Origin of the sequence: Flavobacterium sp. FlaQc-28 (assembly GCF_044007415.1) — a bacterium.
Lineage (GTDB): Bacteria > Bacteroidota > Bacteroidia > Flavobacteriales > Flavobacteriaceae > Flavobacterium.
Map to the genome: position 1 here is coordinate 1 of NZ_JBIPCM010000013.1, position 50,982 is coordinate 50,982.

The following is a 50,982-nucleotide window of genomic DNA, read 5'->3' on the forward strand; positions in this document are numbered from 1 at the left end:
TTGGTATGATGCCTCAACAGGAGGAAATGTGGTAACAGCATCAACAGCGTTGACCACAAGAACTTATTACGCTGTTCTAAAAGATGCCACAACAACTTGCGAAAGTAATGTAAGGTTGGCAGTAGCGGTTAGTGTTACCGATCCAGGTACACCAAATATTGGAGATACAGATCAAGATTTCTGTTTGGTAAATGCACCAACAATTGCAAGTATTAATATAAGTCCAGAAACTGGAAATATTGTTTGGTACGATGCTTTAACAGGAGGAAATGTAGTAACAGCAGCAACAGCATTAACAACAAGAACTTACTATGCAGCCTTAAAAGATGCCACAACAACTTGTGAAAGTAATGTAAGGTTGGCAGTAGCGGTTAGTGTTACAGATCCAGTTACACCAACAACAACTTCTGGAACACAGGTTTTCTGTTCAGGAAATAATCCAACAGTAGCAAATATCCAAGTTAATGAAAGTAATGTGGTTTGGTATAACGCAGCGACTGGAGGAACAATGGTTGCTTCAACAGCACTATTAGCAAATGGAGATTATTTTGCAGCATTAAAAGATGTTGTAACAGGTTGTGAGAGCAGTAATAGATTAAAAGTAACTGTAACTGTTGGTAATTCAGTAACACCTACAACTAATAATGCAGTGCAGGAGTTTTGTTCAACAACAGCACCAACCATTGCTAGTATTAACGTAAATGAAAGTAATGTATCATGGTTTAACGTTCCTTCTGGAGGAACTGCAATTTCTGCAACCACTGCATTAACTTCTGGTATATATTACGGAGAAATCACAGACGCAGTAACAGGATGTAAAAGCGCAGCTCGCTTAAAAGTTACAGTTACAGTAACAAATCCGAGTGCAACGCCAACTACAGCAGATGCAACACAAGATTTCTGTTCAACTGCTTCGCCTACAATTGCAAGTATTCAGGTTAATGAGGTTAATGTAATTTGGTATAACACCCAAACTGGAGGTACTGCTATTCCTGCTTCCACAGCTTTAGCGACAGGAACTTATTATGGAGTAATAGCAAGTAGTACAAACTGCGAGAATCCTAATAGATTAGCGGTTACAGTAACAGTAAATACGCCTGGAAGAATTACAACACCAAGAACAGCACAAGTATTCTGTTTAGCAGCGTCACCAACATTAGCTAATATTCAGGTTAATGAAGCAGATGTGGTTTGGTATTCAACACCAACAGGAGGAGTTCCGTTAACTGCAAGTACATTGTTAACTGCAACCACATATTATGCAGATGCACTTGCTAATCTTACAAATGGTTGTGGAGGAGCTTCAAGATTAGGTGTAACAGTTAGTTTTGAAAATGATGCTTTAGTTCCAATTACAACCAATGATGATACGCCATGTGTTTTTCAAGGCGTGACTTATTCAATAGCAAATGGAAAATCAAATTACGTTTGGTCTGTAACGAATGGAACTGTTATTAATGGAGGCGGAACATCAGATGATGATGTTACAATTTCATGGTCAGATATTGGACCAGGTAAAGTTCAAGTTACTTATACCAATACTTGTAATGAAACTACCACGAAGACTTTGAGTGTAACAGTAGCGACTTGTTCAGATATAACAATTACAAACACAGTCGACAATCCAACACCTAATTTTGGAGATCATGTAACCTTTACAGTGACCGTAAATAATGTAGGACAAGGTAGTTTTATAAATACCATCGTCAGCGAATTGCTGCCTAGCGGTTATGATTTGGTAAGTTCAAGTACAACAATAGGAGTTTATGACCCAAAGACACAGCTTTGGACGATTCCAACGTTGAATTCTGGTCAAAGTGCTACACTTACAATTGTTGCTGAGGTATTGCCAAGTGGAAATTATTTGAATGTGGCTACAATAGAAATTTCAACTCCATTAGATGTTGATGCTTCAAATAATTCGGCTTCAGTTTCAGTTACTCCAGTTTGTTTAACTGTTTATAATGAATTTACGCCAAATAATGATGGTGCAAATGATTTGTTCAGAATTGATTGTATCGAATCATATCCAAATAATGAGCTGAAAGTTTATAACAGATATGGAGCATTGGTATACAGTAAACAGCATTACGAAAATGATTGGAACGGAACGGCCAATGTGTCGGGAGTAATTAATAGAGGAGATATGCTGCCAACAGGTACTTATTTTTATGTGATTACCATTGGAGATGGAACGGTTAAAAAAGGATGGTTATCTATTATGAGATAAGCGTTTTGATTAATCATCTAATTAATTAAACTAAATAAGTATCGTTATGAAACTATATATAAAATCATTAGAAACGTATTTTGTAATAATATGTTCTTTAATCACATTTTGTGCAACTGCGCAGCAAGATCCAGAGTACACACAATATATGTACAACACAATGGCGGTAAATCCAGCTTATGCTGGGTCTACCGGCAGTTTAGAAGCAGCTCTTTTATATCGTTCACAATGGATTGGAATTCCTGGAGCACCAGAAACACAGTCATTTTCTCTTCAGACACCACTTCGCAACGAAAAGATTGGTTTAGGATTAAGTGTTGTAAATGATAAAATTGGCCCGTCAGATGAATTGTATCTAGATGGAAACTTCTCTTATTCGATTCCTTTAGGCTACGAACAAAGATTAGCGTTCGGATTAAAAGCAGGTATACGAATGTTAAATATAGACTGGTCAAAAGGGAGATATTATGACTCAAACGATGTTTTACTCAATCAAAACATTAACAATCAGGCAAAATTGGCTGTTGGAGCAGGAGTGTATTACTATACAGATAAATGGTATGTAGGTTTATCAGTTCCTAGTTTTATTCAAAGCACTTATTACGATGATGTTCAGGAATCTGTTGATTATGACCGTTTACATTATTATTTAATGGGAGGTTATGTTTTTGACCTAAATCCAAACTTAAAATTCAAGCCGGCATTTTTAGTAAAAGCAGTAAGCGGAGCACCGCTTACTGCTGATATTTCGGCAAATTTTATGATTGCCGAAAAATTTGTAATCGGTGCATCGTATAGAACAGATGATTCTGTAAGTATTTTAGCGGGTTTTCAAATATCTAAGAGTTTTTATTTAGGATATGCTTTTGATTACACAGTTAGCCAGCTAAATAAATATAACGATGGAACTCATGAAATCATTTTGCGTTACCAATTCAACAAAGGTCAAAGTAAAATTAAATCTCCTCGATTCTTCTAAAATTAAAAACCTATGAAAAAACTATATATCCTTGGTTTAGTATTGAGTTTGACATTTGGTTTTGCTCAAACTAATTTAAAAAAAGCCGACGCACTGTTTAGAAACTATTCTTATCTCGATGCTTCAAAAGCCTATGAGGAATGTTTACAAAACATTAAAAAGCCGTCGACACAAACGTTGAAGAACGCAGCCGATTCGTATTATTTTATATCCGATGCTCGAAATGCGCTTAAATGGTATAAAAAACTATATGAAGCTCAGGATAATAATATGACAGATGTTTATTATCTGCGATACATCCAAACAATGAAAGCAGTTATGGATTATGATGATGCTGATAGAATTACGAAAGAGTATCTGAATAAAAAAGGAGATCAAAAAGAGATTAATCGCTATGTGACTCAGAAAAAACAAATGGATAGTTTAGCGAAAACAAAATCACTGTATCAGATTAAAAACTTGGATATAAACACCAATAAGTCTGATTTTGGAGCTACTTTTTTTCAAGATAAAATCGTATTTACATCTGCAAGAGATACAACAAAATTTAGTCAAAAATTATACAACTGGAACAATCAACCCTTTCTAAATTTATATATTGCTGAAAGAAATGCGGCTGATGGAAATTTGCTTAATGCAGAATTATTTCTTCCAAATGTAATGACTAAGTATCATGAAGCTACAGCAACATTTGACAGCAGTGGAAAAACCATTTATTATTCGACAAATATTGTAAAGAAAAAGAAATTAGTAATTGACGAAAGTAAAACGAATAACTTTCAGATTATTAAAGGTTCAATAGTTAATAATAAACTAGAAAATTCTGAAAAAGTTTTCTTTGACAGCGACGATTACTCAGTAGGGCATCCTTCTTTAAGCGAAGACGGTCAATTGCTTTTCTTTGCATCAGATATGCCGGGCGGGTTTGGCGGAACAGATTTATATGTGGTAAAAATTGCGGCCGACGGCACAATGAATTCACCTAAAAATCTAGGACCAAATATTAACACTCTTGGTAATGATCTTTTTCCATTTTTTAGAAATGGAACATTATATTTTTCTTCAGATGGACATTACGGATGGGGAGATTTAGATGTTTATGAAAGTACATTATTAGACGACGGAAGTTTTTCTATACCGAGAAATCTCGGAGCTCCTATTAATAGTAATAAAGATGACTTTGCATTTATCATTGATAAAACCGAAAGCTTTGGCTACGTTTCATCAAATCGAGCAGGAGGAAAAGGAGACGACGATATTTACTCGTTTATAAAAGGAAAACCTATTTGCAATCAAAGTATATCAGGTGTTGCAATTGATAGAAAGTCTAAACTTCCTTTGACAGATGTTGTAGTAATGGCATATAATTCATTCAGCGAAGTGTTGGGAGAAACAAAAACAAATTTCGAAGGTAAATATGCTTTAACAGTTCCGTGCGGAAAAGTAATTAAAATGATTGCTGCAAAACCAAATTACAGCAGTGATGAAAAAACCGTAGAAACTACCAATGAAAACGAAGGAGAAATTAAAGATGTCAACTTCGAACTTAGCAATTATGATGATTTAGTAGTTAAAAAACAAGGAGTTGAAAAAGTAGATGTAAAACCAATTTATTTTGATTACGACAAATACGACATTACTCCTTTAGCTATTGAAGAATTGTCGAAAGTAGTTTTTATTATGAAAAAATTCCCAAATATTCGCATCAAAATTGAGTCACATACAGACTCACGAGGAAAAGATGCTTACAATATGAAACTATCAGACAACAGAGCCAAATCGACCCGTGATTATATCATTTCACAGGACATTGATCCTTCAAGAATTGAAAGCGCCATTGGTTACGGCGAAAGCAGATTAATCAATAAATGTAAAAACGGCGTAAAATGTACCGAAGAAGAGCATTTATTAAATAGACGTTCAGACTTTATTATTATCCAAAAATAGCGTTATATTTGCGATCTAATTACTTGGTAATAAGCATTTAAAATATAAAACGTAGAAACCATTTGGAAGTTGGTTTTGTTTAATTCTTTTTTAAGAATAATGGACAAGAAGAAAATCAGGCTGCATGATTTTGCAGCTTGATTTTTGATTTTAAAAACTTTCAATTCTTATGCTTTTTGAACAAAAAATAATCCTAATTTTGATATTCAATTATTCTCGATCAAAATCAGCATCATTTTATTATTTATGAGTATCCAAGAAAACATTCAATCTTTAAGAAACGAACTAAATCAGCACAATTACAACTATTATGTGCTGGATAATGCCACAATTTCAGATTATGATTTTGATCGTAAATTAAAAGAATTACAAGATTTAGAAAGTAAATATCCTGAATATTTTGATGAAAACTCGCCTACACAACGTGTTGGGGGAACCATAACAAAGAATTTTAAAACCATTGCGCATCAGTACAGAATGTACTCGCTTGATAATTCCTATTCAAAAGAAGATTTAATTGATTGGGAAAACCGTATTCAACGTGTTTTGGGCAATGTAGATTTACAATATACTTGTGAATTAAAATACGACGGAGCTTCAATCAGTATAACTTATGAAAACGGAAAATTAGTTCAAGCTTTAACCCGTGGAGATGGTTTTCAAGGAGATGAGGTAACCAATAATATTAAAACAATCAAGTCAGTTCCTTTGCAGTTAAAAGGAAATTATCCTGAAAAATTTGATATTCGTGGAGAAATCATTCTCCCGTTTGCAGGTTTCGAAAAAATGAATCAAGAATTAATAGAGATTGGCGAAACACCGTATTCAAACCCAAGAAATACAGCTTCAGGAAGTTTAAAATTGCAAGACAGTGCCGAAGTTGCAAAACGTCCGTTAGAATGTTTGTTGTATTTTGTAACAGGAAATGATCTTCCGTTTACAACCCAATATGAAGGATTAGAAGCCGCAAGAAATTGGGGATTTAAAGTACCAAAAGAAGCCAAATTAGTCAATAACATGCAAGAAGTGTTTGAATTTATTGATTATTGGGATGTACACCGTCATGAATTACCTTATGAAACAGATGGTGTAGTAATAAAAGTAAACAGTATTCATTCGCAGGAAGAGTTAGGATATACTGCTAAATCACCGCGTTGGGCAATAGCATACAAATTCAAATCAGAACAAGTTTCAACAAAATTAAAATCAATATCTTATCAAGTGGGGCGTACCGGTGCTATCACACCAGTTGCAAATTTAGAACCTGTGCAATTAGCAGGAACCATCGTAAAAAGAGCCTCGTTGCATAATGCAGATCAGATTGAGAAACTTGATATTAGAATAAACGATACCGTTTTTGTTGAAAAAGGAGGCGAAATTATCCCTAAAATTATAGCAGTAGATTTAGATAAACGCCCAGAAAATTCAGAAAAAACAAACTATATTACACATTGCCCTGAATGTCAAACTGAGTTGGTAAGAAACGAAGGCGAAGCCAATCATTACTGCCCTAATTTTTATGGCTGTCCGCCGCAGATTATTGGACGTATTCAGCACTTTATATCAAGAAAAGCAATGGATATTGAAGGATTGGGAGGCGAAACGGTTGCCCTGCTATTCAATAATGGTTTAGTACATAATTACGCAGACCTTTATGAATTGAAAGTAGAAGATATTCTTCCATTAGAAAGAATGGCGCAAAAATCTGCTGAAAATTTGGTTAAAGGAGTTCAAAAATCAAAAGAAATTCCATTTGAGAGTGTTTTATTTGCTCTGGGAATTCGTTTTGTCGGGGAAACCGTTGCAAAAAAACTAGCCAAACATTATAAAAACATTGAAGCACTTAGCCAAGCCTCGCTAATGGATCTAATTTTAGTAGATGAAATAGGAGAAAGAATTGCTAAAAGTGTTATAGAGTTTTTTGAGAATGAAGAAAACAAACGCATCATTGAACGTTTAAAAAGTTATGGAGTTCAATTTGAAATAATTGAGAAAATCAACCCAAATGCTACTGAGAAATTTATAGGAAAAACTTTTGTTGTTTCTGGAGTCTTTACCACATTTTCTAGAGATGAGTTAAAGAAAACAATAGAAGATAACGGCGGGAAAGTAGGAAGTTCTATTTCTGCAAAAACCGATTTTGTAGTAGCAGGAGATAATATGGGACCAGCTAAATTAGAAAAAGCAAACAAGCTGAATATTCCAATATTATCAGAGGAAGATTTTATAAACAAATTGAATGAAAGCGAATAAACCATCGTTGATTTTATTTTTTTCAGCACTGCTGTTTACAGTCATTTTTGATTGGACAGGGCAGGATTTTTTAGCAATCTATGCTAAAGCAATCGTGCTTCCTGCAATTTTTATTTATTTTTTGATAAGCAACGATTTCAAGATTAGAAAAACCGAAGGATTTATTTTTCTATTTTGTTTTATAGGACAAGTTTTCGATCTTATGGACATCGAAATTTCTGAAATAGGAGGAGTGATAAGTTTCTTGATTGTATACCTGTTAATCATGAAACTTTTCATTTTCGAGCACGAAAAAATAATACTGAAAAAAAAGGACATTCTGCCAATATCTATCGTAGTAATATTTATTGTATATCTTTTAATTTCAGTCCTGAGTCTGCAATTTGATAAAATGAAAAGATTTAATGCAGTCTATACCATTTACGGTATAGTACTTAGTTTAGTAAGTTATTTTTCATTTGTAAGTTACATAACAAAAGGAACATTTTTGGCGCTGTTAATGTCCCTCATGGCAATAAGTTACATTTTTTCAGATATATTCTATATTTTCAATGAATACTTTTCCTATTCAATTGTATTAGTTCTAATTCGAGATGTAACACAAATCCTGGCTTACTATTTTATGGTCGAATATTTCCTTGAAAAAGAAAAAAATAATAGAAAAGCATTATACAACAATTGATCTAGCTTGATTACTGTGTGCTTTGTCTTTATCAAAGTAAAAATCAATTCGACCTAAATTTATTCCGTAGCAGCCAACTTGATTTACCAATACATTTTCTCCCGCCTTGTTTTTAACAACAGTAGGTTTGTCAAGAAAAGTATGCGTATGACCGCCAATTATTAAATCAATATCCTGAGTAAGTTCAGCTAATTTTAAATCGCAAATTTTAGCAGAATCATCTCTATACTTATACCCTAAATGAGAAAGACATACAACTAAATCACATTTTTCTTCTTTCTTCAACAATTGAGTCATATCCTGAGCAATTTCAACAGGATCATTATAAACAGTTTCTTTATAAAGTTGTTTATCAATTAAACCCGCCATTTCAATACCAAGACCAAAAACACCAACCTTAATACCATTTTTATTAAAAATCTTATAAGGTTTTACAAGCCCGTTCATGACCGTATTTTTAAAATCATAATTAGAACAAATAAAATCAAAAGAAGCATGAGGCATTTGCGCATACAAACCATCCAAACCATTATCAAAATCATGGTTTCCTATAGTCGATGCATCATATTTCATCATACTCATCAGCTTAAATTCAAGTTCGCCACCATAATAATTAAAATAAGGAGTTCCTTGAAAAATATCGCCCGCATCTAATAAAAGAACATTTGGGTTTTCCTGACGAATAGATTCAATAAGTGCCGCCCTGCGAGATACACCGCCTTTGTTTGGATTACGAGGATCATCAGCTGGAAAAGGATCTATATGACTATGAACATCGTTCGTATGAAGAATCGTTAAATGTTTAACATCGTTATTTCCAAAACTGCTTAATGATAACCCTAAGCTTAATAAAGCAGTACTTGCAGCGGTTTTTTCGATAAATTCTCTTCTTTTCATTGTATATATATTTTTGCGGGAACGCTCGTGTTTTTATTTTTCAGTAATTCTATTTTTTGACCGCTAATTTCACGAATTAATACAAATTGTTTTTTTAGCACTTTAAAATTCGTGCGAATTTGTGTAATTCGTAGCGAACTTTTTTACTCTTCAGTAATTCTAATGTTTTTAGGTACCGGAATAGTGTCAACTTGTTTGAAATAATCAATAAGTACATTTCGAAGCTTATAATTCAAATCAAATTTTTGAACATTTTTCTGGAAAAAAATCATACTGTCTCCGCCATTAGCCAAATAATCATTAGTAGCAACATAATAAACTTTGTCGAGATCAAGAGGTTTGCCTTGAATAAGTATGTTTTTAGCCGTTTGGTCCTTTGCAATCGTAAACGTCATTCCAGATAACGGATGAGGTTTTTTCTCCTTAATAATATAAGCGGTCATTTCTAAAATCTGTTGTCCTTTTAAAGCCAGAACAACAAGATTATTTTCAAAAGGCATAATTTCAAAAGCCGATCTCGTAGTAACATCACCCTTTGGCAAAATAGCGCGAATACCGCCATGATTTAAAAAGCATAAATCAATATCTTTTTTTTCACGAGCCTTAAAAACAAGATTTCCTCTCTGTAAACAAACATCAGCCATTAAGCAGCCTATGCTCGTTTGCCATTTGCCAGTACTTTTGTCAAGAGTTTCAGGGCAATAAGCTAGAATACTGTCTAAGTCTTTATTTATATGATCGCGATAAGGCTTTATAAAAGACTCAATTTCTGGTGTTTGTCCACTTTTTTCGGTAACTGGAATTTGTTTTCCTTCTATTTTTGTTAGATTGTATTTTTTAGTACTGCAGGAAAATATTGAAAATAGTGTTAAGAATATAACAAAAAGTTTTAAAAATCGGTTATACTTTTTTAGTTTTACCATTTTAAATGCGGCTTAAATAATTAATTTTGTAATTTGGTAAAAGTACTATGTTTTTAAATTATATAAAGGAATTTTTTGTAAAAAAATCATTAAAAAATAACTTGAATAATCTCAAAAACGAAGTCTTTACAAGCAATGTGCAAACAATTGGTTTATTGGTTGATGAAAGTAAATTTCAGTATTCTAAAGAGTTAGTAAAAGAATTAACCCTTTATGGAATTGCTGTTGAAAACATAAAAATTGTTGCTTACAGAGATAAATTTAAGATAAAAGAAACTTATTCATGCCCTACTTTTGGTAAAAATCATATCAGTTGGAAAGGTGAGATTACAGAAAAATTTTTAAATGAATTTATCGAAACAGAATTTGATCTTTTGATTAGTTATTACGAAATCGAAAAAGCAATTTTGATGATGATTACCAATAGCTCAAAAGCTAAATTTAAAGTAGGATTTGCTTCAGTAGACAATAGATTAAACCGCTGGATGATTAAAACCGAAATAGAGAATTATAAACTTTTCATTAAGGAATTGTTTAAGTATTTAAAAAGTATAAAATAAATTATAAATTAATATGCAATCATTAATAGGAACTGGTGTTGCACTTGTAACCCCATTTAAAAAAGACTTTTCAATTGATATCGAAGCCTTGCAGCGTATCGTTAATTTTTCGATAGATGGAGGGGTTGAATATCTTGTGGTTATGGGAACAACAGCAGAAAATGCTACCTTAACACAAGAAGAGAAAGAGTTAGTTATAAACACCGTTATTGATGTTAATAAAGGAAGACTGCCTCTAGTTCTTGGAGTAGGAGGAAACAATACTCTGCAGATTGTAGAAGAATTAAAAACAAGAGATTTTTCAGCTTTTGAAGCTATACTTTCTGTTTCACCATATTATAATAAGCCAACTCAAGAAGGGATTTACCAGCATTTTAAAGCAATTGCCGAAGCATCTCCAATACCGGTAATTTTGTATAACGTGCCAGGTAGAACAGCAAGTAATATGCTGCCGTCTACTGTAATTCGTTTAGCAAATGATTTTAGTAATGTAGTTGCTATAAAAGAAGCTGCCGGAGATATGGCTCAAGCGATGCAGATTATCAAAGATGCACCAAAAGATTTCTTGGTAATTTCAGGAGATGATATGATTGCTTTACCGATTGTTTTAGCAGGAGGAGCAGGTGTAATTTCAGTAATTGGACAAGGTTTTCCTAAAGAATTTTCAGAAATGATTCGTTTAGGATTGAATAAAAAAGTAAGTGAAGCGTTTAAAACACAATATTTATTATCAGATTGTATCGATATGATTTTTGAGCAGGGAAATCCAGCAGGAATTAAACAAATCTTTCAAGCTCTTGGTATTGCTGATAATACAGTGCGTTTACCCCTTGTAACGGTTGATGATTCATTAGCTCAAAGATTAAATGATTTTGTAAAAGCGAGTATTTAGTAACTCTAAGATTATCGGTATTTTATTATACGAAAAAAATATTTTGCATTCGCTAAATTAATAACTAAATTTGCCACCGAAACTTCGGTGTGATTTTGCTTTGGCATAACGTCTAAGGAATCATAATAAAAGTAAGAAAATGAAAAAACTAGTATCTCTATTAATTATTGTTGCCCTTTTTTGTTCTTGTAGTGAATACCAAAAAGTGTTAAAAAATGAAGACGTCGCAGCAAAATTTGAAATGGCGACAAAAATGTATGATGCTGGAAAATATTCAAAAGCAATTCGTCTTTTTGAGCAATTAGCGCCTACATATAGAGGTAAACCTCAAGCAGAAAAGCTTTTTTATATGTTTTCACAGTCTTACTATAAAACAAAACAATATTATTTAGCTGGATATCAATTCGAAAGTTTTGTATCAGGTTATCCACGAAGTGAAAAAGTACAAGAAGCAGCTTTCTTAGGTGCTTTCAGTTACTCAAAATTAGCGCCGGTTTACAGTTTAGATCAAGCAGATACAGTAAAAGCATTAGAAAAATTACAAGCCTTTATTGATAATTATCCAAACTCAGAATATCTTGCTCAAGCAAATGAAGCTGTGAAAATATTAAATGGAAAGTTAGAGAAAAAAGCATACGAGAATGCTAAAGGATATAATACAATTTCAGATTACAAATCAGCACTAGTTGCATTTGATAATTTTATTGCAGATTTCCCGGGAACACCATTTAAAGAAGATGCTTTGTTTTACAAATACGATTCAGCATATCAATTAGCAATTAATAGTATTCCATCAAAAATGGAAGAACGTTTAAACGTTGCAAAAGTGGCTTACAATAACTTGATAAAGTTTAAAAGCGATACAAAGTATAAAGAAAAGGCAGAAGAAATGAATGCCAGAGTTGAAACAGATTTACAAAAATTTACTAAATAAATAAAGTCATGGATTTAAAAAAGACGAATGCTCCTGTTAACACAATAACTTACAATAAAACAGTTATTGAAGAGCCAACAGGAAATGTGTATGAAGCAATTACCATTATGGCTAAAAGAGCAAATCAAATTAATTCTGAAATTAAAAAAGAATTAACTGAGAAATTAGAAGAGTTTGCTACTTACAATGACAGTCTTGAAGAAGTTTTTGAAAATAAAGAGCAAATTGAAGTTTCTAAATTTTACGAAAAATTGCCAAAACCACACGCTCTAGCTGTTCAAGAATGGTTAGATGGTAAAACTTACCATAGAAGTTCAAATAAATAATATAGTATAATGTCAGTTTTAAACGGGAAGAAAATTTTACTAGGAGTTTCTGGTGGAATTGCAGCGTATAAAACAGCCTCATTAGTACGACTTTTTATAAAAGCAGGTGCACATGTCCAAGTGATAATGACACCTGCTTCTAAGGATTTTGTAACCCCGCTTACATTATCTACCTTATCAAAAAATCCTGTACATTCTAATTTCTTTAATCAGGACAATGAAGATGCTGTATGGAACAATCATGTAGAATTAGCGCTTTGGGCTGATTTAATGTTGATAGCGCCAGCAACTGCTAATACATTGTCGAAAATGGCAAATGGAAATTGCGATAATCTTTTAATCGCAGCCTATTTGTCGGCTAAATGTCCTGTTTATTTTGCTCCGGCAATGGATTTAGATATGTATAAACACCCATCAACATTGTCTAGTTTTGCTTCTTTAAAACAGTTTGGAAACATTATGATTCCTGCTGAAAATGGTGAGCTTGCAAGTGGTTTGTCTGGTGAAGGACGTATGGCTGAACCAGAAAATATTATCGCTTTTTTAGAGGCTGATTTAGAGAGTAAATTGCCTTTGAGAGGAAAAAAAATACTAGTTACCGCTGGACCAACATACGAAGCGATAGATCCTGTACGTTTTATAGGAAATCATTCCTCAGGAAAAATGGGGTTTGATATTGCAAATGAAGCTTCAAAACTTGGAGCCGAAGTTGTTTTAGTTGCAGGGCCGACACATTTAAAAGTTAAAAACCAGTCTATTGAAGTTGTAAACGTTACGTCTGCTCAAGATATGTATGATGCCTGTCATTTGCATTTTAAAAACGCTGATGTAGTAATTGCAGCAGCGGCTGTTGCAGATTACAGACCAAAGGAAGTTGCTTTACAGAAAATCAAGAAGAATTCAAACGAATTTTCGATTGAGCTGGAAAAAACAAAAGATATTTTGTCATCTTTGGGAGCGGCTAAGCAAAAACAGTTTTTAATAGGCTTTGCTTTAGAAACTGAAAATGAAATTGAAAATGCTAAGCTGAAAATTCAGAAAAAAAACTTAGATTTGATTGTTTTAAATTCCTTACAAGATGAAGGAGCTGGATTTAAAAAAGAAACCAATAAAGTTACTTTTATTGATAAAAATTTTAAGATCGAGCCAATGGAATTAAAATCTAAGGAATTTGTAGCAATCGATATTTTAAAGAAAGTAGTTTCGTTTTTCTCTAAATAGTTAGGATTTAATACAGCATCTTAAAGTAAGTTTGAGATTGCTGTTTATAGCAGTTAATATTTTTTATATGAATAAAATAGTTACTCTTTTAGCGTTTTTGATTTTTGGCTTCGCACAAGCACAACAACTAAACTGTACAGTAACTATTAATACTGAAAGACTGCCAAATCCTAATCAGCAGGTTTTTAAAACACTTCAAACGGCTTTATCTGAATTTGTAAACAAAACAGATTGGACAGGTTCTGTTTTAAAACAGAATGAGCGAATTAACTGTTCAATGTATATTACACTTTCATCTAACAGCTCAGATCAATTTACTGGAACAATACAAGTACAGTCTTCTCGATTGATTTTTAATTCAACCTATTCTTCGCCAGTTCTGAATTATAATGATAAAGATTTCAACTTTAAATACACAGAATACGAACCTTTATTGTTTAATCCATCTGTTTATGAATCTAACTTAGTTTCAGTAATATCATTTTACAGTTATTTAATTTTAGGAATGGATGCAGATACGTTTCAAATGGGAGCAGGAAATCAATATCTTGAAACCGCTCAAAATATTGCAAACGTTGCGCAGCAAGGAGGATTTAAAGGATGGAATCAGTCTGATGGACTTCAAAACCGTTATTATTTAATTAATGATATGGTTTCTCCGATGTTTAGTGATTTGCGTCAGGTAACTTATGCATATCACACGGGTTTAGATGGAATGAGTCTTGATTTGAAAACTTCAAAAGAGAAAGTAAAAAATGCAATTTTAATTATTGGAAGGTTAAATACAGTTAAGCCAAATGCTTTTTTAACTAGAATATTTTTTGATGCAAAATCAGATGAAATTGTTTCTATTTTTTCTGGAGGTCCAAGTATTCCAATTTCTGATTTAACAGATGTTTTAAATAAAGTTTCGCCATTAAATTCTTCAAAATGGTCTCAAATAAAGTTTTAATAGCTTTATTTCTTATTTTTTCATTAGCTTAAATATTTATAAATTTCCCCTATGATAACTTCACTGTCAATTAAAAATTATGCCCTTATTGAAAAGCTTTCGATTGATTTTTCAAAAGGATTTTCTATAATTACAGGAGAAACAGGAGCTGGTAAGTCTATAATATTAGGTGCAATTGGTTTGGTTTTAGGGAAAAGAGCAGATCTTACGTCGTTAAAAAATAAAGAAGAAAAATGTGTCATAGAGGCTCAGTTTGAAATTTCAAAATACAATCTAAAAGAGTTTTTTGAGACAAACGATTTAGATTACGAAGATGAAACCATAATTCGTCGTGAAATTTTACCTTCTGGAAAATCTCGCGCCTTTATAAATGACAGTCCTGTGAACCTGCAGGAACTGCAAGATTTGAGTTTATTTTTAATAGATATTCATTCGCAGCAGCAAACTCAGGAATTATCAGAGGAAAGTGTTCAATTTAAAATTATTGATGCAATTGCGAATAACGGAGATACAATTTCAACATATCAAAATTTATTAAAAGTTTATAAATCAGACAAATCAAAACTTAATGCCTTGCTTAAAAAACAAAGCGATTCAGGAAAAGAGCAGGAGTATAATACTTTTTTGCTGAATGAATTGGTTTCGGCTAAATTAAAATCTGGTGAACAGGCAGAATTAGAATCTGATTTTGAAAAACTTAATAATGTTGAAATTATTAAAGAATCAATTGATAAATCACTTGTAATTGCAAACGAAGAGCAATTTGGAGTTTTTCATAATTTGAATGAAATTAAAACAGCACTTCAAAAAATAGCACCTTTTTCGACCGAATATCAAAATTTGTTTGAAAGAATAACAAGTTTATCTATCGAATTTGATGATATTTCTAAAGAGTTACAAAATGCCGTTGAAAAATTAGTAAACGATCCAGAGCAATTAGAAGCAATAAGTCAAAAATTGCAGTTAATTTTTAATTTACAGAAAAAGCACCACGTGGCTTCTGTAGAAGAATTACTTCAAATTCAGGCAGATTTAGGAAAGACATTGCTTGAATTGGATAATATTGAAGAAGAAATAGAATCTCTTTCAAAAGCAATAGAACAAAAAGCAGCCGAATTGAATGAACTTGCGGCTGTAATTCATAAAAATAGAATTGATGCAATTCCAGTCTTATCCAGTCAGTTAATAACTATTTTAGATACATTAGGGATGCCTAATGTTCGCTTTAAAATTGAATTGATTCCATCAGAAACTTATTTTCAGAATGGAAAAGATGAATTGCAGTTTTTGTTTGCAGCCAATAAAGGAACTGATTTCGGATTGCTGAAAAAAGTAGCATCAGGAGGAGAGATGTCTCGTATTATGCTTGCTGTGAAAGCAATATTAGCACAATATTCAAAATTGCCGACTTTAATTTTTGATGAAATTGATACAGGGGTTTCTGGGGAAATAGCTATTAGAATGGGTGAGATTATGAAAGAAATGAGTTTAAAAATGCAAATTTTTGCCATTACGCATTTACCTCAAATTGCTGCAAAAGGCGATTCGCACTTTAAAGTTTTTAAATCAATAATTGATGATGCAACGCAGTCAGAATTAAAGCTTTTGTCTCAGGACGAAAGAGTTATAGAGATTGCGCAGATGTTATCTGGAGCAGTGGTTTCAGATTCAGCTTTAAATCATGCTAAAGCCTTGTTGAACTAAAGAAATAATTTATATTTGCCATCTAAAAACGTATTAAACAAACGAAATCAGTTTATCATTTGTGATTTTAATGAGAAGCTTATTTACGAATAAATAAAAAAAGTATGATTATAGAGCCTAGAATGAGAGGATTTATTTGTTTGACAGCCCACCCAAAGGGAGCCGAACAAAATGTTAAAAATCAAATAGAATATATCAAATCAAAAGGCGCAATCGCTGGTGCAAAAAAAGTACTGGTTATTGGTGCTTCAACAGGTTTTGGATTAGCTTCAAGAATTACAAGTGCTTTTGGATCTGATGCTGCGACAATTGGAGTGTTTTTTGAAAAACCACCGGTTGAAGGAAAAACAGCTTCTCCAGGTTGGTATAATTCTGCTGCATTTGAAACAGAAGCTCATAAAGCAGGTTTATATGCAAAAAGTATCAACGGAGATGCTTTTTCAAACGAAATAAAAAGAGAAACATTAGATTTAATTAAAGCTGATTTAGGACAAGTAGATCTTGTAATTTACAGTTTAGCTTCACCAGTGCGTACAAATCCTAATACAGGAGTTTTGCACCGTTCAGTTCTTAAGCCTATCGGACAAACTTTTACAAATAAAACAGTTGATTTTCATACAGGAAATGTAACCGAAGTTTCAATCGCTCCTGCAAACGAGGAAGATATTGAAAATACAGTTGCAGTTATGGGTGGTGAAGACTGGGCTATGTGGATGGATGCTTTAAAAAATGAAAATTTATTGGCAGACGGCGCTACAACAATCGCTTATTCTTATATTGGGCCTGAACTTACAGAAGCTGTTTATCGTAAAGGTACAATTGGTCGTGCAAAAGACCATTTAGAAGCGACTGCATTTACAATTACAGACAGTTTAAAATCTATAGGAGGAAAAGCTTATGTTTCTGTAAACAAAGCATTAGTTACACAAGCAAGTTCTGCAATTCCAGTTATTCCGTTGTATATTTCTCTTTTGTATAAAATTATGAAAGAAGAAGGTATTCATGAAGGTTGTATCGAGCAGATTCAACGTTTATTTCAAGATAGATTATATTCTGGTTCTGAAGTTCCAACAGATGAAAAAGGAAGAATTAGAATTGACGATTGGGAAATGCGTGAAGATGTTCAGGCAAAAGTTGCTGAACTTTGGAAAGAAGCTACGACAGAAACATTACCAGCTATTGGAGACTTAGCAGGTTATAGAAATGATTTCTTAAATTTATTTGGATTTGAATTTGCTGGAGTTGACTACAAAGCTGAAGCAAATGAGATAGTTAATATTGAAAGTATCAAATAAATAAAAATTAACATAAGTAAAAAACCATCAACCAAAAGTTGATGGTTTTTTTGTTAATATAGCCTATCTTTGTTAAAATTTTTAAAGTTTAAAATATACAATTTAATACCGCATTCCCATTATGATTTTTTCTTTAGTTATACCTGTGTATAATCGTCCAGATGAAGTAGATGAGCTTTTAGAAAGTCTTTCAAAATCTGATTATAATGAAGCTTTTGAGATTGTCCTTGTTGAAGACGGGTCGACAATTCCTTGTAAAGATGTTGTAATGACTTATCAAGGAAAATTAAATATTTCATACTATTTTAAAGAAAATTCCGGGCCGGGTGATTCTAGAAATTTTGGAATGCAAAAGGCTAGAGGAGATTATTTTATCATATTTGATTCAGATTGTATTATTCCTCCAAATTACCTAAACGAAGTTCGTAAAGCTTTAAATGAGGATTATGTAGATTGTTTTGGCGGTCCAGATAAAGCATTAGACAGTTTTTCAGACATACAAAAAGCGATCAATTTTGCTATGACATCTTTCCTGACAACAGGCGGAATTCGTGGCGGTTCTGAAAAAATTAATAAGTTTCAGCCTCGAAGTTTTAATATGGGAATTTCGAAAAAAGCATTCGAAGCGTCAAAAGGTTTTGGTAATATACATCCGGGAGAAGATCCAGATTTATCCATTCGTTTATGGAACTTAGGATTTGAAACCAGATTATTTCCTGACGCTTATGTATATCATAAACGCAGGATCGATTGGGAGAAATTCTCGATACAAGTTAATAAATTCGGAAAAGCCCGTCCAATATTAAATAGCTGGTATCCAGAGCATAAAAAGTTGACTTTCTGGTTTCCTACCTTATTTATATTAGGTCTATTATTAGCTTTTTTACTATTAATATTCAATATTGATATTTTATTACAATTATATTTTGTATATTTCGTTATAATTTTTCTTACAGCAACTATTCAGAATAAAAGCATTAAAATTGGGTATCTATCTGTAATTGCAGTTTGGAAACAGTTTTATGGTTACGGAAGAGGTTTTTTAGAGTCTTTCATAAAAGTTGGTTTATTAAAGAGAAAACCACAAGAAGCTTTTCCTCGTATGTTTTTTAAAGTATAATTCATGGTTAAAGTCATTGGTTTAACAGGCGGAATTGGAAGCGGTAAAACTACAATTGCCAATTTTTTTAAAGAAAAAGGTGTGCCGGTTTATATAGCCGATGATGAAGCCAAAAAAGTAATGCAGTCGATTGAAATTATCGATCAAATAAAAAGTGTTTTTGGCGAAACTCTTTTTGAAAACAATATTTTAAATAGAGCAAAACTTGCTGAAATCGTATTTAATAATGCAGATAAGCTCGCTCAGCTAAATGCTATTGTGCATCCAGCTGTAAAAAAGGATTTTGAAAATTGGCTCCAGCAGCATAAAAACGATCAATATGTGGTTTATGAAGCTGCTATTTTATTTGAAAGCGGAAGATATAAAGAGTGTGATTATATTGTTACTGTAACAGCTCCAATAGAAGTACGTATTGAAAGAGTAATAAAGCGCGACAATACTACCAGAGAACAGGTTTTAAGCCGAATGGAAATGCAGTGGAATGATGAAAAACGAATTTCTTTGAGCAATTTTGTTATTAATAACAGTAATCTTAAAATTGCTAACGAAGAAGTTGTTAAAATTCTTAAAATTTTAAATATAAAACAAAATCAGTCTTAAATGTTAATATTTGGTTAATGTATTATTTAGTATATTGTTAAAATATTAATTTTGTTTCGATGAATAAATTATTTTTTAGAATACTTGTTTTATTGATGAGCTTGTCCTTAATAGGGATAATTCTAGTACAGGTATTTTGGTTCAATTCTTCGTTTAAAAATAACGAAGAACAGTTTAAATACCACGTTACACAAGTAATCGGGAATGTTGCCGATAAACTTGAACAGCAAGAAGAGTACAGTTTTTACGATAAATATAATCGCATTAAAGATAGTACCGGAAAAATTCCAAAAAAAGAAGATTTATTGCAGGTTTTTTATGTTCAGAGAAATGCAAAGACGAATAAAACTATTATTTACTCAAATACATTAACTTCTGAAGATTATGATATTAGCGGTTCGCTTTTTAATAAAAAATTCAGCAGTGAACGATTTAAAAATTTTAGCACAAAAAGAGTAACTGAAGTTTATAACAATAATAACGGTATTGATAATAATAATTTAGGACAGAGTTTAATACCTGATCTAAAGATTGAAAAATCAGGTAGTTTAGATATTCTTAATAAAGTTCAACAGCAAATTCAATATAAAGATATTGCGTCATTAACCCCAATTGATGGCAGAATTACAAAAGATAAACTCTATAAACTCTTAAGGAAAGAATTAGAAGAATACGGCGTTAAAACCAAATTTGAATTTGGAGTTTACAGCAGCGGCGTTCCAACTAAAATAAAGTCGGATGGATTTCATTACGACAAAGAGGCAACGTATAGTATTCCAATTTTTACAGATAACGAAGGAAATAGTAAGTATCAGTTATCAGTTACATTTCCACATAAAAAGAAATTTTTGTTATCTGAATTGTTAAGCATTACGATTTTATCGATCGTTTTTACATTGATTATTATAATAGCATACACAAGTGCATTAAATCAGTTGTTGCGTCAAAAACATATTTCTGAAATCAAAACTGATTTTATAAATAATATGACGCATGAGTTTAAAACTCCAATTGCAACCATAAATTTAGCACTGGATGCAATTCGGAATCCAAAAATTATTGAAGATAAAGAAAAGGTTTATCGTTATCTTCAAATGATTCGGGATGAGAATAAGAGAATGCATGCACAGGTTGAGAATGTATTGCGAATTTCTAAACTTGAAAAACGAGAATTAGATATTACAAAAGAGCCAACTGTAATTACTGAGATAATTGACGATGCAATTGAGCACGTAAATTTAATTTTAGAAGATAGAAAAGGGACTGTTGTAAGACATTATAATGCGGCCAGAACCACTTGTTTGATAAATGAAGTACATTTTACAAACGTATTGGTTAATATTTTAGAAAATGCAATAAAATACTCGCCAGATATTCCTGAAATTGAAATTTTTACAGAGAATGTTAAAGACATGATTCTGATAAAAGTAAAAGACAACGGATTAGGTATGAGTAAAATTGCTCAGAAAAGGGTTTTTGAGAAATTTTACAGAGAACATACAGGAGATTTGCATAACGTAAAAGGACATGGTTTAGGTCTAGCTTATGTAAAAAGAATTGTAGAAGACCACAATGGTCAAGTATATGTTGAAAGTGAAAAAGGAAAAGGTAGCACCTTTATAATAAAAATACCATTAATAAATTAAAATATGGAAAATAATAACAAAAGAATACTTTTAGTAGAAGATGACCTTAATTTTGGGGCAGTTCTTAAAGATTATCTAATGTTAAATGACTTTGAAGTTACTTTAGCTAAAAACGGTATGGAAGGTTTCGAAAAATTCAAAAAAGATGTATATGATTTATGCATTCTGGATGTAATGATGCCTTATAAAGATGGTTACACTTTAGCCAAAGAAATCAGAGAAAAAAACAGTGAAGTGCCTATTATCTTCTTAACAGCAAAATCAATGAAAGAGGATGTGTTAAAAGGATACAAAGCTGGTGCTGACGATTATTTGAATAAGCCTTTTGATTCAGAAGTTTTATTGATGAAAATCAAAGCAATTATTCAAAGAAAATCTGCTGATACAAAAGCAGAACAAGTTCAATTTGAGTTTAATATTGGTAAGTTCCATCTTAATTCTAAACTTAGATTTTTAACTTTTGAAAACGAAGAACCAATAAAATTATCTCCAAAAGAGAATGAATTGCTTAAAATGTTGATTCTTCATGAGAATGACTTAATGCCAAGAGAATTAGCTTTGACTAAGATTTGGAGAGATGACAACTACTTTACTTCAAGAAGTATGGACGTTTACATCGCTAAACTTAGAAAATATCTAAAAGCAGATGAAGATGTTGAAATTTTAAATATCCACGGAGAAGGTTTCAGATTAGTTGTAAAAAGCAAAGTTTCTGAATAATAAATTCACCTAAAAAATATAAGCTCTGAGAAATCAGAGCTTTTTTTATGCTTTAAAATTAGAATTTGTATAGGCAAAAGTTTCAACCATGAGAGACGGATTACGATAATTCATTACGCATCAACGGCTGAAATAGTTAGCAATATCGACAAAAAACTAATTATTTTGTATTGGAGTTAAAGTGTTTATTACCAAAATAATAACTTCGTTTTTATTAAGTATTAAAGAGCGAAAATATTTATTTTAAAGAATTTTCTTTAAAATAAATTTGGAAATTCAAAAAACAATTCTGAATATTTGCAGACGAAAAAATAATTAACCCTTTTAAAAACGAAGAAAAATGTTTGTATTTACATCAACATCACAAAGCTTCACACCAAAAAGATTTGGTGCAGCAATTCTTCGTGGCTTATTTCAATCTTAGAAATACATTTTTAGATATATAAAAAGCCCGAAGACATTTAGTTTCGGGCTTTTTTTATTCTAGACACTTCAAATTTTCCCGAAAGAATAATTTAACAACTATCCGAAAGGATTAAAGATTTCGCATGTTTATTTCAAATTGAACTATTTTAAGTTCAATTTGATTTGAGCTTGTACAACAAATAATTAAATAATTTATGGGAAATAAATTAACTGGAAAAGACCTGATTAAATTAGGTTTTCCAAAGAATAATTCAATAAATATCGCCTTAGGGCAGATAAACAGATATAGAAAAAGAGAGAAAAAAGAATCTATTCTAACAGAAGCAAAAGACGTTTTATTACATCCCGAAAAGTACGAAGGAAATGGAACTTGGGGTAAAGTGGCTGAAGGCTTAATAAACCCAGTTCAAGTAAGAATGCATCAGCTTAAAACAACAAGAGCGCCTTTTACCATTTTTGGTGAAAATGAAATAGATCAACAGGCAAAATTTCAATTGTATGATTCTTTGAAACTGCCAGTTTCAGTTGCTGGAGCATTAATGCCAGATGCACATTCGGGATATGGATTGCCAATTGGCGGTGTTTTAGCAACAGATAATGCTGTAATTCCATACGGAGTTGGAGTTGATATTGGATGTCGAATGAGTCTTTCAATTTTCGATTTGCCAGCTTCTCATTTCAAAGGAAAAGAACATCAATTAGAAGCAATTTTAAAAGATAATACAAAATTTGGGATGTATGAAACGCATGCTTCGAGAGTTGATCATGAAGTGTTTTATAAAAGTGAATTTCAAGACATTCCGTTACTAAAGAATCTTTTGCCAAAAGCCTATAAACAGTTAGGAAGTTCAGGCGGAGGAAACCATTTTGTAGAGTTTGGAATCGCTAAAATTGAAAATCCAGAGAATGAGTGGAAGCTTGATAAAGGCGAGTATTTTGCTGTTCTTTCGCACAGTGGCTCTCGTGGTTTAGGCGCAAATATAGCGAAGCATTACACGTACTTGGCAACAAAACAATGTCCGTTACCTAAAAATGTGCAGCATTTAGCTTGGTTAGATTTAAATACGCACGATGGTCAGGAATATTGGCTGGCGATGAATTTAGCAGGAGAATATGCAAAAGCTTGCCACGATGATATTCACAGGCGAATTGCCAAAGCAATTGGAAAAAGAGTAGTGGTAACGATTGAAAACCACCACAATTTTGCTTGGAAAGAAATGGTAAACGGTCAGGAATGCATTGTGCATAGAAAAGGAGCAACTCCTGCGGCAGAAGGTCAGTTGGGAATTATTCCTGGTTCAATGACTGCGCCCGGCTACATTGTAAAAGGAAAGGGAAATGCAGAGAGTTTAAATTCAGCTTCGCATGGTGCTGGACGTTTGTTTTCAAGAGCGAAATGTAAAAGTACTTTCACGCAAAGCGAAATTAAAAAGGTTTTGAAAGCCAATGATGTAACGTTGATTGGAGGAAATATTGACGAAGCACCAATGGCGTATAAAGACATTACAAAAGTAATGGCTAATCAAAGTGATTTGGTTGAAGTTTTAGGAACTTTTACGCCGAAGATTGTTAGAATGGATCGTTAAAAAGTAGATTATGGAAAGATTTCAAGATGAAAATAAATGGTTAGGGAATTTCTACAATGAGATTTTTGTAAAATGCCCAAAATGTGAATTTAAGGCTGTTGTAAAGAGTATACCTAAGAAAGATTGTGAATGTGGAAAATGCATAACAATGACTTTTGAGTGTAAACATTGCTTTCACAAAATGGATGAGCCTATTTATCAATATGTGGCATATGGGAAAGAGTATTGTAATAATTGTTTTGAAAAATTTGAATATAAGTCTCAACCATTAAAGGAAAAACCGTTAATGTATAAAACCAAATGCCCGCATTGTAATTTTCAAGAGGATTGGAAAACAAAGGTTTATAGAACTCGTAAGGAACCAAAGCATGATGATGGTTTGGTAAAAGAATGTTGGTATAATTTACCACTGTGGTTTCAAAAAGAAGTGGGCGACAATATTTTATGGGCTTACAATCAGGATCATATTGATTATTTAGAAAGATACATTCAAGCTGATTTAAGAGAAAGAAATTCCAAAGTTAACTATTCATCAAGTTTAGTGGCGCGTTTACCACAATTTGTAAAAGCAGCAAAAAACAGAGAAAAACTGCTTAAGATTTTAAGAAAATGGAGAGAATAATTCAAATAACAGCAGGCCGCGGACCTGCTGAATGCACTTGGGTTACTGCCCAAGTGCTTAAAAAAGTTTTGGAAGAAGCACAAGATCAGCAATTAGATGTTGTTTTGCTTCAGCGAGAAACAGGTCAGGAAAATGGAACGGTCGAAACAGCATCAATTGCAGTAAAAGGAATTAATGCAGGTAGTTTCGTGAATTCTTGGGTTGGTACGATTCAGTGGATTGGTCAGAGTCAGTTTAGGAAAATGCACAAACGGAAGAACTGGTTTATTGGGATTTTTGAAATCGAACCGCAAAAAAAAGTATCAGTTTCAGAAAATGATATTCAGTATCAGGCAATGCGCAGTTCTGGAGCAGGAGGTCAGCATGTGAACAAAGTAAGTTCAGCAATTCGTGCAATACATATTCCAACAGGAATTGCAGTTGTGGCAATGGACAGTCGTTCACAGCACCAAAACAAAAAACTGGCAACAGAAAGATTATTAAAAAAATTAGAAGACGAAAATCTAACTCAACTTAAAAATCACGTTGAAAAGCAATGGGGAAATCAGCTGAATATTCAGCGCGGGAATCCTATTAGAGTTTTTACCGGAAGTGATTTTAAGAAGAATAAAATAGAGAAAACTTATAAAGGAACTCGTCAGAAATTAAAAAACTATTTAAGAAATGAAAACAATTGATAAATATCTTTTTCAGGCTTTGGATAACTATCCGTATTCGCTTGAGGAAACCATTGAATCTTTGGATTATGCTTTTTCTTATGATGCAAAAAATACTATGGTTTTGTGTTTGTACGGAAGAATTCAGGCTGAGCAGTTGATGAATTACGAAGATGCAAAATCCTATTTTCAGGAAGCTCTGGCTATTAATATTTATGCGTTTGAAGTTTATCCGCATTATTTGCAGACTTTGATTTTAAATGAAGATTTTGAAGAAGCTCAAAAGTTAATCGATTTTGCTTTAACAATAAAAGGAATTAATAAATCTGATATTTATGCGAAGAAAGCGATTCTTTTTGAAGCGCAGCAGGAATTTGAAAAAGCATTAAAAGAAATTAAAAATGCAAAACTATGCAGTTTACAGTTTGCTTTTGATTCTGATATTAGTGAAGTAGAGAAGAGAATTCAAGGAAAAATAGATTTGTTAAAGAAGAAAAAGAATTCTAAAAAGAATTCTAAAGAGAAATTGAAATGATTTTGATGAAAAAACGATGCATATTGCATCGTTTTTTTTGTTTTTTAGCTAAAGTTTGTCATTTCTCCTCCGTGGAAATGACAATATTGTAGGAAAATAGAGAGGAAAGAAAGCTTATTTATAAACTTGTTTTACTTCCAATGTAATTCCAAAGCAAAACAGGTTTTGTCGCCTTTTGTAATGCTGAATGTTGCTGTTGTATGATCGTCGTCTTCGCTTTCATGAATTACTACATTATCTTTTAATGAAAGTTCTTTCATGAAATTCATTTCAAAGCTTTTTACTTCCTGTTTCATGATTCTTTTTGGGTCAACATGATCAAGGCACCATTCGAGGTATTTTACATTGTTTACGTGATTTACAATGTCTAAATCAGATAAGTAAACTATTTTTTCAAAAACAGCTTCTTTTTCGTGATTGATATTTATTTTAGAAAAACCTTCTGAAGTCGCTCTGTTTTCAGGGAATAATTCGAAATGTTCATAAGGTAACGCCAAAGCTTCCGGACGACGTGCTTGCGTATTGAAAACAGCCCAATACGTTTCGCAGCCTACGATTTTTTTCCCGTTTACATACATTTCTAAAGCACGAACAGAACGTGAGTTCTCCAGACTATTAATCCACGTTTTTACAGTTACAACATCTTGCCATTTTGGTAAAGCGTGAACTTCAACTCGCATTCGGCTTAAAACCCAAGCTTGGTGAAATTCCTGCATATCATAAAAGCTGATTCCTCCAAGTTCAGAGTGTGCGGCAGCGGTTAATTGTAAAATATTGCACAGATCAGTATATTTTAAGAAACCTGTTGGCGTACATTGTGTAAAATTGATTTCCCAGTCTTTACTTAAAACGGATGTAAAATTTGGAGATATTGGCATTTTTTAATTTTAGATTGTTGAGTTTAGATTTTTCTTTCAGAGAATAGAAGAAAGAAGAAAGAGAATAGATTTTAAATTTTTGATTTTTTGAAATATGCTGATATTATTTTAAAACTAATGAAAATAAAACCAAATACAATTATTCCGAAAACTATAAATTCTGTCGTGTTTAAATTTTTAAAATTCGGCTTTTCAATTTTTTCTTTTAATGTCAATGAAAACGTGAAAGTTAAAACCATTGTGCAAAAAAGAAAGAAAATGTTTCCAATTAGTTTTAAAAACTTCATTTTGTCAAAGTATCAATATATATTATAATTTCTTTTCTATCTGTTGCGTAATCAAACCATTTTGTGTTTTCATTTCGTTTGAACCACGTTAATTGTCTTTTCGAGAATCTTCTTGTGTTCTTTTTGATTTCTTCTATTGCAAAAGGCAACGTGAATTCTCCGTCAAAATAACTAAATAATTCTCTATAACCGACCGTTTGAAGCGCATTTAACGCTTTATTAGGATACAATTCTTTGGCTTCTTCTAGCAAACCTTCATTCATCATAATATCAACACGCTGGTTGATTCTGCTGTAAATGATTTCTCTGTCCGCATCTAAACCGATTAAGATAGGAGTGAAGTTTCTATTGTTTTTCTTCTGATTTAGAAATGATGAATAGGGTTTTTGGGCTCCAATACAAACTTCTACAAAACGCATCATTCGCTGTGGATTTTGTAGTGTTTGCGGGTTTTCTATAGTTATTTTTTGATAATATTCTGGATCTAAATTTTTCAGTTGTTCTTGAAGGTATTCAATTCCAAGTTTTTCATAGTTGGAATTTACTTGAGAACGAACTTGAGGATCGATTTCAGGAAATTCATCGAAACCTTTTAAAATGGCATCAACATATAGGCCTGAACCGCCAATAAGAATAACAAAATCATTGGTTTGAAATAGCTCTTCAATTTTGGCTAAAGCTTCTTTTTCGTAATCGCCTACGGTGTAATTTTCGAAAATAGATTTATTTTGGATGAAATGATGTTTAGCCGAATTTAATTCTTGTTGATTAGGAACGGCGGTTCCAATTGTCATTTCTTTGAAAAATTGACGACTGTCACAAGAAACGATTTCGCACTTGAAATGTTGTGCCAAAGCAATGCTTAAGGCTGTTTTGCCTATTGCTGTTGGTCCGACAATGGTAATTAGGTATTTCATATTGTTTTTAGCGCGGATGGAAATAAAAACCCCGGACTTATGTTTGTTCGTTTTTTTTGGATAAAAAAGCGCCTTTAGGAACTCTTTTTATGCCTTTAAAAAACAACAAAGATAAGGAGGAGTTGCAATGTAAAGCCGGATTAGCTTCATAAATTATTGGGTAATGTTTTTCCGCATTGATAACAATATTTTGCGTTGTCAAAATGAACTTGTGTGTTGCATTTTGAACAAGTTGTTTTTGTACTTACTGCGCTGTTTTTTAAACTGCTTTTTGCAAATTCAGCCGTTACGATTCCAGTTGGTACAGCGATTATTCCGTATCCCATTATCATTACAAGTGATGCTAAAAATTGTCCGAGTGGTGTAATTGGTGAAATGTCTCCGTAGCCAACAGTGGTTAAGGTTACAATTGACCAATAAATTCCAACAGGAATGCTGGTAAAACCGCCTTCTTTGCCTTCGACTACATACATAAGCGACCCAATTATTACGGCGCTGATCACAACGAAATAGATGAAAACTAGAATTTTTTCTTTACTGGCATCAAGTGCTTCTTTTAATTGTGCAGATTGATGTGAGATTTGCGGAATATGTAAAATTTTGAATAATCTTAAAAAACGTAAAACCCGCACGATCGTCAATACGTTTGTTGCTGGGAAAAATATCGACAGATACATTGGTAAAATCGCGAGTAAATCTATGATTCCATAAAAACTGAAAATATATTTTACTGGTTTTTGAATGGAAATAATTCTTAAAATGTATTCGATGGTAAAAAAAACAGTTATAATCCACTCACAAATAAGCAATTGATTGTGATATTTTTGGTTGATTCCTTCTACGGTATCAAGCATAACCAAAAGTACGCTGAGAAGTATGAGTCCAAGGAGAACTAAATCGAACATTCGCCCCCAAATGGTATTACTGCCATAAATAATAATTTGGGTTTTTTGTCTGAAAATATCGTATTTTGATTTCATTTTTTTCATATCTTCAAAGATAATGAAAGTTTTTAGTTGTTAAAAATGCAGAATTTTAAGATTCTTATTTTTACGAATATAGTTCTGTATAATATTTTTTACATCTCGATTGTGCTGCATTGGTATTAAAATATTTTTTAGAATTTCGATATTCGTAATTTGATAATTTAGATCGTAATATGCATAACCTTTATAGATTCCATTTTCGATCAAAACAGCACTTCTTTCATTTACATTTCGACCTCTGTCTTTTAAAATCATGCTTTTATTCTCAAAACTATTTTCAGAGATAAACTGCTGCACTCGGGCATTGTAAACTTCTGGGGTAATTTCGCCAATACAAGCTCCATCACACTGCTTTATTTTATATTGAAAACACTCTTTTTTTGTTTGATAAAGTCCTGTCAATTTTTGACATAAATGATATTTTTCTGTAAATCTAAAAAGAGCATTTTTGGCCTCTTGCAGGGTAACAAACGAAGTAATTTCTCGTTTGCGGCCATCGGTTTTTTCAATTTTTAAATTAATATATCCGTTAGAATCTTTCTCAGAATATAGGGCATATTGAAAAATTGTTTTGCGCTGGGCACGATTATATCGAGGTCTGTTTATTTTTATTTCTTCGCTTTCTTTTAAAAGAGCAATTAACTCACTTCCAGTTTCATCGTATGTAATAGTAAAAACTTCGGCTTGAATTTTTTTACTTTTTGTTGTGATTCCTGTAAAATGCTGATTGATTCTTTTTCTAATGTTTTGACTTTTGCCAATGTATATTAAAGTCCCGCTTTCATTGTAAATATAGTATACACCGGTTTTAGCGGGCATTTGGTTTAATAGATCTAGAAATTTTGGTGCAATTCCTTTTTCTACTTCCAGCTTTATAAAATCTTTTACAATTGTTTTTTCTAAGTCTTTTTCTAAAAGCATTTTAAACAGCTTTGTAGTTGCCATTGCGTCTCCGCTGGCGCGATGTCTGTCTGCCATAGGAATTCCGAGAGCACGCACCAGTTTACCTAAACTGTATGAAGGCTGTTCTGGAATTAATTTTTTTGCAAGTTCAACGGTACAAAGTGTTTTTGCTTGAAAGTCGTAACCCAGACGTCTAAATTCTGTGCGTAAAATGCGATAATCAAATGATGCATTGTGAGCGACAATAATACAGTCTGAAGTTATTTCGATGATTCGCTTGGCAACTTCAAAAAATTTTGGAGCTGACTGCAACATAGCGTTATTGATTCCAGTTAATTTAACCACAAATGGCTGAATTGGAATTTCGGGATTAATTAGGCTAATGAATTGATCGACTACTTCATGACCATCAAATTTATAGATGGCAATTTCAGTAATTCCTTCTTCATTAAACTGGCCTCCGGTAGTTTCTATGTCTAGTATTGCGTACATTCTTAGATGTCAATGGTCAATGAATAAAAATGAATATCAAATAATTTGTTTTTTTATCCTTTAAGAAGGACTTTAAAAATGGTTAATTTATTTACTTCAGTATTCTCTTTAATTAGAGAATATCTTCATTTTTATATTCTTGAATTATAATATATTTTCAGGTTTCAAGATAGAAAATAGTACTTGAAAAACCATTCTTTTTTTTAAAATTATTGTAAGTTTAAAATTGAAACTCGAATTTAAACTAAATTAAAGTCACAATTTTGTCAACGCTCCAAGCTTCTGGTTTGGCATTGAATAGTTTTTTTGTAAAACTCCAAACACTGCTAAAAAGTTCAGATTGTCGATAATTTTCTAAATCGCTTTCGGTTTCCCAATAACTATAGGTGAAAAAGATGCATTTATCGTTTTTATCTTGATACAATTCTAAAAAACGATTTCCTTCTGCATTGCGTATTTTGTCTTTAACAGATTCAAAATTCTCTAGAAAATCAGAGATTTTATCTTCGTGAAAACTCATTTTTACAATTCTGACAAACATGTATTCAATTTTTAGATTGTTGTTTTTTAGATTTATTGAAAATCTGAAAGCTTATAGGTGGGCAAAAGTACCAAAAGGGATTGTTCTTTTTGAGAAAAAGTAAAATATTATAAAATCATAGTTTTTTACAATATTCTCATTTCTGATAAAAAACAGCAAAAGTCTTCTCGTAAATTGGCTTAATCAGCAAAATCTTTGTGCAATTTAATTTAAAATCAAGAAAACACAATAGTAATTACATCGCGATAATTCAATCCTAATAAACTATTTGCAGAACCTACTTTTGATGGATTGCTTCTAAAAATAGCTATTTCGAGAAATCCTGCTTCATTAAAAATAGCTAGTTTCTCGCCCTCATAGGTTTTAATAGGATATTTGTCTGAAGTTGCAATATCTGAATAATTGGGCAGGATTGTTTTGATACTTTTGGGTTTCATGACGATCTCGTATGGACGTCCTCGTGAAACTTCTAAAAATTGTTTTTTAGAGATATTGGTAACGACGTTTCCAAAATGATCGATATAAATAACATATCCTTTCAATGTATTTCCATCGGCAGAAACAATTGCCTGTAATTCGGTTACTTCCTTAACAGCGGGGATTTCTTTACCAATAACGTTTAGTAATCCGCCTTTTGCAATGTGGCAGGCAACTTGTATAAAAATGTCTAAATCGCTGGATTCAACAGGAAAACGATCGTGAATATTAATAGCTACAATTTTCTGCGGAACGATTTTTTGCGTAAGCATGCTTAAAATTCCATTATCTGCACAGATAAAGAAATGATCGTTCCATTGCATGGCTATATGCTGGTTTTCTTTGTTGCGTTCGATATCAACACCAATCAAGTGAACAGTGCCTTTTGGAAAGCTTAAATACGATGCACCAATTATATAACTTGCTTCGGCAGTGTTAAATGGATCAATATCGTGCGAAATGTCAATGATTTTTGCCTCAGAAAGCTCTGAAAGAATTTTACCCTTCAGCGAACCAACAAAGTGGTCTTTTAAGCCGTAATCAGTAGTAAGGGTAATTATTGACATCATTTTGTTTATAACTATTGGTAGTATTTAAATCTAATTTTCATTAAATTTGAGAAATGCAAATCTAAGAATAGTAAAAACAAATTGAAAGAAAGAAAAGACAAATTGTAATAAAATATATAGAGTCTCAATTTTCAGTTTCAGTTTTCAGTCTTTTAACAAAAAGTTATTTTAATTGGTATTTAAAAGTACAGATGCTGCTGAAAACCATAACATAAAAAAATACCCGACAGCAATAGATTTACAAAACAAATTTATTTTTAATTTAAATTTATCTCCTTTGAACGAAAGAATTATCGAGCTAATAGACATCGCTCCAAAAGACTTTTGGGGCGCGCAGGATTCTCATCTTGAAATTATTAAAAAGTACTACCCAAAGCTTAAAATCGTAGCGCGAGGGACCACTTTGAAAGCCTTTGGCGAAAAAGAAGTTTTAGATGAATTCGAAAAGAGATTTCAGAGGCTTATGCTTCATTTTACCAGATACAACAACATTGATGATAATGTAATTGAACGTGTAATTATGAGTGATGGTCAGGATGAAAAAAAAGCATACGATCATGACAAAATATTAGTTCACGGAGTTGGCGGTAAAATAATCAAAGCCATGACGCCAAATCAGCAATTGCTGGTGGATACGATCAAAAAAAATGATATGGTTTTTGCCATTGGTCCAGCAGGAACAGGTAAAACATATACGGGTGTTGCAATGGCGGTAAAAGCGCTTAAAGACAAAGAAGTAAAAAGGATAATTTTGACTCGTCCGGCGGTAGAAGCAGGTGAAAATCTTGGTTTTTTACCCGGCGATATGAAAGAAAAACTAGATCCTTACATGCAGCCGCTTTATGATGCTTTGCGCGATATGTTACCCAATGAAAAGCTCGAAGATTATATTTTAAAAGGAATTATTCAGATTGCGCCTTTAGCTTTTATGCGAGGACGAACGCTTGATAATGCCTTTGTAATTCTAGACGAGGCACAGAATACGACCCACTCACAAATGAAGATGTTTTTGACCCGTATGGGGAAAAACGCTAAGTTTATGATTACGGGAGACCCTGGGCAGGTCGATTTACCGAGACGCACTATTTCTGGGCTTAAAGAAGCGATTTTGGTTCTGAAAGATATTGACGGAATAGGAATTATCTACTTGGATGATAAAGATATCGTTCGCCATAGATTAGTGAAAAAGGTAATCGACGCTTACAAACAAATAGAAAATCACGATTAAGTTTAATTTTATAAAATGTTAAATGTAAATCGTAAAGTGTGTTTTAATATTTATTGATATTCGTTTTGTGCTTATTTCTTTTTGATAGGTGCAAAACGAATATTTTTTTGAATCATTGACAAATTAAAAAAGATGCATCAGTTTATAAAAAAATGGAAAGTAAAATTATTTTAATTCTCGGTTTGTTATTTTTTTCATTTAAGTTTTATGCTCAAAAAAGAGAAAATAATAGTTCGAGAAAAAACAAAAATAAATTAACTGGAAAAGAGATTGTTTTAGAATTAGATAAATTAAACTTTTTTGATTTAACTGATAAGACAGACTTGAAAGTGACCAAAGATGATTTTAAAAGATCTTACGATGAACTGAGTTTTTTTGAAGGTTTTATGAGGGAAGATTTGAGCTTTACAGATAATAGATTTTATTTTATTGATTCAGAAACATTATTTGAAGGCGGAGGTTTAACAGGATATTTAGGAACTATAAAACCTTTATTTGATAAACTGAATCTAAAGCTTTCTTTCTCGGACGAAAATGATAATCAAACAGAAGAACATTGGACGCACAAAATAAAGCTTAATGGAAAAGAGTACACTGCTTTTGATAACGATTTTGGTGATTATGATTGGGGAATTGCATATTTAAATTTTATTGAAATGTTAAATGACCAATTAAAATTGCAAAATAGTAATGAACAATTTTATCCTATTAGTTCTGGTAATGACGGACGAATAGTCTTGTTAACTAAAGAGCAATTTGATTTTGTTACATTAAATTACCCAAATAATAATGAGCGTCCTAAAACTATAGATAATTGGAAAAAGGAGCTTGAATTTAAAAAATGAAACAACTAGATGATTTCTATCTAAACCAAGAAGAACCCATAAAAGGGACATTTCTTGCATTAAAAGAAATCATCTTAAAACAAGACAAAGACATTACGCACGTTCTAAAATACGGAATGCCTTTTTTCTGTTATAAAGGAAAAATGTTCTGCTATTTATGGAAGCATAAAAAGAATAACCAACCTTATATTGGAATTGTAGAAGGAAAACATTTTGATGAACCATTTTTGCTCCAAGAAAAAAGATCAAGAATGAAAATTATGATACTTAATTCTGATGAAGATCTGCCTTTAGAACAGATTGAATCAATAATTCAAAAAGCTATAAACTTATATAAATCTGGAATTATTAAAGTTTAGAGTTTATAAATGAATTTAATATTCCTAGACAGCCTAAATTTGTAGAATATAATTCAGTTTTTAAAAGTTAAAATAGGTTTGATTTTTATGTGTTAATAGTAAGAAATTAAATGAGTGAATATAAAAGTTAGAATAAAAATTGATTTTGCTATAGTTTTTTAGATCAAAGATTAGCTTTCAATTTCTTAGCCCAGTCAGTTATTTCTTTTTGCTGTTTTATAGTTAATTTAGCGTTCGCATGAATTAATGTGTATGAATAAAGAGGCATATTTTTTTTCTCAATTTCTTTAATTATTTCGCTAAGTTTTTTCTGTTTTCTTTCTAAAGAGTAAGTATTAAACTCATCAAAGTTTAACTCTTTTTTTCCATCAACAATATGTTTGTTTAGCCACCATGCCAAAGGTTGTATATTATTGTACCAAGGATAATGGGTATTATTAGAATGACAGTCATAGCAACTGGTTTTTAAAAGCAAATTTACGTTTTCGGGATTTTTATACTGTTTTTCAATAGCATTATCATTATAGCTTGGTTGTTCTGAAGTGTTTTTTTCTGGACGAAAAAACTGAATCAATACTAAGATTATAGCTATTAAAAGGGCTGATTTTTTCATTGTTTTTTATTTTTAGATTGTAGTTTTTATTCGACATTGTTGATCATGCAATTTTTTGTCACAGGATTATAATCATTTTAATAAAATGACCAGATTAGGATTGATAATGATAGAGTTTTATCTTTTTTTGATATTGTTTTAAAGCAACATCATGAGGAAGAAATAAGTTTGCTAAGAGTATTTAAAATGCCTCAATCAGGTATGGAAATTTTTTTCTCTCATAAAATTAAGCTTTTAGAAAAGACGAAAAATATTTATTTAATAAAAACAGGCAGTTTTTATTTGGTGTATTTAAAAATTATAGCATTAAATCTGTTATTAATTAAATATCGGATGGGCTTGATCTGATTAATTACTCAAACTTTGTTCAGTTGGGCTTAAAGCCGTAAATTTGCACATCATAAATATTTGATTATTAATATGGCAAATCTTAAAAATATAAAAGTTGTAGTAAGTGATTTAGATGGAACTTTACTCAATCCTCAACACCGAATTTCAGATTATACAAAATCAATTTTTCAAGAACTTCACAACCAAAATTATCTTATTGTAGTTGCTACAGGCCGTCATCATCTTGATGCAATGGCAATCATTGAAACTCTTGAAGTTCCTGTTTATTTAGTAAGTTCAAATGGAGCCAGAATACATTCGCCAGAAAAGCAAGAACTTTTTGCTTTTGATTTAGAAAGCGATGTAGTTAAAGCAGCCTTAAATGTTGAAATCGACCCTGAAATTACAGTAGTTTTATTCAAAGAAAATGTTTGGCAGACCAATAGAGTAAATGAAAGACTTAATGCTTTTCAGGCTGAATTGAAATATCGCCCTGAATTAGTTGATTATAAAACTCTTGAAGATTTTAGTGCTATTAAAATTTTCTTTTCATGTGACAATCACGAAAAATTAGTGGCATTAAAAGACGCTGTTTTAGCTAATTCTTCAGACAATCTGCATCATGCCTTTAGTTTGCCTACTTGCTTAGAGTTTATGGATAAATCCGTAGATAAAGCTGTTGCAATCGAAAAAGTTTTAGAAAAAGAAGGTTTTACTTTAGATCAAGCAGTTGCATTTGGTGATGGTTTTAACGACGTGCAAATGTTAGCTGCAGCCGGAAAAGGATTAATTATGGGGAATGCTCCAGCTTTATTAAAAGAAACATTGCCTGATTTAGAAGTGATAACTGCAAATGCTGAAGATGGTGTGGCGAAATATATTGCTTCAAAAATATTGAATAGAGAATTTGCAGCAAACGAAGTATAAGTATTAAAATAGATATACAAAGTTTAGGATTTTAAATTTTAGACTTTTGATAAAAATAAGATCCTTGAAGGTAATTCTTCAAGGATTTTTTTGTTAAATGAATATTATATAGAGAATTTTGCAAGGAAATTACAAAAATGTTTTTTTAGTAATTTTCAACGTGTATTTTTGTTTTCTCATAAAAACTAATACCATGACAAAAAACATTTTTATTGCTGCCTTTCTAATTTTTTCAGTAAAAGGATATAACCAAACATTGAAATTAGAGGAAATAATGAAAGGCGAATCTTTTATAGGAAATCAACCCACAAACGGACGCTGGTCTTTAGATAGCAAAAAAGTTTATTTTGATTGGAATCCGACTAATGATTTGGGCGCAAGTACTTATTCCTGGCAAAAAGGAGCTGCAAAGCCTGTTTTGGTTGAACCAAAGGAAGCTGCTTTTTCTAAACTTGATTTTAAAAGAAAACCGGGATCAGATTTAGTTTATTATTTAGATAATGGAAGATTGTTTTCGTACTCTGTTGCTTCAAAAACAACAAAAAAAATCTATCAGCAAAGTACACCAATTTCAAATCTTGAATTAGGCAGCGAATCTGGAATAGTATTTTTTGAACAAAATGATAATATTTTTAAATACAATGCAAAAGAGGGAAGTGTTTTGCAAATTACCAATTTTAATAAAGGCGAGAAAAAAAGTAAAACACCTGAGAAGGATTCATTCTTAAAAGTACAACAAAAAGAATTATTTCAGTTTATTAGAGACGCTGAAGCAAAAAAACAATGGAATCTAGCCAAAAGTAAAGCTGTTAAATCTGATTTTGCTAAAGAATATTTTTATGGAAAGGATAGTTTTTATAATCTAAAAGCAAATCCAAACGGGAATTTTGCAACATTTTGTTTAGCAGAAGAAGCAGTTGTCAAAAAAGAAAAAATGGAAGTTTTTATAACTAGTGATGGTTATAATCAATCACCTGAAACAAAAGAAAAAGTATCTACGGCAAATTTTGTTAAAACAAAATTCGGAATTTATTCTGTTGCTAAGGATTCAGTTTATTTTGTCGATTTTTCAAAATTGAGCCACATTCAAGATGTTCCTAAATATTATGAATCGTACGATAACTTGAAAAACAAAGCAAAAGAGGATAAGTTAATTGTAGCTCAGGCTCCAGTTTACAACGAAAATGGTTCAATTGCAATTGTTGAAATCAGAAGCCAAGATAACAAAGATAGATGGTTGGTGAGTTTAAATCTTGAGAATGGGACATTTAAAGAAATTGAGCATCAGCATGACGAAGCTTGGATTGCGGGACCAGGAATACCATCTTATTCTTTTGATTCTGGAATTCTAGGTTTCTTAGCAGATAATGAAACGCTGTATTTCCAATCTGAAGTAACAGGATATTCACATTTATATACTTATAATTTTAAATCGAATAAAAAAACACAGCTTACAAGCGGCAATTGGGAAGTTCGCAATGTGACGCTGTCTAACGATAAAAAAACATTCTATTTAACAACTAATACTACACATCCAGGAAACAGGAATTATTATAAACTAGCTGCTTCTGGAGGCGCTTTAGAACCTGTTTTAACAAAAGATGGAGCGCATGAAGTAGTAGTTTCACCAGATGAAAAAACGCTGTTAGTACGTTATTCATATAAAAATATTCCATGGGATTTATACATAGCTGAGAATAGAAAAAATACTACACTGCAACAGATTACTTCTTCGGCTTCTGAAAGTTTCAAAAATTACAAATGGAGAGAGCCTGAAGTTATAACATTTAAAGCACAAGATGGAACTCCTGTATATGCTAGATTGTATACGCCAAAAACGGAAACTTCGAATAAAGCTGCAGTTATTTTTGTTCATGGTGCAGGATATTTGCAAAACGCTCATAATTATTGGAGTAATTACTATAGAGAGTATATGTTTCATAATATGCTGACTGATTTAGGTTATACTGTTCTAGATATTGATTATAGAGGAAGTGATGGTTATGGAAGGGATTTTAGAACTGGTATCTATCGTTTTATGGGCGGAAAAGATTTGACTGATCAATTGGATGGTAAAAAATATTTGGTTGAGAAGTACGGAATTGATGCTGATAGAGTTGGTATTTATGGAGGGTCTTATGGAGGTTTTATTACTTTAATGGGAATGCTTACTACTCCTGGCGAATTTGCTTCGGGCGCAGCTTTACGTTCGGTTACAGATTGGGCACATTACAATCACGGATATACGGGTAATATTTTGAATTTTCCAGAAACAGATCCAATTGCTTACAAAAAAAGCTCTCCTATTTATTTTGCAGATAATTTAAAAGGAAACTTAGTGATGCTTCACGGAATGGTTGACGATAATGTAGAGTACAAAGATATTGTTCGTTTATCACAACGTTTTATAGAGTTGGAGAAAAAGAATTGGACACTAGCTTCTTTCCCTGTTGAAGCACACGGATTTAAGGAAACTTATTCTTGGATAGATGAGTACAGCAGAATTCTGAATTTATTTAATTCGACTTTGCTGAAGAAATAAGTTAGCGATGCAGCTTTATAATTTAAGATTTGCACGGAGATTAAAAGAAAAAAGAATCTGAATAGATTCTTTTTTTCTTTTAAATAGTTTTAAATTTGCATTCATAAAAAACAACACAACTTAGGATAATGAGTAATACAATTACAACCACAAATTTTAATTTTCCGAATCAGAAATCAGTTTACCGCGGAAAAGTTAGAGAAGTTTATAATATCAACGACGAGCTTTTGGTAATGGTCGCAACCGATAGACTTTCGGCTTTTGATGTGGTTTTGCCAAAAGGGATTCCTTACAAAGGACAAATTTTGAATCAAATTGCAACAAAATTTATGGAGCTTACAGCTGATATTGTTCCAAATTGGTTAATTGCAACTCCAGATCCAAATGTAGCTGTTGGACATTTATGCGAACCTTTTAAAGTTGAAATGGTTATTCGTGGTTATGTTTCTGGTCATGCTGCACGTGAATATGCTGCAGGAAGAAGACAAATTTGCGGTGTAACAATGACCGAAGGTTTGAAAGAAAATGACAAATTTCCTGAACCAATTATTACACCAACTACAAAAGCTGATAACGGTTCACATGATGAAGATATTTCTCGTGAGGATATTTTATCTAAAGGGATTGTTTCTGAAGAAGATTATTTGGTTTTAGAAAAATATACACGAGCGTTATTTCAAAGAGGAACTGAAATTGCTGCTTCTCGCGGTTTAATTTTAGTAGATACTAAATACGAATTTGGAAAAACAAAAGACGGAGTTATTGTTTTAATTGATGAAATTCATACTCCAGATTCTTCTCGTTATTTTTATGCTGATGGATATCAGGAAAGACAAGATAAAGGAGAGGAGCAAAAACAATTGTCTAAAGAGTTTGTTCGCCGCTGGTTGATTGAAAATGGTTTTCAAGGACAAGAAGGACAACAGATTCCTGATATGACAGAGGCTTATATTGAATCAGTTTCTGAAAGATATATCGAATTATACGAAAATATTTTAGGAGAAAAATTTGTTAAAGCTGATATCGACAATATTGATCAGCGTATTAATAAAAATGTATTAGATTATCTAAGTAATAAATAATAAGTCAAAGGTTTTTAATTTATTTTAAACTAGATTTCTCCAACTAAAAATGCCTTGCAGATTTATAATCGCAAGGCATTTTTTATATTTTAAAAGACTATTTTTCTACGAAATCAAATTTAGATTTTAGTTTTGTTCCATTTGATCTTTTAAATTTTCAAGACCTTTTTGCAAATCGTTTCCAATCATTTGATCCATTTTCATCATTGGCAGCATTATGTTCATCGGAAAAGGAATAATACCATTGACTCCCCATTTTACTTTTGTTTGATTTCCTGCCAAACTTTCGGTTGACATAAAACCATTGGCCGTGTCGTTCATTGGTTCTTTAAAGCGAAGTGCAAAATCCAGTCGTGAGTTAGGAATAATTTTGGTTATTTCCTGTTCTCCAACACCAACTTCTTTAACCTTACTTTCCCATGCTGAAATCGCACCAACAGTTCCATCAACACCTTTAAAAGTTGATTTCATTTTTGGGTCAATGTTTGCCCAGACACTAAATTGATTTTGATTTTTTAGATATTTCACATAATTAAAAACGGTATCAACAGGCTTGTTGATGGTAATTTCTCTTTCGACCGCATAATTTTTTGGCATGAAGTAAGCTGCAATTAGTACAATAGAAAAAACTAAAATTAAGATAACCAGAATTTTTTTGATAAGTCCCATAATCTTTGGTTTAGATAGTTAATTACTTTTTTGAAAATTAGTTAAATAATAAGCATTAATAATTGTAAAGTTATAAAAGTAAAACGCTGTATTTTAATGCGTTTAATTTTTTTTGAAGATTTTTTTTATAAAATTTCATTTTTAGTGTAACATTTTTGTAATCTCAGCGTCTATATAAGTGTAGGCAAAAAAGTTTAATAACAATTAGATTAAATTTATAAGCCTTTCATTAACTGAATGTTAGTAATTTGTTAAAACATATTACCTTGTAATACATAATACATAAAATTACTTACATTTACATAGAATTTAAAAATCATCAATATCAATCAATTAACAATCAATCATTATGAAAAATTCAATCATTTATTTAGGAGTTGCTTTAGTAGCGTTTGCCAATGTTTCAATGGCATCAAATCAAACATCACTTGTGAAACCACAAATGGAAATTACAAAGATTTTCTCTTCGCCATTAAATGTGGCAGTTAGCAAAGGAGATCTTGCATTCGTAAAAAAACTTATTGAGTACGGAGCAGATGTAAACGAAATGTCTGAAGATTTATCACCTTTAATGACAGCAGCACGCTATAACAAAGTTGAAATCATGAAAGTTTTAATAGCAAATGGAGCTCGCGTAAACGAAAAAAATGAAAAAGGCTATACAGCATTAAAATATGCTGAATTATCAAATGCGACAGATGCTATCGCTATTTTGAAAGATGTAAAATAAACATTTGTTCTAAAAGTTTAAAGAGTTTGAGTTAGTAAATAAAACGACCTTCCTGAGCAGAAGGTCGTTTTTTTTGTGTCGATAAATCAAAAAAGCATCATTAAAAATGATGCTTTTTCTTTTTGAACCTATTTAATTAACCACTAATTAATTTTAAAATCTTTATTCGATCGGCGCATGTTTTCTGCGATTGAAAATCCAGAATAAGATAGGGAAGACCAAGAGGGTTAGAATTGTTGCTGTAACTAATCCTCCAATAATTACAATCGCAAGAGGTTTTTGAGATTCAGATCCAATTCCAGTCGAGATTGCAGCTGGCATTAAACCAATTGATGCCATTAATGCTGTCATAATTACCGCTCTTGTTCGTGCTTTTACGCCTCTAAAAATCGATTCTTCGAGCGAGAATTTTGCCTTAATATTGTGATGAAATTCAGATATTAAGATAACTCCATTCTGAATACAAATTCCGAGTAAAGCGATAAATCCAACTCCAGCAGAAATTCCGAAATTCATACCTGTAAGATGCAAAGCAATAATTCCTCCAATTACGGCAAAAGGAGCATTTGCCAATACAAGCAGTGAGTCTTTTAGATTTCCAAACAAAATAAACAGCAATACAAATATTCCAATTAAACTTATTGGTACAACTTGCGCTAAACGTGCACTTGCACGAACTTGATTTTCAAATTCGCCAGTCCAGCCAGTTGTATAACCAGTTGGCATTTTTACTTCGGCAACTTTCTTTTGCGCTTCTGCAATTGTACTTCCTAAATCTCGATCTCTCACAGAGAATTTAACTCCTATAAAACGTTTTGTATTATCTCTGTAAATAAATGCAGGTCCAGTAATGGTTTTAATATCACAGATTTCTTTTAATGGAATCTTTGCGCCGTTTATGGTAGGAACTTTTAATTCAGCCAGGTCTTCTTCGTCTTTTCGATACTCTTTAGAAAAACGTACTCGAACATCAAATTTCTTCTCATCTTCATATTTTTCTGTTGCCGTTTTTCCTCCAAAAGCTAATTCTAGTACAGCTTGAGCATCACTTAAAGTTACGCCATATGCTGCCATTTTTTCGCGATCTAAAACGACGCTTATTTCTGGCTGACCTACATTTCGCAGGATTCCGGCATCTTTGATTCCCGGAATGTCTTTAATTTTTGCTAAAACCTGATTAGAAAGTTCGTCAAGTTTATCTAAATCATCTCCATAAATTTTCACCGCATTCGAAGCTTTAAAACCAGCGACAGATTCTGCTACGTTGTCAATAACAGGCTGAGAATAGTTATAGGTAATTCCTTGATGAACTTTTAACTTCTCATCCATTTCATTAATTAAACCATCCATTGTAATTTTTCGCTTCCATTCGGCTTTTGGTTTTAAATCAACTTGAAGTTGAATAAATCCAAAACCATTAGGGTCTGTTCCGTCATTGCTTCGACCTGTTTGTGAAAGCACTTTTTTGACCTCAGGAAAAGTTTCTAAATCTTTTCGAATCATTGCAGCAGTTTTTACACTCTCTGGTAATGACGTGCTCATTGGTAATTCTGCCGTTACCCACAATGCACCTTCATTTAATTGAGGTAAAAATTCTGTCCCTAAAAATGTAGCGGAGAAAAAGGTTGTGGCGATAATTACTGCGGATATGATTAATGTTTTTACTTTATGCTTAAAGGTCCATGCAAATCCTCGACCAACAATTCTATCCCAAAAATTCACAAACGGATTATTCTTTTCTTTTACATTTTTGTTCAGTAAAATATGAGATAAAACAGGAACTAAAGTCAGCGTGAAAAGTAATGCCCCCATTAATGCAAAACCTAATGTATAGGCTAGGGGAGAGAACATTTTTCCTTCTACTTTCTGGAAAGAGAATATGGGAAGTAAAGCTGTAATAATTATTAATTTAGAGAAAAAGATGGCTTTACCCATTTCAGTTCCCGTTTTCTTAATAATGCTTCCTTTGGCAATTTTATTATACGCTGTCATTCCTAATTGATGCGCACGTTGGTCTAACACTACAAACAATCCTTCAACCATTACCACTGCACCATCAATAATTATCCCAAAATCGACTGCTCCTAAACTCAGCAGGTTGGCACTCATTCCCATCATCTTTAAGCATAGAAATGCAAATAATAAGGAAAGCGGAATTACAATTGAAACGGTAAAAGTTGTTCGCCAATCGGCCATAAAAAGAAACACAACACAAGTAACCAGAATAATTCCTTCAAATAAATTGTGCATTACCGTTTCGGTCGTGAAATTCATTAAATTATCACGATCATAGAAAGTTTCTATTTTTATATCTTTAGGAAGTACATTTTCATTTAAATCCTTTATTTTGTCTTTAATTAAGGCTAATGTTTCTTGCGCGTTTTCGCCTTTTCGCATTACAATAATGCCTTCAACTGCATCATCATTTTTGCCAATACCGGTTTGACCAACTCTAGGCATCGCACTTTCGTAAACCGATGCTACATTTTTTACCAAAATAGGGTTTCCTCCAGGATCGTCAACAATTATGTTTTCGATATCAGAAATAGATTTTAGTAAACCAACTCCTCGAACAACAAATGCTTGTCCGTTTTTTTCAATAATATCTCCACCAACATTCAAGTTTCCAGCATTTACGGCATTGTAAACCTGAAGAGGTGTAATGTTGTATTTTGCCAGTTTTATAGGATCAACCCCAACTTCATACGTTTTATCTTGACCTCCAAAAACATTTAAATCGGCAACACCTGGAACTGCACGTAATTGTTTATCAATTACCCAGTTTTGGTAGGTTAATAATTCACGGCTGTCTCTGCTGTCGCTTTTTACAATATATCTAAAAATTTCTCCGGTTGGTCCATATGGAGGTTGAACATCTGGCTCAACATCATCAGGAAGTTTTACATTTTTAAGCAGATTATTTACTTGAAAACGAGCAAAAGTATCGTCTACACCATCATCAAAAATAATTTTGATAACAGATAAACCAAACATTGTAATACTTCGTACACTAGTCTTTTTTTGAACCGAGTTCATCGAAATTTCGATAGGCGAAGTAACAAAACGTTCAACTTCTTCGGCACTTTTTCCATTCCATTGAGTGATGATTATGATCTGTGTATTGGTAACATCTGGAAAAGCGTCAATTGGCATATTTTTGAAGGAAATAAAACCTGCGACGGCCAGTACTCCAACCCAAAAAAAGGTAAATGCTTTGTTCTTAAGAGAGAAAGCAATAATGTTTCTTATGAATTTGTTCATGTCTTAATCGTTTAATGCGCGATAAATAAATAACTGATTATTAGTAATGACTTTTTCATTTTCCTTTAAACCGCTTGAAATGTAAGTTGTATCTCCCACAACTCTAAAAACTTCAACTTGTCTGGTTTCGATATTATGGCGATCTTTAAATATCATTACAAAGTTTTTACTTTTGTCAAAAACAATGGCATCACTAGGAACTGCTATCATAGATTTATCCTCATTAAAAGACAATTTTATGTTTGCATTCATATCAGGTTTTAACAAAAATCCAGGATTTTGAAGCTTTATTCGTGCTTGCATTGCCTTAGTCTGCGGATCAATTACATTGAATATTTTATCTACTTTACCTTTAAATATTTTATCTGGATAACTTAAAGTTGTTACGCTGGCATCGATGCCTAGTTTTACTTTATTAATATCAATCTCGTTGATATTTGCCATTGCCCAAACTTCACTAATTTCTGCAATATCAAATATGTTTTCAGAGCGGTCAGATCGTAAAAGCATATCTTGATTAATGCTTTTTTGAATAATAAATCCACTAATTGGAGCAGTTACTTCGTAAATTGAACCTGCTTTTATGTTATAGATTTTATAAGTTTCCTGAATTTTACTTAGTTGTGACTGCGCTTTGTTAACTTCTGATTTTGCTTGAAGCACATCGCTTTCAGAATTTAGTTTTCCGTCAAATAATTCTTGTGCCACCTTTAAATTGTTTTTAGCAACTAGTAAATCGCTTTTAGCGTCTATAGATTGCTTTTCAAAATCGGCTACATCAGTACTTTTTATAATAGCCAAAACTTGTCCTTTATGTACGTAGTCACCAAGTTCTACATTAACCTTGATTACATTACCGCCAACAAGAGGGTAAACATCTATCATTTTATTATTGTCGGCCGTAATTTTTCCATAAAAGCTTAATTCGTTTTTTACAATTTGAGTTGTTGCAGTTGCGGTGCTTGTGGTTTTAAGCATGCTGTCACTTAGTGCAAATGAAGAATTTGTTTGCGGATTTTCTACTTCCTTTTTGCAGCTTGTCAGCGATAAACTAACAATTGCAATTCCTATAATTAGTGTATGTTTCATTATTATTTAGTTTTAGAATAAATCCTTGTTGATTGTACTGTTTAATTCTTCTCCAGATAAGGCTAGTTTTTTCTTTAGTTCGTTAACTTGAAGATTGGCTTGATTGTAGCTTTCCATAAAATCGGTAAATTCTAATAAGCTGATATTTCTTTTTTGAAAATTGGCTAAAATTCCGTTGTAAACTGCTTCAAAATCGGAGTTAACAGTTGGTTTAATTACAGTATAATTTTTTCTAGATTCATTCCATTTATTCCAAGCCGATGTAATTTCAGTTTGCAGTTGTAGATCAAAATTTTGTTTTTCTACTTTTGACTGTGCCAAAATGGTTTGGGCGTATTTGATGTTTCCTTTGTTTTTGTTCCAAAGCGGGAGTGGAATTCCAATTGATACATTTGCTTCTTTTTCAAAAGCGCCGCTTCGTTGATCATAGTTTGCGCCCAAAGTGATGTCAGGAACAGAAAGTGATTTTTGCCATTTTACATTTAATTCATTTGCTTCAATTTCTTTTTGCTGTGCTAAATAATCAGGACGATTTGCAATTGCTTCATCTTGAAAAGATTTTAAATCAAATGGTATTGTTTTTAAGTATTTGTTAAAATCATCTTTTGAAACATTTGGAATAATAGTTTCAGTTTCGTTTAATAGCAATTTTAAGTTTGCTTGCTCTTCAATACTATTATTTACAACTTCCATTCTCTCATTCTTAAAGTTTAAATAAAGTGATTGTAAGCGAACAAGATCTTTTAGCGCAATATTTCCTTTCTGTACTTGCACAGAGTATGAATTGATTAAGTCTTCAATATGTGCAAGCTGATTATCTGTCGTTTCAAGGCTTTTTGTGTTGTAGTAAACCGTATAAAAACTTTTGCGCAGCTGCAGCTTTAATGTTCGCAGCAAATCATTGAATTGAAGTTCTGCTAATTGTTCATTCGTTTTTGCCAGTTTTACTTCATTGCGTTTTTTTCCACCTAAGTAAATTAACTGTTCTATACCAAATACTTTTTGACCATTTTTTCCTATATCAAAATACTGATTCCTTTCAGGATTATAAGCATTTAATTCCGCAGTAATAGTTGGATTGTCCCAAATTTTTGCCTGAATGGTCAGTGCTTTTGAGGCATCGATATTATATTGAGATGCCAATAAAAAAAGGTTCTTTTTAAGAAATTGGCTCTCACAGTCTTGAAGAGTAACTGTTTTTTGAGCCACAATTACTTGATTGAACAATACAAGTAACAGCAATGCACATAGTTTTTTCATTGTATCAAATTTATTTGGTACAAATATGCTATCAGCAGACTTTAAGACGCCTTAAAATCTACCTTAAAAATGCCTTAAAAATAAATTAGGGATGAAAAATTAATTGAAATAAATTTTCGTTTGTGTTTGTAATACTATAAGTTATGGTGGAGTGGTGTAGGTTTAAGATGCGATTCACAATACGCAAGCCAAGTCCGAATCCTGCTGTTCCTTTTGAATTTTCTCCGCGCATAAAAGGTTGAAAAAGATTTTTCTGTTCATTCTCCGTCAGCGTTTTTCCAGTGTTTGAAATCGAAATAACCAGAGAATCGCCTACTGTACTTATTTTTACTTTTGCCTGTTTGTTATCCGAATAAACACAGGCATTTTTTAAAACATTGCTTATCGCAATTTCTAAAAGATTTTTATTTCCCTTAATTTCCAGAGCAGAATCTAAGTTTTCGCTTTCTTCCATTTCAAAAAGAATAACAAAGTCAGGAAAGCTTTTATTCAGATTTTCAATTGCCGAAAACAAAATTTCATCTAAACGATGAGTTTCAGTATTTTCCTGATTTTTGGTATCAATTTTAGAAAGAGTAAGTAATGAAGTAATTAACTCTGTCAGTTGATTTACATCTGATAAAATTGTTTTTAGGAAGCTTCTGTTTTCAACAGTTGTTTTAGGATCTGCAACTACATTTTCTATTTGAGATGTAATTCTAGATAATGGCGTTCTGAGTTCATGCGATGCGTGCGCAGTAAACTCCTTTTGTTTTTGATAAGAAATTTCAATTCGATCCATCATGAAATTGAATTCATTGGCAATTAAATCAATTTCATTTTTATTACTTTTTGATTTTATGCGAGTATCGAGATTGTTCTCGTTGATATTTTTTATTTTTTGATGAAACAAACCTAACGGGTTCATTGCTTTTTTGACCATAAAAGAGGTTAATACCCAGCAAAGACAAGTAAAGAAGATATAAGATATAACTAAGGTATATCGTAAAAAAAGTAATTTACGTTTACCGTAATCATCAGTTGCTGATATTAGAGCGTAAAAATCTTTGTCTTTAGTGTCATAGAAAACGCCGTATACTTCGTAGTCTCCTTGTTGTTTAAAGAAAGTTTTATGCTTTTTAAGATATTTTAAATCATCAACAGACCAATTAATTTTAGCGTCGTCAATACTGCTGTAAATGAGTTTAAATTGTGAATCAAATACCAGTGTTTTTTCGTCATACAGTTTATTTATAGAATTTTGATCGATCATTTTTAAAAGTTGATCATCAACTTCTTTAACATTGACCAATAACTTAATGTTCGAAAGCGCTTTAATTTCTAATCGATCTCTAAATTCTTCTTTTCTAAAATTAGAATATAAAACAAATATCACAGTTGAAGCCAATCCAAAAAGGATTGTAAACAGCAGGCTTACTAAAAGTGATATTCTGTTTTTTAAAGTCATTCTTGATTGCTTAGATAGTACCCGTAGCCAATTTTAGTTCGTATAAGTTTTACTTCATGATCCTTATCGATTTTCTTACGCAGAAAATTGATGTAAACTTCAATAGTGTTTTGATTCGTTTCTATGTGATAATCCCATAATTTTTCCGCAATAAACTGCTTTGATAATACTTTACCTTTAGCATGAGCTAAAATTAGGATCAGATTAAATTCTTTTGGAGTCAGTTTAATTTCTTCTCCAGCGCGAAAAACTTTCATTTCATCTTCTTGAATTTCTAGATCTTCAATAAGAATCTTTTGTTCTGTTTGCTGCGGAATTTCTTTTCGTCTTAATAAAGAGGAAATTCTCGCATACAATTCTTCAAAATGAAAAGGTTTTACCAGATAATCATCGGCACCATTATCAAAAGAAGCCAATTTATCTTCAATTTCACTAAATGCTGTAAGCATTATTATTGGTGTTTTTTTATCAACCTCTCGAATACCTTTGCAAACCTCAATTCCATTTGTTCCAGGAACATTTATATCAAGAATGATTAAATCATATTCATAAGGAAAGTATTTTTTAAGAAGTAAAGTTCCGTCATAGAATGGAAAACACTCGATTTTTTTTGTAGCGAAAAATGCTGAAATCTCTTTAGATAAAGTAAAGTCGTCTTCGAGTAGTAAGATTTTCATGGTATTTAAGTATTAGTCAATTTGGCTGCTCTTAAAACAGCCAAATTGACATTTTGTAGGTTCTCTTATTTAAAATAAGAAAAAGTTTCATTGTTTTCAATCTTCAATATTGAAGCATAAATCAGTTGAATCACATTTTCTACATCTTCTCTGTGTACCATTTCTACAGTTGTATGCATATAACGTAAAGGTAGCGAAATTAACGCAGATGCTACACCACCGTTACTATATGCAAATGCATCAGTATCTGTTCCTGTAGCTCTTGAAGTTGCATGACGCTGAAATGGAATTTTACATTCCTCGGCTGTATCAACAATTAAATCACGCAATTTATTTTGAACTGCCGGAGCGTAGGCAATAACGGGGCCTTTACCCATTTTTAGATCTCCCTCAACTTTTTTGTCAATCATTGGAGTAGTAGTATCATGGCAGACATCAGTTACAATTGCAACATTTGGTTTAATAGTTTGAGCGATCATTTCGGCACCGCGTAAACCAATTTCTTCCTGAACAGAATTTACAATATACAATCCAAAAGGAAGTGTTTTTTTGTTTTCATGCAATAAACGAGCAACTTCGGCAATCATAAAGCCGCCCATTCTATTATCGATCGCTCGACAAACGAATTTATTTTCATTAAGAACCATGAATTCATCAGGATACGTTATTACGCAGCCAACATGAACGCCCATTGCTTCTACTTCTTCTTTTGTTTCACAGCCTAAGTCAATAAAAATGTTGCTTAATTTTGGAATTTCTTCCTTGTCTCGTAAACGTGTATGAATTGCCGGCCAGCCAAAAACACCCTTTACGATTCCTTTTTTAGTATGAATATTAACTCTTTTCGATGGCGCAATTTGATGATCAGAACCACCATTTCTAATGACATATAATAAACCATCATCAGTAATATAATTTACATACCATGAAATTTCGTCAGCATGTCCTTCAATAACAACTTTAAAAGGAGCGTCAGGATTAATAACTCCAACAGCTGTACCGTATGTATCAGTTATAAAAGTGTCAACATATGGTTTTAAATAATTCATCCAAAGCTTTTGTCCTTCACTTTCGTAACCAGTCGGAGAAGCATTATTTAGATAACTTTCTAAGAAAGAAAGAGAGGTGTCATTTAAGATAGATTTTGTACTCATAAAAATATTTTTGCGCTAATTTATAAATTTGGTATTAGAGTTGTGTATAAATATATAATTTTACATTTAAATTAAGACTCCATGAGATTTACCTGCAGTATTTTATTTTTATTAATGATTTCGTTTTCCAGTATTGCACAAGTTACTCCGAAAGAAAATCAAGAAATGGGTTATATGTTAACCGAGAAAGATTCTATTCTTAACGATACAATACAACTACCTGAAATTATTGTTTCAAAAGGTCAAAAATTAAGTCCAGAAGAACAAAAGCAATTTCAGATTCTTCAGAATAGAGTTTATAAAGTTTACCCTTATGCAAAATTAGCGTCAGATAGATTGACTGCATTGAATAAAGGCATGGCACGCTTGAATAGCAATCGGGAAAAGAAGAAGTATTTTAAGATCGTTGAGGACTATCTTAATAATGAATTTGAAGACAGGTTAAAGAAGCTGTCCAGAAAACAAGGTCAGATTCTTGTAAAATTGATTCATCGCCAAACGGGGATTACAACCTATGAGCTGATTAAGACTTTAAAAAGCGGTTTTAAAGCGTTTGTGTCGAATACAACAGCGAATTTGTTTGATATAAGTCTGAAAACCGAGTATAAACCATATGAAGTAAATGAAGACTATCTAATAGAAACAATTCTGGTTCGTGCTTTTGAATCTGGACGTTTACTCAATCAAACACCAGCTGATCCTATAAATTATGACAATTTGATGGAGCATTGGGAAGCGAAAGCAAAAGCGGTCAATAAAAACTAATACTATAATATATAGTACTCACAACCCGGCAGGTTTTTAAAACCTGCCGGGTTTATTTTTTATACATATATATATGTATAAAAAATGTGACTATAATATATAAGAGCAAAGGTTTGTTTTATTTGGGGAACTGAAATACTTTCGGTATTAGTATTTATAAGTAGTTTTCTTTCGCTATCCGTTTCAATCTTTTGCTTCTATCGGGGTTGGGGCACGAGTTTCCAGAAGAAAATATCAAGAAAAATGAA

The 50,982-nt window shown here is 32.1% G+C and carries 45 protein-coding genes; 29 read left to right on the forward strand and 16 right to left on the reverse strand.

Annotation, left to right across the window (positions count from 1 at the left end; translation table 11 throughout):
• From ACHRVL_RS22490 to ACHRVL_RS22510, 5 genes are all read left to right on the forward strand, one after another.
• On the forward strand, positions 1-2,230 hold a 2,230-nt coding region (locus ACHRVL_RS22490; protein WP_395415511.1), incomplete at its 5' end, for a gliding motility-associated C-terminal domain-containing protein.
• A gap of 46 nt (positions 2,231-2,276) precedes the next feature.
• Positions 2,277-3,209: a type IX secretion system membrane protein PorP/SprF gene (locus ACHRVL_RS22495; protein WP_395415512.1), complete on the forward strand. Its 933-nt coding sequence runs from the start codon at positions 2,277-2,279 to the stop codon at positions 3,207-3,209.
• Positions 3,210-3,221: 12 nt separating this feature from the next.
• Positions 3,222-5,156 carry an OmpA family protein gene (locus ACHRVL_RS22500; RefSeq protein WP_395415514.1) on the forward strand — a complete coding sequence of 645 codons (1,935 nt, stop codon included), beginning with the start codon at positions 3,222-3,224 and terminating at the stop codon, positions 5,154-5,156.
• A 246-nt stretch (positions 5,157-5,402) separates the two neighbouring features.
• The gene (ligA, locus tag ACHRVL_RS22505; RefSeq protein WP_395415516.1) at positions 5,403-7,409 is read left to right on the forward strand and encodes an NAD-dependent DNA ligase LigA; all 2,007 of its coding nucleotides are present in this window, start codon (positions 5,403-5,405) and stop codon (positions 7,407-7,409) included.
• A complete protein-coding gene (locus ACHRVL_RS22510) occupies positions 7,396-8,091 on the forward strand; it encodes a hypothetical protein (RefSeq protein WP_395415518.1) in 696 nt (231 codons plus the stop codon). The genes ligA and ACHRVL_RS22510 overlap by 14 nt, the downstream gene beginning before the upstream one ends.
• On the opposite strand, the gene ACHRVL_RS22515 is transcribed toward ACHRVL_RS22510, so the two are convergent.
• Together ACHRVL_RS22515 and ACHRVL_RS22520 are read right to left on the reverse strand one after the other, a co-directional pair.
• On the reverse strand, positions 8,077-8,988 hold the full coding sequence (locus ACHRVL_RS22515) for a bifunctional metallophosphatase/5'-nucleotidase (protein ID WP_395415519.1): 912 nt from the start codon (positions 8,986-8,988) through the stop codon (positions 8,077-8,079). The two genes, ACHRVL_RS22510 and ACHRVL_RS22515, sit on opposite strands and share 15 nt — an antisense overlap.
• Before the next feature lie 143 nt (positions 8,989-9,131).
• Positions 9,132-9,911 (reverse strand): 5'-nucleotidase C-terminal domain-containing protein, encoded by a 780-nt coding sequence (locus ACHRVL_RS22520; RefSeq protein ID WP_395415520.1) that lies wholly within the window; start codon positions 9,909-9,911, stop codon positions 9,132-9,134.
• A gap of 47 nt (positions 9,912-9,958) precedes the next feature.
• On the opposite strand from ACHRVL_RS22520, the gene ACHRVL_RS22525 reads away from it, so the two are divergent.
• The 16 genes from ACHRVL_RS22525 to ACHRVL_RS22600 all read left to right on the forward strand — a co-directional run bounded on the left by ACHRVL_RS22525 (position 9,959) and on the right by ACHRVL_RS22600 (position 25,706).
• On the forward strand, positions 9,959-10,471 hold the full coding sequence (locus ACHRVL_RS22525) for a DUF6913 domain-containing protein (RefSeq protein WP_395415521.1): 513 nt from the start codon (positions 9,959-9,961) through the stop codon (positions 10,469-10,471).
• 13 nt (positions 10,472-10,484) lie between these two features.
• Positions 10,485-11,363, forward strand: coding sequence for a 4-hydroxy-tetrahydrodipicolinate synthase (dapA, locus tag ACHRVL_RS22530; protein ID WP_395415522.1), 879 nt, complete (start codon positions 10,485-10,487; stop codon positions 11,361-11,363).
• A gap of 139 nt (positions 11,364-11,502) precedes the next feature.
• Positions 11,503-12,297 carry an outer membrane protein assembly factor BamD gene (locus ACHRVL_RS22535; RefSeq protein ID WP_089055954.1) on the forward strand — a complete coding sequence of 265 codons (795 nt, stop codon included), beginning with the start codon at positions 11,503-11,505 and terminating at the stop codon, positions 12,295-12,297.
• Positions 12,298-12,305: 8 nt separating this feature from the next.
• Positions 12,306-12,623 carry a DNA-directed RNA polymerase subunit omega gene (locus tag ACHRVL_RS22540; RefSeq protein ID WP_008463064.1) on the forward strand — a complete coding sequence of 106 codons (318 nt, stop codon included), beginning with the start codon at positions 12,306-12,308 and terminating at the stop codon, positions 12,621-12,623.
• A 9-nt stretch (positions 12,624-12,632) separates the two neighbouring features.
• The gene (gene coaBC, locus ACHRVL_RS22545) at positions 12,633-13,844 is read left to right on the forward strand and encodes a bifunctional phosphopantothenoylcysteine decarboxylase/phosphopantothenate--cysteine ligase CoaBC (protein WP_395415523.1); all 1,212 of its coding nucleotides are present in this window, start codon (positions 12,633-12,635) and stop codon (positions 13,842-13,844) included.
• A gap of 67 nt (positions 13,845-13,911) precedes the next feature.
• Positions 13,912-14,796 (forward strand): DUF4835 family protein, encoded by an 885-nt coding sequence (locus ACHRVL_RS22550; RefSeq protein ID WP_395415524.1) that lies wholly within the window; start codon positions 13,912-13,914, stop codon positions 14,794-14,796.
• 51 nt (positions 14,797-14,847) lie between these two features.
• Positions 14,848-16,500 (forward strand): DNA repair protein RecN, encoded by a 1,653-nt coding sequence (gene recN / locus ACHRVL_RS22555; protein WP_395415525.1) that lies wholly within the window; start codon positions 14,848-14,850, stop codon positions 16,498-16,500.
• Positions 16,501-16,604: 104 nt separating this feature from the next.
• The gene (fabV, locus tag ACHRVL_RS22560) at positions 16,605-17,795 is read left to right on the forward strand and encodes an enoyl-ACP reductase FabV (protein WP_089055958.1); all 1,191 of its coding nucleotides are present in this window, start codon (positions 16,605-16,607) and stop codon (positions 17,793-17,795) included.
• Between the two features lie 121 nt (positions 17,796-17,916).
• Positions 17,917-18,915, forward strand: a complete 999-nt coding sequence (locus ACHRVL_RS22565; RefSeq protein ID WP_395415526.1) for a glycosyltransferase — start codon at positions 17,917-17,919, stop codon at positions 18,913-18,915.
• 3 nt (positions 18,916-18,918) lie between these two features.
• Positions 18,919-19,515: a dephospho-CoA kinase gene (gene coaE, locus ACHRVL_RS22570; protein ID WP_395415527.1), complete on the forward strand. Its 597-nt coding sequence runs from the start codon at positions 18,919-18,921 to the stop codon at positions 19,513-19,515.
• Between the two features lie 59 nt (positions 19,516-19,574).
• The gene (locus ACHRVL_RS22575) at positions 19,575-21,161 is read left to right on the forward strand and encodes a sensor histidine kinase KdpD (protein ID WP_089055961.1); all 1,587 of its coding nucleotides are present in this window, start codon (positions 19,575-19,577) and stop codon (positions 21,159-21,161) included.
• A 3-nt stretch (positions 21,162-21,164) separates the two neighbouring features.
• The gene (locus tag ACHRVL_RS22580) at positions 21,165-21,881 is read left to right on the forward strand and encodes a response regulator transcription factor (protein ID WP_071637402.1); all 717 of its coding nucleotides are present in this window, start codon (positions 21,165-21,167) and stop codon (positions 21,879-21,881) included.
• Between the two features lie 620 nt (positions 21,882-22,501).
• Positions 22,502-23,893, forward strand: a complete 1,392-nt coding sequence (locus tag ACHRVL_RS22585) for an RtcB family protein (protein ID WP_395415528.1) — start codon at positions 22,502-22,504, stop codon at positions 23,891-23,893.
• A 10-nt stretch (positions 23,894-23,903) separates the two neighbouring features.
• Positions 23,904-24,515, forward strand: coding sequence for a hypothetical protein (locus ACHRVL_RS22590; RefSeq protein ID WP_395415529.1), 612 nt, complete (start codon positions 23,904-23,906; stop codon positions 24,513-24,515).
• Positions 24,503-25,192, forward strand: a complete 690-nt coding sequence (prfH, locus tag ACHRVL_RS22595) for a peptide chain release factor H (protein WP_395415530.1) — start codon at positions 24,503-24,505, stop codon at positions 25,190-25,192. Before ACHRVL_RS22590 ends, prfH begins: the two co-directional genes overlap by 13 nt.
• Complete coding sequence (locus tag ACHRVL_RS22600) at positions 25,179-25,706, forward strand: hypothetical protein (RefSeq protein ID WP_395415531.1); 528 nt, start codon at positions 25,179-25,181, stop codon at positions 25,704-25,706. Before prfH ends, ACHRVL_RS22600 begins: the two co-directional genes overlap by 14 nt.
• Positions 25,707-25,837: 131 nt before the next feature.
• Here ACHRVL_RS22600 and ACHRVL_RS22605 read toward each other — a convergent pair whose 3' ends face one another.
• From ACHRVL_RS22605 to ACHRVL_RS22630, 6 genes are all read right to left on the reverse strand, one after another.
• Entirely contained in the window at positions 25,838-26,584 is a 747-nt protein-coding gene (locus ACHRVL_RS22605; protein ID WP_395415532.1) for an acyl-[acyl-carrier-protein] thioesterase, read from the reverse strand.
• Between the two features lie 283 nt (positions 26,585-26,867).
• Positions 26,868-27,788 carry a tRNA (adenosine(37)-N6)-dimethylallyltransferase MiaA gene (gene miaA / locus ACHRVL_RS22610; RefSeq protein ID WP_395415533.1) on the reverse strand — a complete coding sequence of 307 codons (921 nt, stop codon included), beginning with the start codon at positions 27,786-27,788 and terminating at the stop codon, positions 26,868-26,870.
• Between the two features lie 146 nt (positions 27,789-27,934).
• On the reverse strand, positions 27,935-28,777 hold the full coding sequence (locus tag ACHRVL_RS22615) for an ion transporter (RefSeq protein ID WP_395415534.1): 843 nt from the start codon (positions 28,775-28,777) through the stop codon (positions 27,935-27,937).
• 30 nt (positions 28,778-28,807) lie between these two features.
• Positions 28,808-30,169 (reverse strand): exonuclease domain-containing protein, encoded by a 1,362-nt coding sequence (locus tag ACHRVL_RS22620; RefSeq protein WP_129024309.1) that lies wholly within the window; start codon positions 30,167-30,169, stop codon positions 28,808-28,810.
• Between the two features lie 244 nt (positions 30,170-30,413).
• On the reverse strand, positions 30,414-30,710 hold the full coding sequence (locus ACHRVL_RS22625; RefSeq protein WP_129024308.1) for a putative quinol monooxygenase: 297 nt from the start codon (positions 30,708-30,710) through the stop codon (positions 30,414-30,416).
• Between the two features lie 215 nt (positions 30,711-30,925).
• Positions 30,926-31,753, reverse strand: coding sequence for an S-adenosyl-l-methionine hydroxide adenosyltransferase family protein (locus tag ACHRVL_RS22630; RefSeq protein WP_395415549.1), 828 nt, complete (start codon positions 31,751-31,753; stop codon positions 30,926-30,928).
• A gap of 280 nt (positions 31,754-32,033) precedes the next feature.
• Here ACHRVL_RS22630 and ACHRVL_RS22635 point away from each other — a divergent pair, with 280 nt between their 5' ends.
• The 3 genes from ACHRVL_RS22635 to ACHRVL_RS22645 all read left to right on the forward strand — a co-directional run bounded on the left by ACHRVL_RS22635 (position 32,034) and on the right by ACHRVL_RS22645 (position 34,188).
• Entirely contained in the window at positions 32,034-32,984 is a 951-nt protein-coding gene (locus ACHRVL_RS22635) for a PhoH family protein (RefSeq protein ID WP_089055972.1), read from the forward strand.
• Positions 32,985-33,136: 152 nt separating this feature from the next.
• Complete coding sequence (locus ACHRVL_RS22640) at positions 33,137-33,829, forward strand: hypothetical protein (RefSeq protein WP_395415535.1); 693 nt, start codon at positions 33,137-33,139, stop codon at positions 33,827-33,829.
• Positions 33,826-34,188, forward strand: coding sequence for a DUF1801 domain-containing protein (locus ACHRVL_RS22645; protein WP_395415536.1), 363 nt, complete (start codon positions 33,826-33,828; stop codon positions 34,186-34,188). The genes ACHRVL_RS22640 and ACHRVL_RS22645 overlap by 4 nt, the downstream gene beginning before the upstream one ends.
• 163 nt (positions 34,189-34,351) lie before the next feature.
• Here the strand turns inward: ACHRVL_RS22645 and ACHRVL_RS22650 are convergent, their stop codons facing one another.
• The gene (locus tag ACHRVL_RS22650; protein WP_395415537.1) at positions 34,352-34,801 is read right to left on the reverse strand and encodes a heme-binding domain-containing protein; all 450 of its coding nucleotides are present in this window, start codon (positions 34,799-34,801) and stop codon (positions 34,352-34,354) included.
• 420 nt (positions 34,802-35,221) lie between these two features.
• Between ACHRVL_RS22650 and ACHRVL_RS22655 the strand changes: the two genes are divergently transcribed.
• From ACHRVL_RS22655 to ACHRVL_RS22665, 3 genes are all read left to right on the forward strand, one after another.
• Positions 35,222-36,058, forward strand: a complete 837-nt coding sequence (locus ACHRVL_RS22655; protein WP_395415538.1) for a Cof-type HAD-IIB family hydrolase — start codon at positions 35,222-35,224, stop codon at positions 36,056-36,058.
• A gap of 193 nt (positions 36,059-36,251) precedes the next feature.
• Positions 36,252-38,600, forward strand: coding sequence for a prolyl oligopeptidase family serine peptidase (locus ACHRVL_RS22660; RefSeq protein ID WP_395415539.1), 2,349 nt, complete (start codon positions 36,252-36,254; stop codon positions 38,598-38,600).
• 128 nt (positions 38,601-38,728) lie between these two features.
• Positions 38,729-39,682 (forward strand): phosphoribosylaminoimidazolesuccinocarboxamide synthase, encoded by a 954-nt coding sequence (locus ACHRVL_RS22665; RefSeq protein ID WP_395415540.1) that lies wholly within the window; start codon positions 38,729-38,731, stop codon positions 39,680-39,682.
• Between the two features lie 126 nt (positions 39,683-39,808).
• Here the strand turns inward: ACHRVL_RS22665 and ACHRVL_RS22670 are convergent, their stop codons facing one another.
• Positions 39,809-40,351 carry an SRPBCC family protein gene (locus ACHRVL_RS22670; RefSeq protein WP_395415541.1) on the reverse strand — a complete coding sequence of 181 codons (543 nt, stop codon included), beginning with the start codon at positions 40,349-40,351 and terminating at the stop codon, positions 39,809-39,811.
• 349 nt (positions 40,352-40,700) lie between these two features.
• Between ACHRVL_RS22670 and ACHRVL_RS22675 the strand changes: the two genes are divergently transcribed.
• A complete protein-coding gene (locus tag ACHRVL_RS22675) occupies positions 40,701-41,081 on the forward strand; it encodes an ankyrin repeat domain-containing protein (protein WP_395415542.1) in 381 nt (126 codons plus the stop codon).
• Positions 41,082-41,243: 162 nt separating this feature from the next.
• Here ACHRVL_RS22675 and ACHRVL_RS22680 read toward each other — a convergent pair whose 3' ends face one another.
• The 6 genes from ACHRVL_RS22680 to ACHRVL_RS22705 all read right to left on the reverse strand — a co-directional run bounded on the left by ACHRVL_RS22680 (position 41,244) and on the right by ACHRVL_RS22705 (position 49,969).
• Positions 41,244-44,342, reverse strand: a complete 3,099-nt coding sequence (locus tag ACHRVL_RS22680) for an efflux RND transporter permease subunit (RefSeq protein ID WP_395415543.1) — start codon at positions 44,340-44,342, stop codon at positions 41,244-41,246.
• A 3-nt stretch (positions 44,343-44,345) separates the two neighbouring features.
• Positions 44,346-45,431, reverse strand: coding sequence for an efflux RND transporter periplasmic adaptor subunit (locus ACHRVL_RS22685; protein WP_395415544.1), 1,086 nt, complete (start codon positions 45,429-45,431; stop codon positions 44,346-44,348).
• 12 nt (positions 45,432-45,443) lie between these two features.
• Positions 45,444-46,691 carry a TolC family protein gene (locus ACHRVL_RS22690; RefSeq protein WP_395415545.1) on the reverse strand — a complete coding sequence of 416 codons (1,248 nt, stop codon included), beginning with the start codon at positions 46,689-46,691 and terminating at the stop codon, positions 45,444-45,446.
• Between the two features lie 85 nt (positions 46,692-46,776).
• Positions 46,777-48,138, reverse strand: a complete 1,362-nt coding sequence (locus ACHRVL_RS22695) for an ATP-binding protein (protein ID WP_395415546.1) — start codon at positions 48,136-48,138, stop codon at positions 46,777-46,779.
• Positions 48,135-48,815 (reverse strand): response regulator transcription factor, encoded by a 681-nt coding sequence (locus ACHRVL_RS22700; protein WP_089055984.1) that lies wholly within the window; start codon positions 48,813-48,815, stop codon positions 48,135-48,137. The genes ACHRVL_RS22695 and ACHRVL_RS22700 overlap by 4 nt, the downstream gene beginning before the upstream one ends.
• A gap of 65 nt (positions 48,816-48,880) precedes the next feature.
• Positions 48,881-49,969, reverse strand: a complete 1,089-nt coding sequence (locus ACHRVL_RS22705; protein WP_395415547.1) for a M42 family metallopeptidase — start codon at positions 49,967-49,969, stop codon at positions 48,881-48,883.
• A gap of 81 nt (positions 49,970-50,050) precedes the next feature.
• Between ACHRVL_RS22705 and ACHRVL_RS22710 the strand changes: the two genes are divergently transcribed.
• Positions 50,051-50,734 carry a DUF4294 domain-containing protein gene (locus ACHRVL_RS22710; RefSeq protein ID WP_395415548.1) on the forward strand — a complete coding sequence of 228 codons (684 nt, stop codon included), beginning with the start codon at positions 50,051-50,053 and terminating at the stop codon, positions 50,732-50,734.
• Positions 50,735-50,982: the final 248 nt, after the last annotated feature.

Coding starts and splice junctions, on each gene's coding strand:
- ACHRVL_RS22565 (WP_395415526.1), top strand. CDS start 17,917: ATGATTTTTTCTTTAGTTATACCTGTGTATAATCGTCCAGATGAAGTA.
- ACHRVL_RS22675 (WP_395415542.1), top strand. CDS start 40,701: ATGAAAAATTCAATCATTTATTTAGGAGTTGCTTTAGTAGCGTTTGCC.
- coaE (WP_395415527.1), top strand. CDS start 18,919: ATGGTTAAAGTCATTGGTTTAACAGGCGGAATTGGAAGCGGTAAAACT.
- ACHRVL_RS22665 (WP_395415540.1), top strand. CDS start 38,729: ATGAGTAATACAATTACAACCACAAATTTTAATTTTCCGAATCAGAAA.
- ACHRVL_RS22700 (WP_089055984.1), bottom strand. CDS start 48,815: ATGAAAATCTTACTACTCGAAGACGACTTTACTTTATCTAAAGAGATT.
- dapA (WP_395415522.1), top strand. CDS start 10,485: ATGCAATCATTAATAGGAACTGGTGTTGCACTTGTAACCCCATTTAAA.
- ACHRVL_RS22600 (WP_395415531.1), top strand. CDS start 25,179: ATGAAAACAATTGATAAATATCTTTTTCAGGCTTTGGATAACTATCCG.
- ACHRVL_RS22580 (WP_071637402.1), top strand. CDS start 21,165: ATGGAAAATAATAACAAAAGAATACTTTTAGTAGAAGATGACCTTAAT.
- ACHRVL_RS22495 (WP_395415512.1), top strand. CDS start 2,277: ATGAAACTATATATAAAATCATTAGAAACGTATTTTGTAATAATATGT.
- ACHRVL_RS22685 (WP_395415544.1), bottom strand. CDS start 45,431: ATGAAACATACACTAATTATAGGAATTGCAATTGTTAGTTTATCGCTG.
- ACHRVL_RS22525 (WP_395415521.1), top strand. CDS start 9,959: ATGTTTTTAAATTATATAAAGGAATTTTTTGTAAAAAAATCATTAAAA.
- ACHRVL_RS22710 (WP_395415548.1), top strand. CDS start 50,051: ATGAGATTTACCTGCAGTATTTTATTTTTATTAATGATTTCGTTTTCC.
- miaA (WP_395415533.1), bottom strand. CDS start 27,788: ATGAAATACCTAATTACCATTGTCGGACCAACAGCAATAGGCAAAACA.
- ACHRVL_RS22510 (WP_395415518.1), top strand. CDS start 7,396: ATGAAAGCGAATAAACCATCGTTGATTTTATTTTTTTCAGCACTGCTG.
- ACHRVL_RS22550 (WP_395415524.1), top strand. CDS start 13,912: ATGAATAAAATAGTTACTCTTTTAGCGTTTTTGATTTTTGGCTTCGCA.
- ACHRVL_RS22515 (WP_395415519.1), bottom strand. CDS start 8,988: ATGAAAAGAAGAGAATTTATCGAAAAAACCGCTGCAAGTACTGCTTTA.
- ACHRVL_RS22575 (WP_089055961.1), top strand. CDS start 19,575: ATGAATAAATTATTTTTTAGAATACTTGTTTTATTGATGAGCTTGTCC.
- ACHRVL_RS22520 (WP_395415520.1), bottom strand. CDS start 9,911: ATGGTAAAACTAAAAAAGTATAACCGATTTTTAAAACTTTTTGTTATA.
- ACHRVL_RS22630 (WP_395415549.1), bottom strand. CDS start 31,753: ATGTCAATAATTACCCTTACTACTGATTACGGCTTAAAAGACCACTTT.
- ACHRVL_RS22655 (WP_395415538.1), top strand. CDS start 35,222: ATGGCAAATCTTAAAAATATAAAAGTTGTAGTAAGTGATTTAGATGGA.
- ACHRVL_RS22645 (WP_395415536.1), top strand. CDS start 33,826: ATGAAACAACTAGATGATTTCTATCTAAACCAAGAAGAACCCATAAAA.
- ACHRVL_RS22500 (WP_395415514.1), top strand. CDS start 3,222: ATGAAAAAACTATATATCCTTGGTTTAGTATTGAGTTTGACATTTGGT.
- ACHRVL_RS22535 (WP_089055954.1), top strand. CDS start 11,503: ATGAAAAAACTAGTATCTCTATTAATTATTGTTGCCCTTTTTTGTTCT.
- ligA (WP_395415516.1), top strand. CDS start 5,403: ATGAGTATCCAAGAAAACATTCAATCTTTAAGAAACGAACTAAATCAG.
- ACHRVL_RS22680 (WP_395415543.1), bottom strand. CDS start 44,342: ATGAACAAATTCATAAGAAACATTATTGCTTTCTCTCTTAAGAACAAA.
- ACHRVL_RS22670 (WP_395415541.1), bottom strand. CDS start 40,351: ATGGGACTTATCAAAAAAATTCTGGTTATCTTAATTTTAGTTTTTTCT.
- ACHRVL_RS22620 (WP_129024309.1), bottom strand. CDS start 30,169: ATGTACGCAATACTAGACATAGAAACTACCGGAGGCCAGTTTAATGAA.
- ACHRVL_RS22605 (WP_395415532.1), bottom strand. CDS start 26,584: ATGCCAATATCTCCAAATTTTACATCCGTTTTAAGTAAAGACTGGGAA.
- ACHRVL_RS22625 (WP_129024308.1), bottom strand. CDS start 30,710: ATGTTTGTCAGAATTGTAAAAATGAGTTTTCACGAAGATAAAATCTCT.
- prfH (WP_395415530.1), top strand. CDS start 24,503: ATGGAGAGAATAATTCAAATAACAGCAGGCCGCGGACCTGCTGAATGC.
- ACHRVL_RS22590 (WP_395415529.1), top strand. CDS start 23,904: ATGGAAAGATTTCAAGATGAAAATAAATGGTTAGGGAATTTCTACAAT.
- fabV (WP_089055958.1), top strand. CDS start 16,605: ATGATTATAGAGCCTAGAATGAGAGGATTTATTTGTTTGACAGCCCAC.
- ACHRVL_RS22650 (WP_395415537.1), bottom strand. CDS start 34,801: ATGAAAAAATCAGCCCTTTTAATAGCTATAATCTTAGTATTGATTCAG.
- ACHRVL_RS22615 (WP_395415534.1), bottom strand. CDS start 28,777: ATGAAAAAAATGAAATCAAAATACGATATTTTCAGACAAAAAACCCAA.
- coaBC (WP_395415523.1), top strand. CDS start 12,633: ATGTCAGTTTTAAACGGGAAGAAAATTTTACTAGGAGTTTCTGGTGGA.
- recN (WP_395415525.1), top strand. CDS start 14,848: ATGATAACTTCACTGTCAATTAAAAATTATGCCCTTATTGAAAAGCTT.
- ACHRVL_RS22695 (WP_395415546.1), bottom strand. CDS start 48,138: ATGACTTTAAAAAACAGAATATCACTTTTAGTAAGCCTGCTGTTTACA.
- ACHRVL_RS22660 (WP_395415539.1), top strand. CDS start 36,252: ATGACAAAAAACATTTTTATTGCTGCCTTTCTAATTTTTTCAGTAAAA.
- ACHRVL_RS22690 (WP_395415545.1), bottom strand. CDS start 46,691: ATGAAAAAACTATGTGCATTGCTGTTACTTGTATTGTTCAATCAAGTA.
- ACHRVL_RS22640 (WP_395415535.1), top strand. CDS start 33,137: ATGGAAAGTAAAATTATTTTAATTCTCGGTTTGTTATTTTTTTCATTT.
- ACHRVL_RS22705 (WP_395415547.1), bottom strand. CDS start 49,969: ATGAGTACAAAATCTATCTTAAATGACACCTCTCTTTCTTTCTTAGAA.
- ACHRVL_RS22585 (WP_395415528.1), top strand. CDS start 22,502: ATGGGAAATAAATTAACTGGAAAAGACCTGATTAAATTAGGTTTTCCA.
- ACHRVL_RS22540 (WP_008463064.1), top strand. CDS start 12,306: ATGGATTTAAAAAAGACGAATGCTCCTGTTAACACAATAACTTACAAT.